Genomic DNA, 56336 nt, shown 5'->3' with positions numbered 1-56336 from the left:
TTCACTGTCGATGGATGCCCTCAACGATCGCATCGCGATCCTCGAGGATAACATCCGCCAGCTCATCGAGCAGGCCGCTGCCGCCTCGGGTGAGCAGAACGAGTCGCGGATCGCCGACCGCATCAATCAGCAGAACGACGAGCTCGACCGTCTCATCAAGATCCGCGAATCCCGCCAGAAGAAATAGCGGGCGATATCGCCGCGCGATGCATGCCGCCATACGCCGGTCGCCCTTGCGCGAGCGGCGACACTGCCGTTAGCTGGACCGAAATCGCTGGGCGCTTGAGCCCTGCGCAATCGGGAGCGAACGATGGGGCCGCTGAAGGGCATCAAGGTCATCGACATGACCACCGTGCTGATGGGGCCTTATGCGACCCAGATGCTCGGCGATTACGGCGCCGACGTCATCAAGGTGGAATCGCTCGACGGCGACGTCACCCGCCTGATCGGCCCGACGCGGCACGCCGGCATGGGCCCGGTATTCCTCAACACCAACCGCAGCAAGCGCTCGATCTGCCTCGACCTGAAGAAGCCTGCGGGGCGCGATGCCGTGCTACGGTTGCTGAGGGACGCAGACGTGCTCGTCTACAACGTCCGTCCGCAGGCGATGGCGCGGCTTCAGCTCGGCTACGACGTCGTTTCCGCGATCAATCCACGTCTCGTCTATGCCGGCGTGTTCGGCTTCGGGCAGGGCGGGCCCTATGCCGCAAAACCCGCTTATGACGATCTGATCCAAGGGGCGACCGCGCTGCCGGCGTTGATGGCGCAGACCGGCGACGGCGTGCCGCGCTATGTGCCGAACGCGCTGGTCGACCGCATCGTCGGCCTCACTGCGGTCGGTGCGATCTGCGCCAGCCTCGTGCATCGCGACCGCACGGGCCGCGGCCAGCGCGTCGACATCCCGATGTTCGAGACCATGGCCGGCTTCGTCATGGGTGACCACATGGGCGGGCTCACCTATGAGCCGCCGCTCGACAAGGGCGGCTACGCCCGCCACCTCTCGCGCGACCGCAGGCCCTACAAGACCTCGGACGGCCATCTCAGCGTCATCGTCTACAACGACAAGCAGTGGGAGAATTTCTTTGAGGCGACGGGACGCGACGATCTGCGCGCCGACCCCAAATTCGCAACCTTCGCCGGCCGCGCTGCCCATATCGACGTCGTCTATGCCGAGCTCGCGCGCATTTTTGAGACGCGCACCACCGCCGAGTGGATCGAGCTTTTGACCAAGGCCGACGTACCGGTCATGCCGATGCACGACCTCGCCTCGATCCTGCACGATCCGCATCTGGAGGCGACGAATTTCTTCCCGGTCGTGGAGCATCCGACGGAAGGCCCGATCCGCAGCATGAAGGTGACCGCGAGCTGGTCGGAGACGGACGCCGAGCCGGTGCGGCTCGCGCCGCGGCTCAACGAGCATGGCGCGGAGATCCTGCGCGAGATCGGCTATTCCGCCGACGAGATCGCAACCATGATCCGCGATGGCGTGACGCGACCAGCGCCGGAGTAGGGGGTGATGATGCCTCTCCAACCGTCATTCCGGGACGCGCTCCACTTGGAGCGCGAGCCCGGAATTCCATTTATCCTCGGAACATGTTGCACGATGGATTCCGGGCTCGCGCCTCAAGAAGGCGCGCCCCGGAATGACGACGGAGGGGTATGCTCATGAGCTTCATCACCGGCGTCGGCCTCACGCCTTACGGCAAGCACGAAGGCTCATCCTCGCTCGACCTGATGAGCAAGGCCGCGCAAGCCGCGCTCGACGATGCCGGGCTGAAACGCACTGAAATCGACGGCATCCTCTGCGGCTACTCCACGGTCTCGCCGCACATCATGCTGGCGACCGTCTTCGCCGAGCACTTTGGCATCCGCCCTGCTTACGCCCACGCCGTCCAGGTTGGCGGCGCCACGGGCCTCGCGATGACGATGCTCGCCCATCATCTCGTCGAGGCAGGCGTCGCGCGCCACGTCCTCGTCGTCGCCGGCGAGAACCGGCTGACGGGCCAGAGCCGCGACGCTTCGATCCAGGCGCTGGCGCAGGTCGGCCATCCCGATTACGAGGTGCCGCTCGGCCCGACCATTCCCGCCTATTACGGCCTTGTCGCCACCCGCTACATGCACGAATACGGCGTGACCGAAGAGGACCTCGCGGAGTTCGCAGTGCTGATGCGGGCACACGCCCGCACCCATCCCGGCGCGCAATTCCACGATCCCATCACGGTCGCCGACGTCATGGCCTCCAAGCCGGTGGCGATGCCGCTGAAGCTGCTGGATTGCTGCCCAGTATCCGACGGCGGAGCTGCGTTCATCGTCAGTCGCGAGCGGACCGGAGAGGCGGGCGTGCGCATTCGTGGCTGCGCGCAGGCCCATACCCATCAGCATGTTACGGCCGCACCCGGCCTCAGCGAACTCGGCGCCGAAATCTCGATCGCGCGCGCCAAGGAGGCCACGGGCCTTGCGATCTCCGACGTGCGCTACGCCGCCATCTACGACAGTTTCACGATCACGCTCGCGATGCTGCTGGAGGATCTCGGCCTCGCCGGCCGCGGCGAGGCTCCAGCCCGCGTACGATCAGGCCATTTCAGCCGTGACGGCGCGATGCCGCTGAACACCCATGGCGGCCTGCTCAGCTATGGCCATTGCGGCGTCGGCGGCGCCATGGCGCATCTGGTCGAGGCGCATTTGCAGATGACGGGACGGGCGGCGAATCGGCAGGTGCGCGATGCCTCTGTCGCGCTCCTGCACGGCGACGGCGGCGTGCTGTCGTCCCATGTCAGCATGTTCCTGGAGCAGGTGCGATGAGCGAGCGTCTGGCCGACTGGACCAAGGGCGAACAGGCCATCACCTACCAAACCTGCGCCGCATGCGGCCATGTGCAGTATTTCCACCGCGCCTTCTGCGCCGCCTGCGGCGTGTCCGATCCGCAGGAAGCGCGCGCCAGCGGCAAGGGCAGGGTGTATGCGACCTCGCTGGTCTGCCGCGCCGCGACGCCCGAGACGCGCGCCCACGTGCCCTACAACATCCTGCTGGTCGATTGCGCCGAGGGTTTTCGCATGATGGCGCATGGCGAGAACGGGCTTGCCATCGGCGATTCGGTCACCGCGAGCTTCAAACCCTTTGCCGGCAAGCTCGTGCCGTTCTTCACCAAAGAGAGATAGTGGGATTGGATGCTGTAGCCCGGATGGAGCGCAGCGAAATCCGGGGTTCTCACCTCGCGGGTGGATTTCCCGGATTGCGCTTCGCTTCATCCGGGCTACAGGGACGAGCAGTGGGATTCGTCATTCGGGGGCGGTCCAAAGGACCGAGCCTGGAACGGGATTCTGGGCCTGGCCTGTGCGAGGGCCACCCCGGAATGACGAAAACTCTGAAACGCTTAACTCAACGCCCGTAGAACAAGATGCTGGCGATGACGAGCATCGCCGTCACCGCCAGCATATGCGCGAGCGCTCCCGAGGCCGCCCCCTTGGTGGCTTCCTTCATGCCTTGTTCTCCCTAGACTTGGGCGTGACTCATCGTTGCGTCGTGAGCGCAAAGACGGCCAATTGTTTTACTCGAAACACCCCACTCACGAGTACCCACCGCAATTTGTCCCCACGCGGCGAATATCGACTGTGTCAGGGTCGATCAGCAATGCGGCGGCAATTTGACTCGATGATGTTGCTCCTGCGTCGGCGCAAGAATAGAGTTTCGGGGAACTCTCACCGGCAACGACAACAAGCATCAAAAGCCCAAGAAAACTTTAGAGACAAACTTCCGGGAAAACTTCAGGAAAATCATGGCCCGCATTCAGTACAGCGATCCGTCCAAGGCCTCCGACCGCACCCGCGAAATCCTCGACAAGAACCGCAATGCCAATATTTTCCGCATGATGGCGCACTCGCCGAGCTATTTCGAGCAGTACTGCCGCCTTGGCGGCGCCATCCGCCACAAGGGCGAGCTCGATCCGGTGGTACGCGAGCTTGCGATCACGCGTACCGGCATCCTGTGCGAGGCGCCCTACGAGATCGTCGCGCACAAGCGCATCGGCAAGAATGTCGGTGTCACCGACGAGCAGAACGAGGCACTCGCAAACTGGCAGGCGGCGAGCTGCTTCAACGAGGTGCAGCGCGCCGCGCTGGCCTTCACCGACGAGATCGTGAAACTGAACAAGCCGACGGATGCGACGTTCAAGGCGATCGCATCGAAGCTGACGCCGGCCGCGCTGATCGAGCTCCAGCTCTCGGTCGGCTTCTACATCATGACCTCGAAATTCTTGGAGACGTTCGAGATCGACCTGCAGCCGGTGACGGAAGTGGTGGGCTGATCAGATTAGAAGCGGCGAGGAATGCCGATGACGATCGATGAATATGCGGCCTGGGCCGCGAGCATTGCGAAAGTCGAAGAGCATCCGTCCAACGAGCGGCTGTCCTATCTCGGTCTCGGACTTGCCGGCGAAGCCGGCGAGGTCGCCGATCACATCAAGAAGCTGCTCCGCGACGGCTGGCTGGATCAGGCGGGTCTCGTCAATGAGCTCGGCGACGTCGTCTACTACTGGGCGTGCCTGTGCGCGGCCACCGGCCAGCAGCCGTCCGAAGTGCTCAAGACCAGCGCAGCCAGGATCAACCGGCGGCTGAGCGAGGCCGCGAGCCGCTGAGGCAAGTGTGAGCTGGACGCCCCGGTCACCTCTCCCCGTCGGGGAGAGGTGAAGAGCTCGGCCACCGCTCACGTCGACGTCAGAATATCCACCTTGGCGTTCGCTACGATCAGACGGTCGGCCAATAGCTGGGCCAGATTGCGCATGATGCGCTCGCTGGCGCGCGGGTGCTGCTCGCGGAAGCGCTCGAAATCCTTCAAAGGTACTTCGAAAACGGTCGCTGCCATGTCGGCGAATACGTCGGCAGAGCGCGTTGCCTCCAGCAGCGCCATCTCGCCAAAGGCCATGCCGGCAGTGAGTGTTGCCAGCCTGACGCCATCGGGCAGCGTGACGTGGACCGCGCCGCTGCGCAGGAAGAACACGGCATCGGCGAGGTCGCCGGTCGTGACGATCTTTGCGCCGGACGGATAGTTCCTGACGGTGCAGATTGCGGCGAGATTGGTCAGCTCGTCCTCGCTCAGTCCCGCGAGCAGCGGCTGCTCGGCAAGCTCGGTGGTCTCGTGGAAGTTGATCGAGCCGCCATAGCGGTAGACGATCTGGTCTTCGGCCCATTCGATCGCGGTGTCGAGCAGGTAGAAGTCGCGGACGTTCTTCAGCTCCGCCGTCCATTCCCGCAAGCTGTCCCATTCCTTGGAGGCGCGCCTGACTCCCGACAGCACCACCGTGACGTTGAGGGCGGCGAGCTCTTCGAAGGCTTCGGCGATCAGTCGCGCACCGGCACGCGTGGTGGAGGTGACGCGGTGCAGATCGAAGATCACGAATTGCGGCCGCGGCCGGCCTGCGAGCCGGCGCGAGATGTAGTCGACGGCCGACAGCGACAGCGTGCCGACCAGCTCGATGACCCGCACCTCCTGCTCGTGCGCCGCCAGAATCTCGCGCTCCTGCGGCCGGCGCACGCGCCGCGACGGGCTCTTGCCGATGTCGTAGTCGGCGATGACGGCGTTGCGCGCGTCGTCGCTGCGGTTGAGCATGTGCAGATCGTAGTGCGAGGACAGCGCCTCGCAGACTTTGATGCCGCGCACGCTGTTGCCGTGCTTGTCGAGCTTGGGCGAATAGCTGCCGAGCCCGAGCCGGGCAGGGAGTGCGGCGAGGATGCCGCCGCCGACGCCGCTCTTGGCGGGGATGCCGATCCGGTAGATCCATTCGCCGGCATAATCGTACATACCCGACGATGTCATCACCGAGAGCGTGCGCGAGATCGCGTAGGGCGTCAGCACCTGTTCGCCCGTCACCGGATTGATGCCGCGATTGGCGAGCGTCGCCGCCATCACAGCGATGTCGCGCGCCGTGACCAGCACGGCGCATTGGCGGAAATAGACGTCGAGCACGGCCGCGACGTTGTCCGAGATCACGGCGTTGGTCTTGAGGAGATAGCCGATGGCCCGGTTGCGGTCGCCGGTCTGGCTTTCCGAAGCATGGACCGCCTCATCGACGGCGAGATCGCGTCCGGCGAAACGGCTGAGCGCAAGACGGATCTGCTCGAAAGCGTCCGCGCCCTTGCTGTCGTAGATCAGCCCGGTGCAGGCGATCGCGCCGGCATTGACCATCGGGTTGAACGGATGGTTTTCGGCATTGAGCCGGATCGAGTTGAAGGGGTCGCCGGAAGGTTCGACGCCAATCGCGCTTTCGACTTTGCCGGCTCCCAAAAGGTCCAGCGCCAGCGCGAACACGAACGGCTTGGACATCGACTGGATGGTGAAGGGCACCCGGCTGTCGCCGACTTCGTAGACATGCCCGTCCAGCGTCGCGAGGCCGATGCCGAAATGGGCAGGATCGGCTTTGCTTAGCTCGGGGATGTAGTCGGCTACGCTGCCTGAGGTCTCGGCCGAGAATTCGTTGAGGCAATTGTCCAGAAACCGCAGCAAGGGCGGTTTCGAGCGGGTCCAGGCGGAGGCGGCGGGCGATAGCGGCTTCATCGCCTCACTTGTGCAACGCAATCAGGGCGCGCGCAACCCGTCCGGCACGATGGTCTGCCGGCGGACCAGGACAAGGGCGAGCAGAGCCGTGGGCGCGAGGATCGCAAGGCCAAGCAGCGTCACCTGCATCTGCGACAGCGGCATGATGCCGCCGCCGGGCGTCGCGACCACGAAGCCGCCGATCACCAGCAGCACACGGATCGGCCATTCCAGCGCGCCAGCGCCGCGCAAGTCGCCGACGAAGGGCTGGTAGCCCTGGATACCGCCGCAGATGAACAGCGTGCCGAACGCGGCAAGCCCCATCAGGCCGAGCCCGGCGAGGTATGGGCTCGGCCCCTGCAGCACCAGCGCCGGATTGAGCACGAAGAAGAATGGGATGAAATAGATGATGCTGCCGACCCACATCGATTCCCACCCGGTCTTCATCGCCGGCGAGCCGGCGATGCCGGCGGCCGCGAACGAGGCGATGGCGACCGGGGGGGTGATCGACGACAGCATGCCCCAGTAGAAGATGAACATGTGCACGGCCATGCGATTGAGCCCGAGCTTCTCCAGCGCGGGCGCGACCAGGATGGCGAGGAAGATGTAGCAGGCCGTCGTCGTCAGGCCGAGGCCGAGGATCAGGCTGGTGAGTGCGCACATGCCGAGCAGCAGGAAGGCGTTGTCGCCGGCAATGTGCAGGAGATCGTTGGCAAGGCTCGACACCACGCCGGTCATCGAGAATGCGCCGATCAGCAGGCCGCAGCCGGCGAGGATGCCGACCAGCTCGACGAAGGTGCGGCCGTTGACCTCCAGGAACTTGCCGATGGTCGCAAACGTCCAGCGCGTGTCCTTGGAGAAGAACTGGTTGAGGACCAGCAGCAGCGCGGTGGCGTAGAACGGCGCGTGGCTCTCGCGCTTGAAGTAGAGCAGCATCACGATCAGGAGCGCGATGACGAAGACGTAGTACCAGCCGTCCTTGATCGTATCCATGATGCGGGGCAGCTCGGCGCGCGGAATCCCCTTCAGCCCGTGGCGCGCGGCATAGGCATCGACCTGCATGAACAGGCCGACGTAATAGAGGGCCGCCGGAATGATCGCGGCGAGCGCGACATCGGCGTAACTGACATTGAGGAATTGCGCGATCACGAAAGCAGTCGCACCCATCACCGGCGGCGCCAACACCGCGCCGGTCGAGGCGCAGGCCTCGATCGCACCGGCATAGGATGCACGAAAGCCGCTCTTCTTCATGACGGGAATGGTCATGGTACCGGCGGTGAGCACGTTGGAGATGATCGAGCCCGACATCATGCCGAGCAGGCCGCTGGCAAAGATGCAGACCTTCGCCGCGCCGCCGCGGAAGGTGCCGCACAGCGCGAAGGCGAGGTTGATGAAGAATTTTCCGGCCCCGGTCATCATCAGCGCGGTGCCGAACACCAGGAAGCCGATCACGGTGTCGGCAAAAGCCTGGATCGGAATGCCGAGCAGGCTCTCGCCTGAGAGCACGTGGTAGGCGGTTGCTTGCTCGAGCGTCGATTGGGTGCCGCGGAACGGTCCGAGCCAGCTGGATTCGGCGAACAGCGGATAGACGGTGAAGGGCAAGACGCTCAGCAGCAGGCTCCAGCCGCCGGTGCGGCGCAGCGCTTCCATCAGCATCACCCACATCACGAGGCCCGCCGCGATCACGCTGTTGGGCGCGCCGCCGAACTCCCAGCCGGCCTCAGCCGCCTTGCGCACGTTGGACATCAGCATCAGCGCCGCCGCGAAGGTCGCGACGAACAAGACGAGGTCGTACCAGGGAATGCGGTCGAGCGGGGCACGTTCAGTCCCTGGGAAGATCAGGAAGGTGAACGGCAGCATCAACGCGATCAGGAGATAGAAATATTCCGTGTTGAGCTGGGTGTAGCCGACGAAGAAGCGGAGTGAGAATTGCTGGTTGATGCAGAGCAGGATGGTTGCCGCCGTCGCAACCACCAGCGTCCAGCGCCAGGCGCCGCGCAGCGTGCGCACGCGCGTGACCTCGGCCTCCTGCATGTTGGCGGCGGCGCCGTGCGGATCGTCGAACACGATCCGCTTGGCCTCGTCCTGCGGGCCGGTGGAGGTGGAAGAAGGCATCATCGATCCCGCGCGTGGGCTATTGAACGCTGGCTAATGCGAATGGGTGTTGTTTTGCATCGATCGCGTCGCGGGCTCGCTCAACCTCTCCCGCTTGCGGGAGAGGTCGGCGCGCCAGCGCCGGGTGAGGGTTTTCTCCTCTGGGGGAATCCCGCCGTGGAGACACCCTCTCCCCAACCCTCTCCCGCAAGCGGGAGAGGGAGCGCACTTCCCGCGCGGCAACGATCAAGCCCAACAGCATCGCGTTCTATTCCTCAAATCCATTCGGCATGTCGGCCTTGGCGAGCGCTGCCGCGCGGGCCTTCATCCAGCCGTCGAGGAATCCCTTGTCATCCGATGGCGGATTGGACTTGCCGTACGCCGCCCACGCCGCGCCAAGCACCTCTTGCCGCTTGATCAGCTTGTTGTTGTGCGCCTCCTGCGCATCGCTCCATTGTCCGGCCTCTTTCAGCGCCTTCACCGCACCGGGATGCACCGGCACTACCCAGTTCTTGGTCTGCCGGTCGGCGGCAAGACCACCGGCGCCGGGCGCGGAATCCTTGTAGGCGTCGTAGTTGACGATCATCGCTTTGGTGATCGCATAGACCTGGTCGGCCGGCTGCGAGGCGTAGGCGACAAAGATCGGGTAGGGGTAGTTACCGAGCTCAACCGGCTTCTCCGGCGAGATGCCGGCGCCGCAGGTCGCAAGCTGCGGGAAGAAGAACGAGCCGACCTTCTGCATCCGTGCCCAGCCTTCCTTGTCCTTGGCGGGGAGCGGCGGCCAGATCAGGCCGCGCGGCGAGGTCTCGGCCTCCTTGGCGGGGCCAGTGATGGTGGTGCCGAATGCGGCATCGACATCGTTGTTGATCAGGCCCTTCCACATCGCGCCGTAGCTTGCGAACTCGACGGCCTTGACGTCCTTCTGCGTCAGCCCTGCGAAGGCGAGCACCGCGAGCGAATTCTGGTTCAGCGCGGGCGAGCCGACGACGAAGCCGACGCGCTTGCCTCTGAGGTCCTTCAGCTCCTTCACACCGGTGTCGGCGGCGACGCCGAGCGAGCCGCAATTGCAGTCGACCGTCGAGAGCAGGATCTGGAGCGGCTGCGGCCCCCATTCCTTCGATCCGAACTCGAACACGCCTTCCTGCGCGAAGTAAGTGCCCGATCCCATCGCCGCGGAAGCCGCGCGCTTGGCGCGCAGCGGCGCGAGGCGGGCGACATCGTTGCCTGCGGGAAGGACGCGCACGTCGGTGCCATATTTGTCCTTCATCATCTTGCCGACGCCGACCGCGATGTTGAAGCCGGCGGTGCCGGTGTCATAGGCGGTGAACGTCAATGTCGCCGGCAGCTTGATATCCTCGGCGAACGCATAGCGTGTAGACGCAAAAGAAATGCCTGCCACCAAGGCAGGCGCGAGCATGAGCAGCCCACGAAGCATGTTTTCCCTCCATCATCTTCGCTTAAGCGCGAAGACCTTCTTGCTTGAATCGGATCATGTCACCGGGCATCCGCGATGGCAACGCCGGAGCGCGAATGCAGAAACCAGGCTGACAGAATGTCGCGGAGTCCAGGGATTATGCAGTCAGTTTGCGACGATCGCGATCGCTTGTCCCTCGGCAACGACGTCGTCGAGTTTCACCAGAAGCGACGTGATCGTGCCGCTCGCGGGCGACTGCACGGGTATCTCCATCTTCATGGCTTCGACGACCACAACGTCATCGCCATCTGCGACGGTTCCTCCAACCTGCACGGGAGTTGCGCAGATGCGCCCCGCGACCTCCGTGACGATCTTAATTTCTGGCATGCCATCGCCTTTTTGTTGTCGTCGCAAAATGCCTGAGGTAGCGTCGTCTGCAAGTGGAATTTAATTCCGCAGAGCGAAACAAGCTGGTAGGGAACATGGGACGACGATCGGAGCGGTTAAGTAGGCAAGGTGTCCTCGCTGGCGATGCCGGTGAGGGTGATGTCATCCAGGTGGTGTCGCGCGCGTTCGACGTATTGCGATGCTTCGAGGGCCACGAGGCGCGGCTCGGCAATCTCGAGATTTCAAATCGCTGCGGCCTGCCGCGCTCGACGGTGTCGCGGCTCACGCACACGCTGACGCGGATGGGCCAGCTCGTCTACCTGCCGCGCGATCAAAAATATCGCATCGGCCCGAGCGCGGTGGCGATGAGCGCCTCGATGATGAAGGGCGCTCAGCTGCGCAGCATGATCCGCCAGCGGCTTCAGGAAGTCGCCGAGCAGCTTCCGGGCACGGTCGGCTTCGTCGTTCCCGATCGCTTCCATCTCGTCTATCTCCAGTTCGCACGCTCGGCGAGCGCGCTCGGCCTACACGAGGGCACCGGCAGCCGCATCTCGATGGCTTCGACCGCGGCAGGCGCAGCCTACACCGCGGCACTGGCGCCCGAGGTCGGCGATGCCTTCATTGCGGACATGGAGCGGGAGGCCCCCGAGGCTGCGAAGATCCTGAGGCCCCGCATCGAGGCCAACCGGCAGTCGCTGCGCGAGCGCGGTTATGTCGTGGCCTGCGGCCTGTGGAGTCCGCACATCAACGGGCTCGCGGTGCCGATCTGGTCGCCGCAGTACCAGACCTTCGTCGTCATCACGATCGGCCTGCTGGCTGCAATGTATGACGAGCAGCGGCTGCATGACGAAGTCGCCCCGTTGATGCTCACGCTCGGCCGCTCGCTCGGCAGCCTGATGGAAGGCGCCGAGGGCGATGCCTTCAACAACCGTCTCTCGCGTAAGCCGGTCGCAATGGCCGTGCGCAACAATAACAAGCCGATCAACTCGGAGGGAGTGAATGAACTGGAAGCCGGAACTCGACGAGCTCACCCGGCGCGAAGCCTTCGCGCGGGAGATGGGCGGCGTTGACAAGGTCAAGCGACAGCATGACCAGGGCCGGCTGACTGTTCGGGAGCGCATCGACGGACTGATCGACAAGGGCAGCTTTCACGAGATCGGTGCCGTCTCCGGCATCGGTGAGTACGATTCCAGCGGCGAGCTGCAGAAAGTGACGCCGGCGAACTGCGTGTTCGGTCGTGCGCGCATCGACGGCCGTACCGTGGTCGTGGTCGGCGACGATTTCACGGTGCGCGGCGGCTCGGCGGACGCGTCGATCTCGGCCAAGCCGCTGATGGCGGAGGAGATGGCGCACGACTTCCGCCTGCCCATCGTCCGCATCGTCGAGGGCTCCGGCGGCGGCGGCTCGGTCAAGACCATCGAGACCAAGGGCGCGGCCAATCTGCCGGGCGGCATCGGCGGCACGCGCTGGTATCGCTACACGACGGAGAATCTGTCGCGCGTGCCGGTGGTCGCACTCGGCCTCGGTTCGGTCGCGGGCTTAGGTGCCGCGCGTCTTGCCGCCAGCCACTATTCCATCATGACCCGGAAGTCCGCGATGTTCGTGGCGGGCCCGCCGGTGGTGAAGGCGCTGGGGCAGGACCTCTCGAAGGAGGAACTCGGCGGCGCCGACATCCAGACCCGCGCCGGGGCAATCGATCACGCGGTCGAGACCGAGGAGGAGGCCTTTGCCTGCGCGCGGCGCTTCCTGTCTTATCTGCCGTCCTCGGTGTACGAGCTGCCGCCGACCTTGCCCTGCACCGACAATCCGGAGCGCACCGAGGAAGCGCTGCTGAGCGCGGTGCCGCGCAACCGCAAGCAGGTCTATAAGGTGCGCCCGATCATCGACGCCGTCGTCGACAAGGGCTCGTTCTTCGAGGTCGCCAAGAATTTCGGGAAGCCTGTTATCGTCGGTCTCGCGCGGCTCGAGGGCAGGGCGGTGCTGCTGCTCGCCAGCGACAGTTTTCATTATGGCGGCTCCTGGACCGCAGATGCCTGCCAGAAGGTGGTGCGCTGGGTCGACTTCGCCGAGACCTTCCACCTGCCGATCGTCTATCTCATGGACTGCCCCGGCTTCATGATCGGCCTCGATGCCGAGAAGGCCGCCACCATCCGCCACGGCGTCCGCGCCATGGCCGCGGTGAACCAGACCACCGTGCCCTGGTGCACGGTGATTCTGCGCAACGCCTTCGGCGTCGCCGGCGTCGTGCATCAGCCCGCCGATCGCTTCTCGATCCGCTACGCCTGGCCGTCCGCCTATTGGGGTTCGCTGCCACTCGAAGGCGGCATCGAAGCCGCCTACCGCGCCGATATCGACGCGGCCGAGGACAAGGTCGCGAAGCTGAAGGAGATCGAAGCGCGCCTCAACAAGCTGCGCTCGCCGTTCCGCTCGGCCGAAAAGTTCTGGGTCGAGGAGATCATCGATCCCAGGAAGACGCGATCATTGCTGTGCGAGTTCGCGCGCCTCGCCGAGCCGCTGCGTAAGCCCGGGCCGCCGGAGAATTTTTCGATCAGGCCGTAGCGCTCAAGCCGTGATTGCAGCGGTCGGGCGAGGAACCTTTCCAGGCGTGCCGCATTCGTCGCGCATGAGGAGCTTGTATTTCGGCATCGGCGCTCTCGCCGGCGCGCTGGTCCTCCTCATGATTTGGCTGGGCCAGCACGAACGGCAAGCGTCAATCGATCGTCTCGAGCGATGGGAAATTCCCCACGCGCCTGCGCGCTAGCTGGGGACACTTGACCGCGGTTTGCAGCGACATAGCCGTCGCTGATGCACAATTGGTCAAGTCTCAGTTTCGACGATACGCCATTCGTTCTCTGCGAGTTAATCGTTCCGGCCGCTACGTCTGGTTTACAACGGTTGCGGAGGCCAGCCCGCAAATGCAACCACTTTCAGCCGCTCTTTAGGCCGATTTCAGCCAAACTGTTATTGGTTGCTCGCTGCGGGGCGGGGATTTCACAATTTGGAGCCCTGCAATGTTCAAGTCAGTTCTTTCTGCGTGCCTTTTCGTTGCCCTTAGCTCCGTTGCCTCCGAAGCCCGGCCCTATCGCATTCATCAAGCACCTGAATGCAACGTCACGATGCCCTGCGACTTCTCGTATTCCCAAACCCGCCGTGAGCGGACGCCCAGATCCTCACTACAAGCCTATCGCTCGACGCAACTGACAGTGACCGACGCAGGCGGCGCCGCGGCGACGAGTGTCTCCGGCACGCGCATCATTGGAGGGCGGCCGGCCGGTTGCCCCTCATCCTTCTGCGGCTGCGGCGCGGCTCTGCGCGTGTTCGGGCGTGTGGTGCCGGAATTGAATCTCGCTGCGAACTGGCTGCGCTTTCCGCGTACGTCACCGGCACCGGGAATGGTCGCGGCCCGGCGCGGGCATGTCTTCGTCCTGGAGCAGCACCTCGGGGGCGACATGTGGATGGCCTACGACGCCAATTCGGGCGGTCACACAACGCGAATGCATGCGCGCTCGCTGCGGGGCTACACGGTCGTCAACCCGCGCGGCTGAGAAGATGGCGGGATTGCCCGGCTTCAACTAGAGCCGTCACACTTTGCCGAAATTCGTGGTGGTCGACAACCAGGGCCGCGTCAAGGGCGTGCAGGGCCTGCGGGTCGTCGACGCCTCGATCTTCCCGGTGGTGCCCTGCGCCAACACCAACTTCCCGGTGCTGATGTCGGCGGAAAAGATCGCTGCTGCGATCCAGTGAGCTGCAAGCGTTCTTCCGGGATTAACAGCGGCTTGCCGGAGCAGCCGCGGGCCCTCCGCGTCTCAGGCCAGATGCGCCCAGCTAAGGCCAGGATGCCGCCATCCGACCGTCCGGATGCTCCTGCCCGCAATCTCCATGATCGCGTTTATGCGGCGTTAATGATGCTTTCTCAATATGAGACATCTCAATTTGTCGCAGTCCATGTTTGTGGATTGCACGTAAGTGTTGATTAAGAAGGCCAAATCCATATTCCGGCCTGCGATGCGCGGGGGTCGGCGTGAGGAATGCTGCGCCTCGTCCATCACGGGATTTCAGGAAGTATTTTTGCCGCTACGCGGCAATCAGGATGAAGGTCATGCTCCGCCGGGTAGTGCTCCGTTTCGCCAGAGATCGGAAGGCCAACGTCGCCATTATCTTCGCGCTCATGATGGTCCCGACCATCTTTCTCCTGGGCATGACGCTGGATTACACGCTGGCCTTGCGCAAGCGCGAGCAATTGAACGCAGCCGCCGACGCCGCCGCGATCGCAGCCGTGCGGCCGGCGATGCTGACGCAGACCGACACGTCCGTGGTCAGGGCGACCGCGGAAGCCGTCTTCGCAGCGAAGGCGAATCTTCCCGGCCTGTCGGCGGTCCCGACGCCAACGGTCACTGTCACCGATTCCGGTCTCGCGCGGACCATCACGGTGTCCTACACCGCGGAGTCCATCAATAATTTCCCCGGCGTCCTCGGCAAGCAGACCTGGCAGGTGGCCGGTTCGGCGACGGCGAAGGCGTCGAGCGCGCCCAATATGAATTTCTACCTGCTGCTGGACGACTCGCCGTCGATGGCGATCGCAGCGACGCAGACCGACATCAACAACATGATCGCTGCTACGAGCAGTCAGCCTTCATACGCGAGAAACTGCGCGTTCGCCTGTCACGAAGTCCATCCCAATAACCAAAACCCGAGTTCAACCAACAAGGATAATCTCACCGTCGCACGCAATAAGAACATCACATTGCGAATCGATCTCGTGACCAATGCCGTCAAGCAATTGCTCGTGGGGCCCTGGTCGTGCCCGCAATCGGGTGTTTCGGGCGGCGTCATGCAGTGCATGGCGGCGCTCAACAACACCACCTACAAGGCCGCCATCTACACCTTCGACTACAATTTCAACACGATCCAGACGCTGACGACCCCCACGACCGCGGGCACGATGATCGGCAACATTCAGCTCATGACGGTGGATCACCAGAACTGCGTCATTTACGGCAATTGCTCCACCGACTACGGCTCGGACATCTCAGGTGGGCTGACAGGCGTCAACGGCGTCATGCCCGCCCCTGGCAGCGGCACCAACCAAGCCGGCGATACGCCGCAGGAGGTGGTGTTCCTCGTGACCGACGGGGTTGAAGACAAGCTGATCCCGAAGACTGCAAGCTGCGATCCGAATGCCACCTATCCGCTTCCAACCGTCGGCACCACGCAAGTGCGCTGCCAGCAGCCGCTCAATACCGCGGCATGCACGACGATCAAGAACCGCGGCATTCGCATCGCGGTTCTCTACACCGAGTATCTGCAGCTGCCGACCGACAACTGGTACAACACGCGCATCGCGCAATTCAATAATCCGTCCTCGTCCACGGGTACGATCGCGCAACGGCTGGAATCATGCGCCTCGCCCGGTCTGTACGCGAGCGTTCAGACCGGCGGCGACATTTCCGCGGCGCTGACCAACCTTTTCCTCAAAGTCGCGTCCAGCACAGCCAGCCTCGTGCAGTAGAGAAGAAGCGCCATGATTGGCCCCGCCGCAACAACCAAGAGCCGCCGCAATCGCTGCGCCGCGTTCGCGCGGGATAGGAGGGGCGCCACGGCCGTCGAATTCGCGCTGGTCGCTGCGCCGTTCCTCGCGCTCATCATCGCGCTCCTCCAGACGTTTCTGGTCTTCTTCGCCCAGCAGATGCTCGAATCCGTCGTGCGCCAGTCGGCGCGCCTCGTCATGACCGGGCAGGTTCAGTCCGCGAAGATGACGCAGGCGGTTTTCAAGCAAAAGGTCTGCGATCAGATCGTTATCCTGTTCAATTGCAGCGGCCTGATGGTCGACATGCAGGTGGCGACTTCATGGACGTCCGCGAACACGGCGATGCCGACCCTGACCTTCGACGGCTCGGGCAACGTCACCAATACCTGGCAGTACGATCCGGGCGACGCCGGCGACATCGTCGTTCTCCGCGTCATGTATGTGTGGCCGGTCGTGCTCGGGCCGCTCGGTTTCAATCTCTCGAACCTCAGCAACGGCAACCGGCTGATCATGTCGTCCGCCGCGTTCCAGAACGAGCCAGGAGCTTCCTGATGATCGCCGCCCTGTCGTATCGCGCCCGGCACCTGTTGACCGATGTCCGCGCCGTTGCAGCGACGGAGTTCGCCATGGTGGCGCCGTTCATGCTGGTGCTCTATGTCGGCGGTGTCGAGCTCGGCAACGGCCTCGCCATGAACGTCAAGGTCAGCGCGACCGCGCACAGTGTCGCCGACATGATCACGCAGAACACGGCGGTGACGTCGTCTCAGATGGACGGTATTCTCGCGGCGGCGACCGCCATCATGGCCCCATATCCTACCAAGAACGGCTCGACCTCCTTGATGACGATCACGGTCTCGGAAGTGTCGACCGACAGCACGGGGAAGGCGACGGTGCAGTGGAGCAAGTCGACGAGTTCCTCGGGAGCGCGAACCGTCGGTCAGCAGATGACCTTGTCATCGTTTACCGCGCCGAGCGGTACCAGCAACGCCAACATCTCGCTCATTCTGAGTGAGGTGTCCTACGACTATGCGCCCAACCTCGGCTTCACCATCGCCGGCACCGTGAAGCTGTCCGACAGCTACTATCTGTTCCCGCGTTGTTCGACCAACAGCCCGGCCACCTCGAGCTTTCCCTATTACGACGTGAAATATCCGGCGACGTCGACCTGCACCTGCGTCCAGCATTTGCAGCAGAAGACCTGTTGATCACCGGTCACAGCCGCAGCACCTTGCCGGGATTCATGATGTTTTGCGGATCGAGCGCGCGCTTGATCGTGCGCATGATGTCGAGCTCGGTCTTCGAGCGGTAGTGACTGAGCTCGTCGAGCTTGTCGATGCCGATGCCGTGTTCCGCCGAGATCGAGCCGCCCATGGAGGTGATGAGATCGTTCACGGCCCGCGTGATGGCGCCCTTGTATTGGATCAGCGTCTGCTGATCCATGCCCTTGGGCCCCATGAACGAAAAATGCAGATTGCCGTCGCCGATGTGCCCCAGCGGATAGGGGCGAATGGTCGGGAGAATGCCGAGCACGGCCTTGAGCCCCTTGTCGATGAACTCCGGAATCCTGGAGATCGCCACTGAGACATCGTAGCTGAGCCCCGGTCCCTCGGCCCTGGAGGCCTCGGCGACGCCCTCTCGGATGCGCCACATGTTGCGCGATTGACTGATCGTGTGCGCGATCGTCGCATCGAGCACGCGGCCGGCTTCGAGCTGATCGGCCAGAAACTGCTGCATCTTCTCGGACATGCCCTCAGTCCCGTCCCGGCGTGGGCGCGCGGACGACCATTCGAGCAGGAGGTACCATGGCGTATCCGCCTTGAGCGGATCCTGTGTGCCGGGAATGTGACGCAGCACCATGTCGATGGCGCTGCGGCTCATCAGCTCGCAAGAGCCGACATTATCCTCGGACGCTGCGTGCGCTTCGGATAGGATCTCCAGGGCTGCGCGCGGATCGCGGATCGCCAGCCACGCGGTGCAGACGTCCTTCGGCGCTGGCCATAGCTTGAGCACGGCCTTGGTGATGATGCCGAGCGTGCCTTCGGCGCCCATGAACAGATGCTTGAGGTCGTAGCCCGTGTTGTCCTTCTTGAGCGCACGCAGTCCGTCCCAGACATCGCCATTGGCCAACACGACTTCGAGCCCCAGAACGAGATTGCGGGCATTGCCATAGCGCAGCACCTGCACGCCGCCGGCGTTCGTCGACAGATTGCCGCCGATCATGCACGAGCCCTGCGCGCCAAGACTGAGGGGCAGGAACCTGTCGTGACTGGCCGCGGTCTCCTGCAGCGTCTGCAGCACGCAGCCGGCCTCGACCGTCATCGAATAGCCGACGGGATCGACCTCCAGAATGCGGTTCATGCGGCCGAGCGACAACACGATGCCGTTGTGCGCAGGCCAGGGCGTTGCCCCACCCATCAGGCCGGTGTTGCCGCCCTGCGGCACGATCGCGACGCCTTGCTCATGGCAAAGCCGGACCACTTTGGACACTTCCTCGGTGCTACCGGGACGAACGACCGCGCCAGCGCCGCCGACCAGCAATCCGCGCCAGTCCGTCACGAACGGCTGCTTGCCGTGCTCGTCCTCGATAAATCCCTTCTCGCCCACGATCGCGCGCAACGCATCGCGCATCTCGGCGGTCAAGGGAGCGGTCGGGATAGTGGGTGGGGACGACGGGAAGGCAGCCGGCATTTCTTTCCTCTGGCGCATCTTGGTGTGCACTGCGCACGTGACGTGCTGAGGGGTATTGTCCACGTTTGTGCCGGGGAGTCTAGCGACGTACCTTCATGTCAGCCGGGCAGGGCCCTAGTAGATGATCTGGTTCAGGAAGCCCTTCGCCCGGTCCGTGCGCGGAGCCCGAAAGAACGTTTCCGGATTTGCCTCCTCAACGATCCTTCCACGATCCATGAAGACCACCCGGTCGGCGACTTCGCGGGCGAATCCCATCTCGTGCGTCACGCAGACCATCGTCATGCCATCTCGCGCCAGCTCCACCATGGTGTCCAGCACTTCCTTGACCATCTCAGGGTCGAGAGCGGATGTCGGTTCGTCGAACAGCATGATCTTGGGCTGCATACACAGCGCCCGCGCGATCGCGACGCGTTGCTGCTGACCACCCGACAATTGTGCGGGATACTTGTCCGCCTGATCCTGAATACGGACTTTCCGCAGCAAGCCGAGTGCGCGATCGCGCGCTTCTGCTTGCGACAGGCCGCGAACCTTCATCGGAGCCAGCATGCAGTTCTCGGCCACCGTGAGATGCGGGAAGAGGTTGAAGCTCTGAAACACCATGCCGACTTCACAGCGCACACTGTTGATGTCGGCGATGCGGTTGCTCAACTCGACGCCGTCGACGATGATCCGGCCTTCGTCGTGCTTCTCGATATGGTTGATGCACCGGATCAGCGTCGACTTGCCGGAGCCGGAAGGGCCGCACAGAACGATTTTCTCGCCCTTGCCGACCTCGAGATTGACGTCGTTCAGCGCAGTGAACGCGCCGAACCGCTTCACGACATTCTCGACGACGACAATTGCGCCGGGCTGCGTGGCATCGCTCAAATTCTCTCGAGGCATGTTGTCTCCCAAATTCGAGGCGTTATCGCGATGTGGCGAGAGCGTATCGTTTGCGAAGGGCAGCGACACACTGGGAAGCTGCAGAACTTATGGCGAGGTAGGCCACTGCCACGACCAAGTACATTTCGACGAGGCGGCCATTGAGCTGCGCAAGCTTGGAAGCTGCGCCCAGAAGATCCGTCAGCGAAAGCACGTAAACCAGAGAAGTGTCCTGAAACAGGATGATGGTCTGGCTCAGGATGATCGGACTGGCCACGCGCAGGACCTGCGGGAGGACGACATGGCGGTAGGTATCATAAGTGGACAACGCGAGTGCCTGGCAGGCCTCGAACTGGCCCTTGTTCACTGCCCGCAGCCCGACACGGATGATCTCGGAGTAGTAGGCCGCCTCAAACAAGCCGAAGGTGATAAAGGCCGTATAGGTGGCGCCGATCGGGATCGGGCGGCCGTTGCCGCTGAGATGCCCAAGCACGATTGGCACCAGGAAGAAAAACCAAAACAGAACGAGGATCAGCGGGATCGACCGGATGACCGCAACGTAGCCGCGGATGATCTGGGCGAACAGCGGAATCTCGAAATGCTGTACGAGCGCAAGGCAGGTCCCGAGAACCATGCCGATGGCGAATGCGGCGGCCGTGAGCGCAAGTGAGAAGAGCAGGCCGGACCAGAGATAGGGCCAGGATTGCGCTAGAATCGAGAAATCGAGGGTGTTCATTTCACGACCTCCATGGCGCCGGGCAGAGCGCCGCTTTGCTGCATATCGGCGGCCAGATCCTGGCCAGCAGTGAGCTTGACGGGAGCGCTCCCCGGAATGCGGACTGCTTTGTCGATGAACGTCATGGCCTGATACGCAACGAGCGCCAGACAGAGGTAGATGATCGTCGCCGCGCCAAATGCCGAGAACGTCTGGAACGTGGCCTCGCTGATCTGGCGCGCCTGGGCGGTGAGCTCCATCAAGCCGATCGTGAGTGCGACCGAGGTGTTCTTGTATATGCCCATCACCTCGCTGGTGAGGCTCGGCACGATGAGGCGCAAGGCCTGCGGCACGACGACATATCGATAGGTGAGGTAACCACTGAGGCCGAGAGCATTGGCCGCCTCGATCTGTCCCTTTGGGAGTGCTTCGATACCCGCCCGGACCTGCTCGGCTATTCGGGAAGCCGTGTAGAGCCCAAGGCAAAGGAGTGCCGGGAAGAACGACGCCCAGGGCGGCGGAATCTGCTTGATGGCATCGCCCAGCGCGGTGGGCACGACCTCCGGGAAGACGAAGTACCAGAGGAACATCTGCACCAGGACGGGGATGTTTCTGAATATCTCGACATAGAGACGGGCCAGGATCGAAAAGAAGCGATTCTGGACTGTACGGCCAACGCCGACGACCACACCGATGCCGAAGGCGATCCACCAGCCGAAGAAAGCCAGAGCCAGCGTCCAACCGAGACCCGACACAAGCCAGTCGATATAGCGCTGGCCGTCCGCCGTCTGTTCAAAAAGCACTCCGAACATCGCGAGCCCTCAGGTTGCAGGTGCGAACGAGGAATTCCTTGCGAGACGGTCAGCTCCGTCAATCAGTCAACGGCATCGCTGGGATGCGCGATCCGCGCCATCAATTCGTCCGTGAGCGGGAATGCGAGGTTCTCACCCTTGGGCGGGATCGGCTTGGTGAACCATTTCGCGTAGGTCTTGTCGAATTGGCCGGACGCCATTTGTTTAGAAAGAACGTCGTCGACGAGGCGCTTGAAGCCGGCATCACCCTTCGCGAACATCAGTCCATAATAGATCTTTGCGTAACCCTCGGGGAGGAACAAGAGCGCATCCGGATTCGGCGCCGCAGCCTTGAGCCCGGCGAGAAGGATATCGTCTTCCATGAAAGCGGCCGCACGGCCGGTGTTCAGCATCAGGAAGGATTCCGCGTGGTCCTTGGCCTGGACGATGTTGAGGCCGAGTTGCTCCTTGGCGTTGACGCTCTGCGCGAAACCTACCGCGTTGGAGCCTTGCGTGACGACAATCGTCTTGCCTTTCAGGTCGCCGGCGGTCTTCACGCCACTGGCGGCCTTGACGAGCCATCGCGGCTGGCTGACGAACGTCGCGACGGAAAACGAGACCTGTTCCTGCCGCTTCTTGTCGTTCGCAGTGCCGCCGCATTCGATGTCGACCGTCCCGCTCTGGATCAGCGGAATCCGGTTCGAGGAGTTCACCGGCGTGTAGTTGACCTTGAGGTTGGGCAACTTCAGCTCCTCCTTGATGCGATCGACGATCGCCGCGCAGAGATCGAGCGAGAAGCCGACGGGCTTCTGATCGGGCCCGAGGTACGAGAACGGTATCGAAGCCTCACGGTAGCCGATCGTGATTGCGCCGCTGGATTTGATCTTATCAAGCGTCGGACTGTCGGCTGCTGCGGAGGGGCTTGGGCTGACGGCCAGGAGTCCTGAAACCAGGAGTCCTGAAACCAGGAGTCCTGGGAGAAGTCCGAGCACCTGAACAAGCTTCTTCATGGTCTTTGCCTTTCCCTCGTTTGTCGAATTCAAGCTGCGGCGGAAGGGCGTCCGAGCCCTCGCCGACGGATGACATCGATCAGGCGATCGATGTCGTTGGCGGTGTTGAACATGCCGAGCGAGACGCGAATGCCATCTCGTTCGGGCGATACGCGCACATCGTTCTTCTCGAAATGGCCGAGCCAGTCCGATGGGGGCAGGGCGATGACGTAGATGTGCGGAGCGCGATGCTTTCGCTCGCGCGGGCCAACGAGGCGGATGTCCAGCTCGTCCAGGCGCGCGATGAGGTGATCGCCGAGATCAAAACAGTGGTTCTGGATGTTCTGCCCCCCGATCTGCTCGATCATGTCGAGGGAAGCACCCAGTGCATGGACCGCGGGCAGATTGAAGTTGCCCAGCTCGAATCGCCTAGCGGTGGGCGAGGGCGCCATCTTGTCCGGGCGCGCGATGAGATCATCAGGGATCTCGGCGAGGCTCGCGGCAGCCAGATAGGCCGGCTCCAGCTCTTTGAGCGCCTTGTCCCAATAAAGAAGCCCGAGCCCTTGCGGAACCAGCAATCCCTTGTGGCTTCCGGAGCCGACGAAGCTCGCGCCAATCGCCTTCGCGTTGACAGGCACGACGCCGATCGACTGCATCACGTCCACGACGAAGTAGAGTTTCTTCCTGGCGCACATCGCGCCGACGCTCTCGATGTCAAAGCGGTGACCAGCGTGGAACGTGACATGTGACATCGAAATCGCGCGCGTGTTTTCGTCGATGAAAGGAGCAAAGCTGTCGGCATCGACGATATCGGTCATTGGGATGAATCGGACCTCGACGCCCTTCCGTTGCAGATGGAGGAACGCGTAGGCGTTGTTTGGATGATCGCCGTGGATCATCAGGACATTGTCGCCGGCCCGGAGAGGCAGTGCGTTTGCCGCGATGTTCATGCTTTCCGACGTATTTTTCGTGAAGGCGATTTCATCCGCGGCCACGCCGAGAAAGCGAGCGACCTTGGCGCGGGTCTGCTCCACCCGGTCGAGCCAGACGCTTTTCGGGCCGGCCGTCTCGAAGCCCTCGCGAAGGAAGAGCTCGATCGCGGCCTTTACCGGGCGCGCAAGCGGCGTTTGAAACCCGGAGTCCAGATAGACCATCCGTTCGACAGCGGGGAATTCCTTCCTCACGGCGTCCACGTCGTAGTGACGAGACATACGCATCTCCTGTTGGGCGCGCCGTCGGGACTTGGCCCTCGGCCAAGCGGCGGAGCGAGATTTTCGGAACGGTGAGACTGCGTTGCACAATTTCTGGTCAATCACCGGCAACGCCAAGAATATGAGCTTTCAGGATCTCGAGAAAGGAATTTGTCGATTTTCAATATATTTTATTCCGAAAAGTGATAATAAGTGGCGTAGACCTTGATTTTGCTGCCGATTTGGCCGGAGGGAAAATGACGACGCGCATTGAGAAGGACGGGCCATTGGATCGTGCCTTCGCGATCGTTCGGCACGTTGCCGACCAACGCAAAGCCGTCTCAGCGGCAGAGATCGCAAAGGCTCTCTCGCTGCCCCTTCCAACGGCACACAGGTTGATCGGAAATCTCGAGGACCGCGGACTGCTACAGAAGGCGTTGGGGACCAAGCGTTACGTTGTGGGAAACCACCTCGTCACACTGTCCGCCACTGTCATCGGAGCGGCCTTCCGCACTGCGCGGCGGCATGCGGTGCTTCGGGCGGTTGCGGGAGAAATCGGCGAACAGTGCGAGATCGGCGTCGTACGCGACAATGTCGTTGCCTATGTCGACAGCGTTCGCGTTTCGGAGCCGCAAGGCCTTCAGTTCAATCCGGGAGAGGCGGCGCCGTTACACTGCACGTCGACCGGAAAAATCTACATGAGCAGACTGCCCGAGCGGACCCGGGCGAAGTTGTGCCGCGCACTACCTCTGACCAAATTCACGGAAACGACGATCGTCGACGTCCACGGGCTGATGAAGGTCCTGGAGGACACGCGGCAACGGGGCTGGGCCAAAACCAATGAAGAGTATGTGAAGGGAGTTGTGGGGTGTGCCGTCCCCATTCTGTCACCGGATCGAGAATTGATAGCTTGCTTGGGTGTCTCTGTGCCGGTGGCGCGCGTGAGCTTCGTCGAACTGGACCGGTTCATACCGCCGCTTCAAAAGGCTGCCGCTCTATTGTCGGAGACCATTCTGCAGGTTGATTGATGCGCCGACAACTGGTTCGAGAGCGAATACCGACAGGGCGGCAAGGTCTATGGCACGAACAAGGACGGCCTGATCGAGGCGCGAATTGAGGGAAACACGGTGGCTGCGCTGGTGACGATCCAGACCAGGAGCAATCATCAATCCTTTCTGATGGAAGCACCGGGCTCCTGGATGTCGGAGGTCGCGATCGAATTGAACAAGGAAGCGAAGTGACTTTAATTCGGAATAATCGCATAATAGCCTTGTTTTGCCCGACGTGTCAAACGGCGTTACAGGCGCACTGGGCTAAGTCATTGATCCGGCTGCCGTGGGCTACTGTGCATGGGGTTGTTTTCGCACTTTTTGTTTGAGCGCTCCGGAAGGTGCCTCACGCGCTCTCCGTCTCCCGGTGCACGTCGTGCACCACGAGACCCATGCCTTCGTCCGGCATCCTGATCCAGTCGCGGCGCTTCGGCGTGCGCTTGGTGTCCTCGTAGTCGCATGTCCAGTGTTCGCGCATCGAGGTGCCCGAGAACTCGTGGTCCTTGGCGTCGCCGTCGCGGCTGGCGGCGGAGTAGGGCGGCCATCGCTCTGCATCATCAAACTGTAACAAAGCCGTAATTGAGTAGCTGTGGGGTCCGGAAGATGCCGTCAGCCATCTTCCGGATACGGGGCATTGTTGACGGTTGAGATTGGCCATGGCTGAGCCGGCAAAGCTAGTCAGCGCGATAACGAATGCCGAACCCGCCATTGCCGGCTTGGTGTGGGCCTTCCGTCTGCACAGCGACGGCAGCACTGAGGCGCTGCCGATCGACCAGCCGATCGAGTTCAGCCATGACGGCCGGCTCTGGCTGCATTTCAACCTGACGGATGCGCGCGTGAGGCCCTGGATTGCGGTCTCGCAATTGCCGCCGCTCGCGCGCGAGCTGCTGCTGTCGAACGACACGTTCCAGCAGCTTCACGTCATCGATCACTGCGTCTACGGCGTGTTCTCCGACCTCGTGCGCGAGATCGACAGCGCGACGGAAGAGAACGCGTTCCTGCGCTTCGCCATGACCGAGCATCTCCTGGTCAGCGGACGCCATCAGGCGCTGTGCTCGGCGGACGCGACGCGCCGCGTGCTCGAAGGCGGCTACCGGGTCGACAACGTCGCCCATCTCCTCGAAAAGATCGTCGATGAGGTCGCCGACACGCTTGACAGGATGGCCGACAAGCTCGGGCAGGAGATCGACGACATCGAGGAGCGGATCCTCGCCGACGATAGCAAGCCGGAGATGCGCCGCAATCTCGGCCGGCTGCGCCGGACCTGCGTGCGGCTGCATCGTCAGCTCACGGGCCTTCGCGTGCTGTTCCACCGCCTCGACCAGAAGAACACCGACCACCTCTCGCCAGCCTTGCGCATCCACGCCGGCAAGCTGGCGCAGCGGCTGGACGGGCTCGATCACGACATCGTCGAGCTGCGCGAGCGCAGCCGCCTGTTCGAAGAGGAGCTGCGCTTCAAGAACGAGGAGGAGAGCAACTGCCACCTCCACACGCTCTCCATCGTGACCTCGCTGCTGCTGCCGCCGACGCTGATCACCGGCATCTTCGGCATGAACACCAAGGGCCTGCCGCTCACCGAGGTCGAGACCGGATTCCTCTGGGCGGCCGTTTTGATGGCTTCTTCAGTTGGTGCGGCCTATCTCTTCATGCGGCGGACGGGCATATTCAAGTAACTCCGCCAGCCGGAATCAGCCGTGATCGTGACTGCCCATAGCTCTGTGTTGCGAGGCGCGGCCGCCATTATGCTGGCCTGCACGGCGATAAGCACAAATGCGCTCGCCGGCGCCAAGGACGAGAGCGCGGCCGAGTGGCTGTTTCCAAAATGGTTCAACGAATGGCATGACGGCCTCGCCAACAAGGGCCTGAATTTCGGCGCCACCTATATCGCCGACAATATCGCCAACGTCTCCGGCGGCGTGAAGCGCGGCGCCATCCATTTCGGCCGCCTCGATCTGTCGGTCGATGCCGATCTCGACAAGCTGGTCGGCTGGACTGGCGGCCGCTTCTACGCCAATGCCTTGGTGATCTACGGCCGCGGGCTGTCGCGCAACTACGTAATGAACCTCGCCACCATCAGCGAGATCGAGGCGCTGCCAGACCAGCGGCTCTACAATGCGTATTTCGAGCAAAGCTTCTTCAATGATCGCCTGAACATCAGGGCCGGCCAGCAGGCCGCGGACGTCGAGTTCTTCGACAGCCAGACCGACGACCTCTTCATCAACGGCACCTTCGGCTGGCCGGCGATCAAGGCATCCAACCTTCCGGCCGGCGGCCCGGCGCCACCGATCGCGGTGCCCGGCATTCGTATCAAGGCGGCGCTGACGGACAAGATCACGGCCTACGCCGCGGTGTTCAACGGCGATCCCTCGGGGCCGGGCGATGCCGATCCGCAATTGCGCGACAACCATGGCCTCGCGTTTCGTGTCAACGATCCGCCCTGGGTGATCGGGCAGGTCCGCTTCACCTACGACATCGATGTCGGCGGCCGACCGCTCGCCGGCAATTTCACGCCAGGCGCGTGGAAGCACTATGGCCCGTTCGACAGCCAGCGCTTCACGGCGGAGGGCCTGTCGATCGCCGATCCCGGCGGCAGCGGCATTGCTGCAAAACTTCGCGGCAACTACGGAATCTTCGCGGTGATCGAGCAGGTGCTTTATCGTCCGCCCGAGGTGACGGACAACAGCACCTCAGCCTCGCTCCCTGGCGTCACGGCGTTCGGCCGTATCGCCTACAGCCCGCCGGACCGCAATCTGATCGACCTGTATATGGACGGCGGCATCGGCTTCGTCGGCTTCACGCCTGACCGTCCCCTCGACCGATTCGGCGTGGCGATGGCCTACATGCGGATTTCGAACACCGCCCGCAATCTCGATCTCGACACGCAGGCCTTCACGGGCATCCAGAGTCCGGTGCGCAGCAACGAGATCCTGATCGAGATGATCTACGAGGCGCACGTCAAGCCGGGCTGGCTGATCGCGCCTTACTTTCAGTACGTGTTCCGCCCCTCTGGCGGCGTCCCGAACCCGAACGATCCGACCGGCATCTCCCGGATCGGTGACGCCGCGGTGTTCGGCGTCACCACCACGATCAGGTACTAGGCCATCGCCGCTTGCGGCTTCGGCTTGGGTTGCCGCGACAGCGCCAGCACGATCAGCGAAGCGAACACGCACAGCGCGCCGGCGATGAAGAAGGCGGGCAAATAGCTCTGATAGACCGTCGCGAAAAACCGGCACCGAAGGCGGCAGTACCGGCACCGAGCTGATGGCCGGCAAAGATCCAGCCGAACACCAGATTGGCGCGCTCGGGTCCGAATTTTTGAGCTGTGAGGCGCACGGTCGGCGGCACCGTGGCGATCCAGTCGAGTCCGTAAAACATCGCGAACACCGACAGGCCGTAGAACGAGAAATCGCTGAAGGGCAGGAAGATCAGCGAGAGCCCGCGCAGGCCGTAGTACCAGAACAAGAGCCAGCGGTTGTCGTAGCGGTCCGACAGCCAGCCCGACATGATCGTGCCGAAGAAATCGAAGATGCCCATCGCAGCTAACAGGCTCGCCGCCTGCACTTGTGGGATGCCGAAATCGAGGCACATCGGGATCAGGTGCACCTGGACGAGACCATTGGTCGAGGCACCGCAGACGAAGAAGGTCGCAAACAGGATCCAGAACGCAGTCGACTTCGAGGCGTCGCGCAGCGTGCCGAGCGCAACGCCTGTAATCGAGCCCTGACTCACGGGCGGAGCGGGCAGGGGCGCGGTGCCTTCATCGCCGAACGGGCGCAGGCCGACATCGCCCGGCCGGTCGCGCATCGCGAGCAGGACTGCCAGGGCCGAGACGCCGAGCATGATGCAGACGAAGCCGAGCGCGAGACGCCAGCCGAAGCGCTCGGTGAGGCTTGCGAGCAGCGGCAGGAACACGAGCTGGCCGGTGGCGACGCTCGCCGTCATGATGCCGACGACGAGGCCGCGTCTTGCGGCGAACCAGCGCGTGGCAATGGTTGCGCCCAGCACCAAGGCAGTCATGCCCGTGCCGATCCCGATCACCACGCCCCACAAGGCGACGAGCTGCCAGACCTCGGTCATGCCGAGCGAGAGCACGAGCGCCGACACGACGATCAGCTGTGCGGCGAGCGTGACGTTGCGCAGGCCGTAGCGGTTGAGCAGAGCGGCCGCGAACGGGGCCATCAGCCCGAACAGGATGAAGCGGATCGATAGCGCGGAGGAAATCTCCGCCGTGCTCCAGCCGAACTCCTGTTGCAAGGGAACGATGAACACGCCGGGCGCACCGACCGTGCCGGCGCTGATCAGCGCGGCGAGGAAGGTCACGCCGACCATCACCCAGCCGTAGTGGATGTTGCGGCGGGAAAGTGCTGCCGCGAGCCAGTTCGAGATCATTGGGCCTCAACGTTGATGGGCAGGTCGCAAGAGACCTGCGTCAGCTTGCAGGATGGCACGGGACGCGTCTGTCGCAAATGACGGAGTTCCCTCGTTTTCGGACTTTCTCGCGTCAATGCGCCAGCCGCTCCACGGCAATCGCCGTGGCTTCGCCGCCGCCGATGCAGAGCGCCGCGACGCCGCGCTTGAGGTTCTGCGCCTCCAGCGCATGCAGCAACGTCACGATCAGCCGCGCGCCGGTCGCGCCGATGGGATGGCCGAGCGCGCAAGCGCCGCCGTTGATGTTGAGCTTGTCGCGGGGAATGCCGAGATCGCGCTGCGCCGCCATCGCCACCACGGCGAAAGCCTCATTGATCTCGAACAGATCGACATCGCTGGCGCTCCAGCCGACCTTGTCGAGCAGCTTGCGGATCGCCGGGATCGGCGCCGTGGTGAACCATTGCGGCTCCTGGCTGTGGGTGGCGTGGCCCTTGATCTCGGCCAGAACCGGCAGGCCGCTCCGATCGGCGAGCGAGCGCTTGGTCAGCACCAGCGCGGCAGCGCCGTCGGCATTGGCGGAGGAGGCGGCCGGCGTTATCGTGCCGTTGGCGCGGAATGCCGGCTTCAAGCCGGGGATTTTTGCGGGATCGACCTTCAGCGGATGCTCGTCATTGGCGATGATGCGGGGACCCGCTTTCTCGGTGAGCGTGATCGGCGCGATCTCGGCTTTGAACGCGCCACCCTCGACGGCCTTGCGCGCGCGGCTGAGTGTCTCCATCGCGTAGGCGTCCTGGTCCTTGCGGGTGAACTGGTAGGCTTCCGCGGTGGCCTCGCCGAAATCACCCATGGAGCGGCCGGTCTCGTAAGCGTCCTCCAGCCCGTCCATCATCATATGGTCGATGATGCGGTCATGGCCGGCGCGGTAGCCGCCGCGCGCCTTGGCCAAAAGATACGGCGCGTTGCTCATGCTCTCCATGCCGCCGGAAACGACGATGTCGGCCGACCCGGCGCGGATGATGTCTTGCGCCAGCATGGTCGCTTTCATGCCGGAGCCGCAGACCTTGTTCACGGTGGTGGCGCCAGTGGCATCGGGCAGTCCGGCCGCGCGTGCGGCCTGGCGTGCCGGTGCCTGGCCCTGACCGGCCGGCAGCACGCAGCCCATGAAGACCTCGTCGACCTTCTCGGGCGCAAGTTTTGCGCGCTCCAGCGCCGCGCCGATCACGTGCGATCCGAGCTTATGGGCGGGGAGCGGCGACAGTTCGCCCATGAAGCGGCCGAGCGGGGTGCGAACGGCGGAGACGATGACGACGGGATCGGCGGCTTCGGCCATGATAAACTCCCTGCGCTGAAAGTAAGATTATGATCATCATATGATGCGGCGCAAAAAATGCAACCCGCGCCAGGGATGAGAAAATGTCGTGGTTCGGATGAGATTTGGTCGTTCGATTGTGAGGCAGGATGTGGTTGTGACGGAGTTGCGGTTCTAGGCGGTGACCGCCCCGCACTCCGCTGTCATTACCCGCGAAAGCGACCAATCCAGTATTCCAGAGGCCCGTGTTGGCGAACTCGCTCTTGCAACTGGCGCCGCGGCGTACTGGATGCCCCGGTCAAGCCGGGGCATGACACCTTTGGCTTGGAGGGAGCCTCTTCACTACAGAACCACGCCTCACCGCTTCCTGTTCACGAACGCCTGCATGAGCCGCGTCGGCTCGTCCGTCAGGAACGACTCGCCGAACACCTTCACGCTCAAATTCACCGACTCCGTCAGTGGCAACTCCTCCCATTGCCGCAGCAGCGCCTTCTGCGACCTCAGCGCCTCGGGGCCGCATTCGAGCAACGCCTTCACGACGTGCTCGATCTCGGCATCCAGCCCGCCTTCCGGCGCGACTTTATCGACCAGGCCCCAGGCCAGCGCGGTGGCTGCGTCGATGTTCTCCGCCGTCATCACCAGCCAGCGCGCGCGGGCCCAGCCAATCAGGCGCGGCAGCAGCGCGGCATGGATCACCGAGGGGATGCCGACGCGCACCTCCGGCATGCCGAAATGCGCATCATGCGCGGCGATGCGGAAGTCGCAGGCGGCGGCGACCTCGAGCCCGCCGCCGAGGCACCAGCCGGGCATGCGCGCGATCACCGGAGCCGGGAAGGCGCGCACGGCCTCACAGAGATCGCGCAGGCGGCTGATGAAGGCTTCGGCCGACTTCTGGTCGAGCTTGGCCATCTCCTTGATGTCGGCGCCGCCGATCATGCTCTTCTCGCTCTGGCCGCGCAGCACTACGACGCGGATGTTGCGGTCGGTGGCAAGCCGCTGCAAGCCTTCGCGCACGGCATCGGTCACGGGCGAGCCGAGAATGTTGAGTGGGCCGGCGTTGCAGATCGCGACGTGAACGACGCCGCGCGCGTCACGCGTCACGCCGCAGTGGTGATTGAGCATTTCCATCATGCATCCCGAACGGTTCGTGGCAGGCGCAAGGCGCCGGGTCGAAGCCACTTCCGGGCCGAAACGCCCGGCTTGTCAAGCGGGCGGGGAACGGAGTTGCCAGCGGGAAGTCCGTAGCATAGCATGATATATGTCATATAACGAGGCCGTCATGACCCAAGCCGATCAACTTGACCTTTTTTCGCCCGACCAGCGGCGCGAGCGCGTGGTGGATTGGCAGGCGCCTGCACCGGTTGCGAAAGTGGTGATGGGCCTGTCGGGCATGGACGCCATGCTGGGCATTCGCGACGGCCGCCTGCCGCCGCCGCCCTTCGCAAAACTGATCGGCTTCACGATGGCCGTGGTCGAGCCGGGCCGGATCGTCATGGAACTAGAGCCGCGTGAAGACCTCGAAAATACCATCGGCCTCCTGCACGGCGCGACCGCCGCGGGGTTGTTGGATACGGCCATGGGGTGCGCGATCTCGACCCGGTTGGAGGCCGGGCAGGGCTCCGTGACCCTCGATTTGAAGCTGACCTTCCTGCGTCCGCTCTCGGTCCGTTCGGGGCTGATCTCGGCCGAAGGCAAGGTGATCAAGCTGGGGCGCCAGACCAGCTATACCGAAGGCTTCGTTCGCGACGGGAAGGGCGCGCTGGCGGTGCATGCAACTGCAACCTTTTCTATGATCGGCAACAATCTAACTGCGAATTAATGCGCCGTTCGCGGCATTTGCGTGTTATGAGATGATCTCCGACATTCAATGAGATGCGCATGCGCTATTCCCGGGAACACAAGCAGGAAACCCACGACCGCATCGTGAAGAAGGCCTCCGTGCGGCTGCGCGAAAAGGGCGCCCACGGCATCGGCGTCGCCGACCTCATGAAGGAGGCGGGCCTGACCCATGGCGGCTTCTACGCGCATTTCGATTCCCGCGAGGCGCTGGTGATCGAGGCCTTTGCCTACGCCATGGATCGCTCGATGGAGCATTGGCGCAAGCTCACCGGCGAGGCAGCTCCTGAAAAGCGGTTGGCGCTGATTGCGGAGAGCTATCTCTCCGCGCTGCATCGCGACAATCCCGGTCATGGCTGCTCGATCCCCTCGCTCGGCGCCGAGATCGCCCGCGAGAGCGCGAAGACGCGCAAGGCCTTCGCCGGCAAGCTCGACGAGATGATCGAGATGATGACCAACTATATCCCGAACATGCCACGCAAGGCCGCACGAAAACAGGCGATCGCGACGCTCGCCACGATGGCCGGCACCATGCTGCTGGCGCGCATCGCGGGGTCAAGCGAGCTGTCGGACGAGGTGCTGAAGGCGGGTCGAGACAGCGCGCTCGACGGCGCGAAGCGCAAGCCGAAGGTTGCGGTCAAGAAGGTGAAGCAGAACTAGGCGAGGTGCCGTAGGGTGGGCAAAGGCGCATTTGCGCCGTGCCCACCATCTCTCCACGATTGCAGCTGAAGTGGTGGGCACGCCACGAGCCGCGCATTCGCGCGTCTCGTCGCTTTGCCCACCGTACGAAATCATCAACTCACCGTCCCGCAAACAACGCCCGCTCGCGCTCCACGATCTCGCTGATGTAATCCGCCACGGCCCTGATCCGCGCGAGGTCTTTGCTGTCGGCGTGCATCAGCATCCAGAACGTGCGCGTGATCGAGATCTCCTCCGGCAGCACCGGAACGAGCTGCGGATAGTCGGTCGCCATGAAGTGCGGCAGCACCGCGATGCCGAACCCCGAGAGCGTGGCATTGAGCTGCGCGATCAGATTGGCACTGCGGAAACGTGCAGAAATCTTCGGCGACACCTGAGGCAGATAGTCGAGCTCCGGCGTGAACAGCAATTCCTCGATGTAACCGACGAAGCGGTGCTGCGGCAGGTCCTGCCGAGAGGCGATCTCTGGGAATCGGTCGAGATAGCCGGGCGCAGCATAGAGCCCGAGGCGGTAGTCGAGCAGCTTGCGGCCGACGATGCGGCCTTCCTTGGGCATGGTCAGGCTGATGGCGATGTCGGCCTCGCGCTTGGAGAGGCTGAACAGCCGCGCGGTGGCCACAAGTTGCAGGTCGAGATCGGGGTAGCGGTCGGCAAACGGGGCGAGGCGCGGTGCCAGGAAGGCGGTGCCGAAACCGTCGGGTGCGCCGATCCGCACCGTGCCGGTCAGCCGTGCCACCGAGCCCCCGACTTGCTCCTGGTTGGCGACGATGGTCGATTCCATGGCTTCCGCGCTGTCGGCGACGCGCTGGCCGGCTTCGGTGAGGAGATAGCCGGTCTTGCGCCGGTCAAACAGCTTGGCCGAGAGGTGCTTCTCCAGCCGGTCGACGCGGCGAATCACCGTAGCATGGTCGACCCCGAGCTGTTTTGCCGCAGCCGAGACCGAGCCGCCCCGCACGATGGCCAGCACGAAGCGAAAGTCGTCCCAGTCGATAGCGCCTTGATCCAGCATTTCCGCACATCTATGGTGCATTATCTCAGACTTGAATCCTATAAAATGCAGGTCAATAGGATTTGTCAAAGCGATCAGCTGAGCCTGAAGGAGATCATTCCATGCGTTCAATCGGACATTTCATCGGTGGCAAGGAGGTCAAGGGCACCTCGGGCCGCACCGCCGACGTCTTCGAGCCGATGACCGGTGACGTCCAGGCCAAGGTGGCGCTGGCGTCAAAAGCGGAAGTCCGCGCGGCTGTCGAGAACGCCCGCGCCGCGCAGCCGGAGTGGGCTGCGACCAATCCGCAGCGCCGCGCCCGCGTCATGATGAAGTTTCTGGAGCTGGTGCAACGCGACTACGACAAGCTCGCCGAGCTGCTGGCGCGCGAGCATGGCAAGACCGTTCCTGACGCCAAGGGCGACATCCAGCGCGGCCTCGAAGTTGCCGAGTTCGCTTGCGGTATTCCGCACCTGATGAAGGGCGAATACACCGAGGGCGCCGGCCCCGGCATCGACATCTATTCCATGCGCCAGCCGCTCGGTGTCGTCGCCGGCATCACGCCGTTCAATTTCCCGGCGATGATTCCGATGTGGAAGTTTGCACCTGCGATCGCCTGCGGCAATGCCTTCATCCTCAAGCCGTCGGAGCGCGATCCCGGCGTGCCGATGAAGCTCGCCGAGCTGATGATGGAGGCGGGCCTGCCGGCCGGCATCCTCAACGTCGTCAACGGCGACAAGGAAGCGGTCGACGCGATCCTCGACGATCCCGATATCAAGGCGATCGGCTTCGTCGGCTCGACGCCGATCGCGCAGTACATCTACGAGCGCGCTGCGCAAACCGGCAAGCGCTGCCAGTGCTTCGGCGGCGCCAAGAACCACGCGATCGTGATGCCCGACGCCGACATGGATCAGACGGTCGATGCGCTGATCGGCGCCGGCTACGGCTCCGCCGGCGAGCGCTGCATGGCTATTTCCGTCGCCGTTCCCGTCGGCAAGACCGCCGCCGACCGTCTGATGGAAAAGCTGATCCCGCGTGTCGAGTCGCTCAAGATCGGCACCTCGATCGATCCTTCCGCGGATTACGGCCCGCTGGTGACGCGCGAAGCAGTCGAGAAGGTCAAGAGCTACATCGACATCGGCATCAAGGAAGGCGCCACGCTCGCCGTCGACGGCCGCGGCTTCAAGATGCAGGGCTACGAGAACGGCTTCTATCTCGGCGGTTCGCTATTCGACAATGTCACCAAGGACATGCGGATCTACAAGGAAGAGATCTTTGGCCCGGTGCTATCGGTCGTGCGTGCGCACGACTACAAGGAAGCGCTGGCGCTGCCGTCGGATCATGATTACGGCAACGGCGTCGCGATCTTCACCCGCGATGGCGACGCCGCACGCGACTTCGCGGCCAAGGTGAACGTCGGCATGGTCGGCATCAACGTGCCGATCCCGGTGCCGATCGCCTATTACACCTTCGGCGGCTGGAAGAAGTCGGGCTTCGGCGATCTCAATCAGCACGGTCCGGATTCGGTTCGCTTCTACACCAAGACCAAGACGGTGACCTCGCGCTGGCCGTCCGGCGTCAAGGAAGGTGCGGAGTTCTCGATCCCGCTGATGAAGTAGGGCTGTAGCCCAGTCGTCATTGCGAGGAGCCCGCGACAAAATTGCGAAGCAATTTTGCGCTGGTGCGACGAAGCAATCCAGACTGTCTCTGCCGAGGGATGCTGGATTGCTCCGCTGCGCTCGCAATGACGATGGAGTGAAAGGTTAGGCGGCAGCATGCAGTTCGCTCTGAACGAGGATCAGGTCGCAATTCGCGACATGGCTTTGGCGTTTGCAGCGGAAAAGATCGCGCCGCACGCGTTACGCTGGGACGAGGAGAAGCATTTCCCGGTCGACGTGATGCGCGAGGCCGCCATGCTCGGCATGGGCGGCATCTACATCCGCGACGACGTCGGCGGCTCCGCCATGACGCGGTTTGATGCGGCGCTGATCTTCGAGGCACTGGCGACCGGCTGCCCGACCACTTCGGCCTTCATCTCCATCCACAACATGGCGTCCTGGATGATCGATGCTTTCGGCAGCGATACCCAGCGCCACACATGGCTGCCAAAGCTCTGCACCATGGAGCTAATCGCGAGCTACTGCCTGACGGAGCCGGGCGCCGGCTCCGATGCAGCAGCGCTGCGCACCCGCGCGGTGCGCGATGGCGATCATTACGTTCTCAACGGCCAGAAGCAGTTCATCTCGGGCGCCGGCGGCACCGACATCCTGGTCGCGATGGTCCGGACCGGTGGCGATGGTCCCGGCGGCATCTCGACCCTCGTCATCGACGGCAAGACGCCGGGCGTCTCGTTCGGTGCCAATGAGCGCAAGATGGGCTGGAACGCGCAGCCGACCCGGGCCGTGATGTTCGAGAACGCCCGCGTGCCGGTTGCCAACCGCCTCAGCGAAGAGGGCGCCGGCTTCAAGATCGCGATGGCCGGCCTCGATGGCGGCCGCCTCAACATCACCGCGTGCTCGCTCGGTGGCGCGCAAATAGCGCTCGACAAGGCGTGCGCCTACATGAAGGAGCGCAAGGCGTTTGGAAAGCGCCTCGACGAATTCCAGGCGCTGCAATTCCGTCTCGCCGACATGGCGATCGAGCTCGAGGCCGCACGCACGTTTTTGTGGCGCGCTGCGGCAGCGCTCGACCGCAAGGACCCTGATGCCACCACGCTGTGTGCCATGGCCAAGCGGTTCGGCACCGATGTCGGCTTCGAGGTCGCCAACCATGCGCTGCAGCTTCACGGCGGCTACGGCTATCTCAGCGAATACGGCATCGAGAAGATCGTGCGCGATTTGCGCGTGCACCAGATCCTCGAAGGCACCAACGAAATCATGCGGCTCATCGTGGCGCGCAAATTGATCGAGGGCGCGAGATGAGCGTGGTGGAAGAGGGCGACCTGATCGCCCGCGTCGAGGGCGCAGCCGGCGTGATCCGCCTCAACCGTCCGAAGGCGCTCAACGCCGTGACGCTGGAGATGTTTCGCGACATCGACAAGGCGCTCGACCGCTTCGAGGCCGATCCGGGCATCACCGTGATCCTGCTGGAAGGTGCCGGCGAGCGTGGCCTGTGCGCCGGCGGCGACATTCGCACGCTCTGGGAAAGCTCCAAAGTCAATGGCGACCTCGGCAAGATCCTGTGGCGCGAGGAATACATCCTCAACGCCCGGATCAAGACGTTTCCGAAGCCGTATGTGGCGTTCATGGACGGCATCGTGATGGGTGGCGGCGTCGGTTTGTCAGCCCATGCCAGCCACCGTGTCGTCACCGATCGCACCAAGCTGGCGATGCCCGAGGTTGGGCTCGGCTTCTTCCCGGATGTTGGCGGCACCTTTTTGTTGTCGCATTCGCCGGGCGAGATCGGCACCTATTTCGGGCTGACCGGCCAGATCATGAACGGGCCGGATGCGATCCATGCGAAGTTCGCCGACTGGGTCGTGCCGGGCGGGAGGCTGCCGGAGCTGCGCGAAGCCCTGACGAAGCTGCACTCGGGCGCGACCGCCGCCGACGTCAGCAAGCTCATCAACGGTTTTTCGACCGGTGAAACCGCAGGCCCGGTCGCCGCAAAGGAGCCGACTATCGACGCATTGTTTGGCTTCGACCGCATGGAAGACATCTTCACAGCGCTCAAGCGCGACGGCTCCGAATTCGCTCTGACGACACTGAAGACGCTCAACGAGAAATCGCCGCGCGGCATGGTGGTGACGCTGAACCTGCTGCGGCTCGCGCGCAAATCATCGAGCCTTGAAGAGTGCCTGGTGCGCGAATATCGCGCCGCGCTGGAGGTCTTCCGCAGCGACGATTTCCGCGAGGGCGTGCGCGCGGCCGTGATCGACAAGGATCGCAATCCGTCGTGGTCGCCGCCACGGATCGAGGATGTGACGCCGCAGATGCTGGCGCCATATTTCGCCGAAATCGGCGCCGACGAGCTGAAGTTCAATTAACAACGATTGAAGCGGAGGAAACGACAATGGCCACGATCGCATTCATCGGTCTCGGCAATATGGGCGGCCCGATGGCCGCCAATCTGGTCAAGGCTGGCCACAAGGTCGTCGCCTTCGACCTCGTCGAGGCTTCGCGCGCGCAAGCCAAGGCCGACGGCGCCAGCATCGCAGAGAGTGCGGCGGGCGCAGTGAAGGGCGCGGACGTCGTCGTCACCATGCTGCCGGCCGGCAAGCATGTGCTGTCCGTCTGGAACGAGGTCGTTCCTGCCATGGCCAAGGGGGCGCTGATCATCGACAGCTCCACCATCGACGTCGAGAGCGCGCGGCAGGCGCATGCGTTGGCCGCCAAGCACGGCGTGCTCTCGGTCGACGCGCCGGTCTCGGGCGGCACGGGTGGCGCCAAGGGCGCGACGCTCACCTTCATGTGCGGCGGCGAGGAGAGCGCGTTCGCGGCGGCAAAGCCCGTGCTGGAGAAGATGGGCAAGAAGATCGTGCATTGCGGCGGCGCCGGCGCAGGGCAGGCCGCAAAGATCTGCAACAACATGATCCTCGGCATCTCCATGATCGCGGTGAGCGAGGCGTTTGCATTGGCGGAGAAGCTCGGGCTCTCGCATCAGGCGTTGTTCGACGTCGCCTCGACCTCGTCGGGCCAGTGCTGGTCGCTGACGACCTATTGCCCGGTGCCGGGCCCGGTGCCGACCTCGCCGGCCAACAACGATTACAAGCCGGGCTTTGCCTCGGCGCTGATGGTGAAGGACCTGACGCTGGCGCAGGACGCCGCGAAGGCTGCGGGCGCGGCGACGCCGCTCGGCAAGCATGCGCAGGAGATCTATCAGTCTTTCGACGCAGCCGGGCACGGCGGGGTGGATTTTTCCGGAATTATCAAGCACGTTCGCAGCCTCGCTGGAAAGTAGCGAAGCTTTGCTCGTAGCCCGGATGGAGCGAAGCGCAATCCGGGACAGCTCTTTCAATTGGCGCGACCGTCCCCGGATTGCGCTTCGCTCCATCCGGGCTACAGTCGAAGGTCAATTCGACGGGCCCGGATCATGACGACATTTCAGGAAGCGCGCGCGTTTCTGCTCAAGCACCGCACGGACTACGAGGCTGCGGTCAAGGGCTTCCGCTGGCCCGATCCGGTTCCCTTCAACTGGGCGCTCGACTGGTTCGACGCCGACCTCGCGACGAATGCGGAGAGCAGAGACAGGCCTGCGCTCTGGATCGTCGATGCCGCGCAGGACCGGCAGACCAAGCTCTCTTTCGCGACTCTCTCGAAGCGCTCGAACCAGGTCGCCAACTTCCTCCGCGCGCAGGGCTTGAAGCGCGGCGATCATCTCCTGCTGCTGCTCGGCAATGTGGTTCCGTTATGGGAGACGATGCTGGCGGCGATGAAGCTCGGCGTCGTCGTGATTCCCGCGACCACGCTGCTCACCGCAGAAGAACTGCGCGATCGGCTCGATCGCGGCAAGGCGAAGGCGGTGGTGGCTGCCGAGGACCAGGTCGCGAAATTCGCCAGCCTCGGTACCGAGAGTATCGTCCGCATCGTGGTCGGCACGACGTCCGATGGCTGGCTGGCCTATGACGAGGCGGCAACCGCTTCGGAGAGTTTTGCGCCCGATGGTCCGACCAAGGCCGACGACCCGATGCTGCTCTATTTCACCTCGGGCACGACCGCGAAACCAAAACTGGTGCGGCACAGCCAGCGCAGTTATCCGGTCGGCCATCTCTCGACCATGTACTGGATCGGGCTGAAGCCCGGCGACGTCCATCTCAACATCTCGTCGCCCGGTTGGGCCAAGCACGCCTGGAGCTGTTTTTTCGCGCCGTGGAATGCGGGCGCCACCGTGTTCGTGGTCAACCAGCCGCGCTTCGACGCAAAAGGCCTGCTCGCTACCATCGGCCGCTGTGGCGTCACCACGCTATGCGCGCCGCCGACGGTGTGGCGGCTGTTCATCCAGGAGAATCTCGCCTCGTTCAAGGTGTCGCTGCGCGAGGTCTGCGGCGCCGGCGAGCCGCTCAATCCTGAGGTGATCGACCAGGTGCGGGCGGCCTGGGGCCTGACCATCCGCGACGGCTACGGCCAGACCGAGACGACTGCACTCGCCGGCAATTCGCCGGGCCAGCCAATCAAGATCGGCTCGATGGGGCGGCCGTTGCCGGGCTATCGCGTGCAGATCAGCGATGCCGACGGCAATCCGGCGAAGGAAGGCGAGGTGACCCTGGTGCTCGGCGTGAACCGTCCCGCCGGACTGATGCAGGGTTATCAGAGTGACGACGGCAAGCTCTCCGGTACGGAAGGCGAGCTCTACCGCAGCGGCGACGTCGTGTTCGCGGACGAGGATGGCTATCTCACCTTCGTCGGCCGCTCCGACGACGTGTTCAAATCCTCCGATTACCGCATCAGCCCGTTCGAGCTGGAGAGCGTGCTGCTGGAGCACGAGCTCGTCGCCGAGGCGGCCGTGGTGCCGAGCCCGGATCCGATCCGGCTCGCGATCCCCAAGGCTTTCGTGCTGCTGACGTCGGGCGCGGAGCGCTCGCCCGTGACCGCGCTGTCGATCTTCAGGCACCTGCATACGCGCCTTGCCCCGTTCAAGCGCATCCGCCGCCTCGAAGTCGTCACCGAGCTGCCGAAGACGATCTCTGGAAAAATCCGCCGCGTGCAGCTACGCAGGCTGGAGCGCGACGACGATCGCACCGATCCGCTGCGCGGCCGGGAATTCCGCGAGGAGGATTTTCCGGAGCTGGCGAAAACACGGAGTGAGACCTAAGTGAACGAAGTCTGGAAGAAGCCGCCGATTACGCTCGACGCCTATCAGTCCATGGTCGGCAAGGAGATCGGCGTGTCGTCGTGGCACCTGATCGATCAGCCCCGCATCGACACCTATGCCGACGTGATCGAGGATCACCAGTTCATCCATGTCGACCCTGAAAGGGCGAGGAAGGAAACCGCGTTCGGCACCACCATCGCGCACGGTTTTCTCACGATGTCGCTGATGTCGATCATGTCTTATGAGGTGATGCCGGTGATCGCGGGCACCACGATGGGCGTCAACTACGGCTTCGACAAGCTGCGCTTCATCTCGCCGGTGCGCTCCGGCAAGCGCGTCCGCGGCCGCTTCGTGCTGGCGGAAGCCAAGCTGCGCAAGCCGAACGAATTGCAGTCCCGCACCAACGTCACGGTGGAGATCGAGGGTGAGGATAAGCCCGCGCTGGTCGCGGAATGGCTCGGGTTGATCTATTTCGAGTAAGCCCGGGCGATCCCGGCCGGGCTTGACCCGGCAACTCATCGCTGCTCAAAAAGGAAACCCAGAGCGGGGTTTCACCCTCTCCCCTTGTGGGAGAGGGTGCCTCGCGGAACGCGAGGCGGGTGAGGGGTCTCTCTCCGCGAGCGCATCTGTAGAGAGAGACCCTCATCCGGCGCTTCGCGCCACCTTCTCCCACAAGGGGAGAAGGGAAGAAGAATAGAGACCCTTACTCATGGCAATCAGGTTCGACGGACGCGTCGCCATCGTCACCGGCGCGGGCAATGGTCTGGGTCGCGCGCATGCGTTAGGATTGGCCAGCCGCGGCGCCAAGGTCGTGGTCAACGATTTCGGGGGCGCGCGTGACGGCACCGGCGGCTCGCTGTCGCCGGCCGAAGCCGTGGTCGAGGAGATCCGCAAAGCCGGCGGCACCGCGATGGCCGGCGGCGCCGACGTCTCGAATTTCGAGCAGGTCACCGCCATGGTCGAGCGCGCCACCAAGGAGTGGGGCAGCGTCGATCTCTTGTGCGCCAATGCCGGCATCTTGCGCGACAAATCGTTTGGCAAGATGGAAGCGGCCGATTTCCAGAAGGTGCTCGACGTGCATCTCGTCGGCACCTTCTATTGCTGCAAGGCGGCCTGGGCCGGCATGCGCGACCGCAATTACGGCCGCATCGTGCTGACGACGTCGTCCTCCGGCCTCTACGGCAATTTCGGCCAGGCCAATTACGGCGCGGCGAAATCAGGCATGGTCGGCCTGATGAACGTGCTGGCCGAGGAAGGCCGCAAGAACGACATTCGCGTCAACATCATCTCGCCGACGGCGGCGACCCGCATGACCGAAGAGCTGCTGCCGCCGCAGGCGCTGCAACTGATGAAGCCCAACGCGATCACGCCCGCGGTCGAGTACATGCTCAGCGAGGACGCGCCCACCCGCACCATCATGGGCGCCGGCGCCGGCTCCTTCGCCGTGATCAAGATCCTGGAGAGCGAGGGCATCAACCTGCCGGAGTCCGAATGGACGCCGGACGCGGTCGCCGCCCATTTTGCCGAGATCAGCGACATGTCGAAGGCCAAGGCGCTGACGGGGGCGTTCGAGCAGACGCAGAAATATGTGGCGCAGGCCGCGGCGCGGGCGGGTATCAAGCTTTAGCCCGACTGTCATTCCGGGGCGCCCGTAGGGCGAGCCCGGAATCCATCGCGCCACTGGCTCTGCCGCCCAATGGATTCCGGGCTCGCGCTACGCGCGCCCGGGAATGACGAGCCTGACGCGAGAATCTGGCCTAAACTCCAGTCATGACTGCAACCCAATCCCACATCGCCGTCATCGGCGCCGGCCCCGCCGGGCTGATGGCGGCGGAGGTGCTGGCGCAGGGCGGTGCCCGCGTCACCGTGTATGACGCGATGCCGTCCGCGGGCCGCAAGTTTCTGATGGCAGGTCGCGGTGGACTCAATCTCACGCACAGCGAGCCGCTGCCGCAGTTCATGGCGCGCTACCGAGCGGCGGCGCAGAAGTTGAAGGCTGCCATCGACGCGTTTCCGCCCGGCGCGCTGCGCGCCTGGAGTGAGGCGCTGGGCGAGCCGACTTTCGTCGGCAGCAGCGGCCGAGTGTTTCCGAAGGCGTTCAAGGCCTCGCCCTTGCTGCGCGCCTGGTTGCGACGGCTCGATGCTGCCGGGGTGCGGTTCGCCTTTCGTCATCGCTGGACCGGTTGGGATGACGAGGGGCGGCTCCGGTTTCAAACGCGCCATGGAACGGCTGTCATCGCTGCCAAAGCGACAGTGCTGGCGCTCGGCGGCGCAAGCTGGCCGCGGCTTGGCTCCGATGGCGGCTGGACGACAATTCTGGCGGACAAAGGCATCGCGATATCGCCGCTACAGCCCGCAAATTGCGGTTTTACCGTCGCCTGGTCCGACGTCTTTCGGTCCCGCTTCGAAGGGCAGCCGCTCAAGGGGATTGCGCTAAGCTTCGGCCCGCATGGCCTGCGTGGCGAGGCGATCATCACGCGAGCCGGCATCGAAGGCGGGGCGATCTATGCGCTGTCGGCCGAATTGCGCGAGGCGATCGCGGCGAACGGCGAGGTGGTGCTCAACGTCGCTTTGCGCCCGGATGTCGATGAGGCCGAACTCGTCAAGCGCCTGTCTGCCGCGCGCGGCAAGCAGTCGTTCTCTAACTTCCTGCGCAAGGCTGCGCAGCTCTCGCCCGTCGCCGTTGGCTTGTTGCAGGAGGCCGCTATTGGCGCCGGCCAATCGCTGTCGGCGATGCCGCCCCAACAATTGGCGGAGCTCATCAACGCCGTGCCGATCAGGCTCACCGGCGTGGCGCCAATCGCGCGTGCGATCTCCAGTGCTGGCGGCATCTCTTTCGACGAACTCGAAGCGGATTACATGATCCGCAAGCTGCCCGGCGTGTTTGCCGCCGGCGAGATGCTGGACTGGGAAGCACCGACCGGCGGCTATCTGCTGCAGGCGTCGTTTGCGACCGGCGCTGCCGTGGGCAGGGGCGTGCTGAAATGGCTCGCTAGCTCACCACCGTCATTGCGAGCGTAGCGAAGCAATCCAGACTGTCGCCGCGGAAAGATTCTGGATTGCTTCGTCGCAAGAGCTCCTCGCAATGACGGCTGTGGGAGCAGCGCCCCTACCGCAGCTTCCCCCGGGCCGCGACCGGCAGCGTGCCGATGATCTCCTCGCCGCGCACCATCACCACCTCGTCCATCATGTTGACGACGACGCAGACATGGTTCGGCACGATGCGGACGACGTCGCCGACGTTGGGGCGCGTGTTGCTGCGGGAGAGGTCGAGGAAGCCGTGCTCCTCGGCAAAGCGCGCGATCTTCGCCTCTGGATGCTCCAGGATCAGGCCGTGGCCGTCGAGCCCGCCGGTGTCCGTCGTCAGCGTCTTCGAGCCGGCATCGAGGATACCGCGTTCGGGCGCGGCACGGCTCACCACGGTCGAATAGATGTGCAGCGCGCAATCGTCCCAGCTGGCGACGCCGGCAGCGACCTGCATGCGGTCGTTGTAGATATAGGTGCCGAAGCGGTGTTCGGTGCCACCCTTGAGCTTGCCGAGGTTCTTCAGGTTCGGCGTGCCGCCGGTCGAGACGATTTTTGCTTCCAGCCCATGCGCGCGCACGCCGGCCAGCGCCTCGTCGTAAAACTTCTGTGCGTCAGCCCAGCCCGTTTCGGTCGGGTAGAGCATGAAGCCTGCGAATTGCAGCCCCTTGGATGCCGCGATCTCGCGGGCGAGGGCGATCGCTTCGGCCGGCGTCTCGACACCGGCGCGCTTGCGGCCGGTGTCGCATTCGACCACGACCGAGAGCGGACGGCCTGATGCGGCGGCGGCCTTGGGCAGACCGGCGACGACGGTCGAATTGTCGGCAGCGACCGTCATATTCGCCTTCGCCTGCAGCGCGCCGAGCCGCGCCATCTTCTCTTCGCCCAGCAGATTGTAGCTGATCAGGATGTCGTCGATGCCGGCATTGGCCATGATCTCGGCTTCGCCGAGCTTCTGGCAGGTGATCCCCTTGGCTCCGGCCGCGACCTGCATCTTGGCAATCGTCGGATTCTTGTGCGTCTTGATGTGGGGACGGTTGGCGACGCCGGCCTCATCGCAGGCCTTCTGGATGCGCGCGATGTTGCGCTCGACCCTGTCCATGTCGATGACGGCGCAGGGGGTGCCGTATTCACGGGCGATTTTTGCGGCGAGGGGAGTGGTCATGGGTCAAGCCTGCTCTATTTCTTCACGCAGCATTTCAAGTTCAAGCCAGCGCTCTTCGGCGACGGACAATTCGTCATGCGCCTTGGCTATGGCGGCGGAGGTGTCGTCGAATTTTTTGCGATCTTTCGCATAGAGATTGGGATCGTCGAGGACGCGTTGCAGCCTTGCGATATCGGCCTGCAACGTCTCCATCTTCTTCGGCAGCGTCTCCAGGGCGTGCTTCTCGTTGAAGCTCAGGCGCCGCTTTGGTGCAGGAGCGGGAGCAGCTGCGCGCTCCTCCTTCTTCTCTGCCGGTGCTTGCGCCTTCGCCGTGTCGCGCTTCAGGTCCGCGCGGCGTTGCGCCAGCATGTCGCTGTAACCGCCGGCATATTCGATCCATTTGCCGTTGCCCTCAGGCGCGATCACGGAGGTGACGACGCGGTCGAGGAAGTCGCGGTCATGGCTGATCAGGATCACCGTGCCCTCGTAATCGCCGAGCATCTCCTCGAGCACGTCGAGCGTATCGAGGTCGAGATCGTTGGTCGGTTCGTCCAGCACCAGGAGGTTCGAGGGCTTTGCCAGCGCGCGGGCCAGCATCAGCCGGCCGCGCTCACCGCCGGAGAGCACCTCCAGCGGCGTGCCGCGCTGCTCCTGCGCGAACAGAAAGTCCTTCATGTAACCGACGACATGCTTCGGCTTGCCGCCGACCATGATTTGGTCGCCGCGACCGCCGGTGAGCGCTTCGGCCAGCGTCGATTTGGGATCGAGGCTCTCGCGGTGCTGGTCGAGCGTGGCCATTTCCAGATTGGCCCCGAGCCGCACGGTGCCGGTGTCGGGCAGCGTGCCGCCGGTGAGCAGATTGACCAGCGTGGTCTTGCCGGCGCCGTTCGGCCCGATGACGCCGAGCCGGTCGCCACGCTGGATGCGGGTCGAAAAATTCTCGACGATCTTGCGCTCGCCATAGGCCTTGGTGATGCCCTTGGCCTCGATCACTAGCTTGCCGGATTGCTCGGCTTCCGCAGCCGCGAGATTGGCGCTGCCGGCCGTGCCGCGATAATTACGGCGTTGGTCGCGCAGCGCATGCAGATTGGCGAGGCGCTTGACGTTGCGCTTGCGCCGGCCGGAGACGCCGTGGCGCAGCCAGTGCTCCTCGTCGACGATCTTGCGGTCGAGCTTGTGCTGGTCGCGCTCTTCTTCGGCCAGCACCTCGTCGCGCCAGCTCTCGAACGAGGCAAAGCCGCGGTCGATCTGCTTGATCTTGCCGCGGTCGAGCCAGGCGGTGGAGCGCGACAGATTGGTGAGGAAGCGGCGGTCGTGACTGATCAGCACCAGCGCGCTGCGCCGGCTGTCGAGCTCCTGTTCCAGCCACTCGATGGTGGAGAGATCGAGATGGTTAGTCGGCTCGTCCAGCAGCAGGATGTCGGGCGAGGGCGCCAGCACGCGGGCGAGCGCGGCGCGGCGGGCCTCGCCGCCGGAGAGATTATGCGGATTCTCCTCGCCGGTGAGGCCAAGCTGCTCCAAGAGATAACGCGCCTGGTGCTGGTCGTCGCCGGGCGCAAGCCCCGCCTCGACATAGGCGAGCGTGGTCTTGAGTTCGCCGAAATCCGGCTCCTGCGGCAGATAACGGACTGTGGCGCCAGGCTGCACGAAGCGCGTGCCGCCATCGGGCTCGATGAGGCCCGCTGCGATCTTCAGCAGCGTCGATTTGCCCGAGCCGTTGCGGCCGATCAGACAGACGCGCTCGCTCGGCGCGACATTGAGTTCGACGCCGCTGAGCAGCGGCGTACCGCCAAAAGTCAGCCTGATGTCTTTCAGTTGGATCAGCGGCGGCGCCATGGTCAGCTCTGGCTCGTTGCGGCCGCGTCAGTGCGGCGGCGCTGGATCCGGCGCAGCGTCTGGTCGAGGGCCGAGAGGAATGCGGAACGGTCGCGCGGCGCGAACGAGCGCGGGCCGCCGGTGACTTCGCCGGCCGAACGCAGATCCGTCATCAGGTTGCGCACAGCCAGCGTCATGCCGATCGATTCCTCGGTGAACGGCTTACCGTTCGGCGCGATCACGTCGGCGCCCGCCTTGACGCAGCGGCTGGCCAGCGGAATGTCTGATGTCACCACGACGTCGCCAGGCCTGGCTCGCTCCGCGATCCAGTCATCGGCCGCGTCCATGCCGGCGCCGGCAGCAATGCGCTCGATCAGGGGATCGTGGGGCACTCGAATAAAGTTGCCGGCGACGACGCTCACGGGCACGCCGTGGCGGAACGCGATGCGGTAGATTTCGTCCTTCACCGGACAGGCGTCGGCGTCGACATAGATGCGGGTGGGGGTGTCAGTCATTGGCCGCGTGGTACCCCATTCGGGCCGCAAAGGCGAGGGGATTGACCGGTGTTCCCTGGGGTCTACGATCGCTCTGAAACAATGAGAACACAGGGAAGGCGACCCATGCCGAACCGGCTCGAAACCTATCGCGTCGAGGCCTACAACACCGCAAAACAGTCCGAGAACAAGATGCATGACGACACGGTGGCGCGCCGTTTCGGCTTCGAGGGCGGGCTGGTGCCGGGCGTCGACGTGTTCGCCTACATGATGCACGTGCCGCTGGCGCGCTGGGGTCGCGATTTCTTGTCGCGCGGGCTGATCGAGGCGCGCTTCATCAAGCCGGTCTATGACGGCGAGAGCGCCGATGTTGACGCGACCGAGCACAACGGCTTGCTCACGATCGAGGTGTTCAGCCGCACCGAGCTGTGCGCGACGGGGACGGCCTCGCTGCCGGCGGCCGCGCCTGTAGTTTCATTGAGCGATTACATCGAGGTCCCCGCGGTGACCGAGCGCAAGCCGGTCAGCCCGGCGACGTTCGAGATCGGCAAGTGGTTCGGCACGACGCCGCGCCGCTGGGCGGGACAGGATGCGGCCGATTATCTCGCCGACATCAGGGAGACCGATCCGATCTTTGCGCGCGAGGGCCTCGGCCATCCCGGCCTGATCCAGCGGGTGATGAACCGTGTGCTGGTCGACAACACCATCCTCGGCCCGTGGATCCACGTCGGCAGCCGCATGCAGCTCGTGTCAGCCGCGCGCATCGGTGACGAGATCACTGCGCGGGCAAAAGTCACCGCGAACTACGAGAAGAAGGGCCACCGCTTCGTCGAGCTCGACGCGCTCGTCGTTGCCAACGACATGACACCGCTGGCGCATTGCCAGCACACCGCGATCTACCAGCCGCGTGAGCAGGCGGCGGCGTAGGGAAGAGGCAGGAAAAGCCAGGCCCGGCACTTCAAAGACGGTGTCATGCCACGGCTTGACCGGGGCATCCAGTACGCCGCGGCCCTTCCGTGAAGCACCGCCGCCTCGGAGTACTGGATCGCCCGGTCAAGTGTTCAGCCCGGGGACATGACCGACGGGTGTTCGGGGACATAGCCGACACTTTCTCCGCTCGCCAAGTCGATGATAGCGATTTGGTGGGCGGCAAAGAAGATCCCGTATTGCGCATCGTTTGCCGAGGGGCGGATGGCGAGGCGCTCGCCACGGAAGGCCTGTGGCACTTTCCACAGACGTCCCTTGAAGCTGACATAGGCCTTGGTCGTGGAGACGCGGCGCACGATCTCATGGCTGTCGTATTCGACCTGTGGCAATCGATCGGGCATTGGTCGCTGGCTGGGCCGATATCGACTGGCCGGGACCTGTTGTCCGAGCGCCTCGTGTGGCCGTTCGAAGTTGTAGACTTCCCGCCAGGCGTCGAAGGCACGCTGCGTCTCTGCGAGATCGCGGAACTGTCGCAGTGCGAACACCTCAGCCGCGAGGGTGCGGTGGAATCGTTCATTCTTGCCGCGGCTTTGCGGGTGATATGGGCGGCTGCGGATGACGGCGACGCCAAGCTTGAGCAGCCACACCGAGAACCGTGTCCATCGCTCGCCGGAAGGATCACCCCAGGGCGAACCATTGTCGACGAAGAAGGCCTCCGGGAGCCCGTAGTGGCGAAAGGTCTTCTCCAGGCGGCTGCGCACGGTATCTGTGCGTTGATCGGCACAGGCCTGCAGACACAGATCATAGCGGGAGTGGTCATCCACCACCGTCAGAGGATGGCACTGGGTATCATTGCCGAGCCGAACCCAGCCTTTGAAGTCCATCTGCCACAACAGATTGGGGGCCGGCATCTCGAAACGCTGGCTTGCCATCGGGCCGCCGATCGGAGGCTTGATGCGGCCAGACCGACGCAAGATCTGATGAACTGTTGAGACTGCTGGCGAACGCAAACCATTGCGCTCCAGGCAGTGAGCTATCTTGCGAGCTCCCCATGCCGGATGGGCATCGCGCACCGCGAGAATACGTGCCTCGAGCTCGCAATCGGTCTGTCCCGGGCTCGCATGCGGTCGGCGCGAGCGGTCGTTGACATTCTGATCCGCTTGCCATCGTGCAAGCCACTTGTAGCCCGTGTCGGGATGGATATTGAACCGCCGGCAGAGCTCCCGCCGGTTCGCTCCCTCCTGCATCGCAAGCCGCACGAACTCCCGCCGCTGATCCATCACCGACACCTCTCGCCAGGGCATGGACTTGGCCTCCTTTACCGCCAAATCCCTGCACTATGATGTGTCGGCTATGTCCCCGAACACCCGTCGGTCATGTCCCCGGGCTGAACATCAAGCCGGGCGATGACAGTGTGCGTGCGGAGACGGCGGCTGGACCGTCTACGAAGAGAAAGCAGCCCTTACGCCGCCTTGGCCTTCGCCTCCTGGATCGCGCGCCATACCCGCTCCGGGGTCAGCGGCATGTCGATGTGCTTGATGCCGTAGTCTGACAGCGCGTCCAGCACCGCATTCACCACCGTCGACAGGCTGCCGGCGCAGCCGGCTTCGCCGCAGCCCTTGCTGCCGAGCGGATTGGTCGTCGCGGGTACTGGGTGATCGCCGACCGTCATGTTCGGCACGTCCTCGGCGCGCGGCAGGGCGTAGTCCATCAGCGAGCCCGTGATCGGCTGGCCGCTGTCGTCGTAGCGGATGTGCTCCATCAGCGCCTGGCCGATGCCCTGGACGACGCCGCCATGGAGCTGGCCCGCGACCAGCATCGGATTGATCACGGTGCCGAAATCGTTGACCGCGCTGTAGCGCACGATCTGCACCACGCCGGTCTCCGGATCGATCTCGACCTCGGCGACATGGCAGCCGTTCGGGAACGCCGAGGGCACCGGCTCGCTGGTGTGGTCGACGTCGAGGCTGTCGGGCACGCCCTCCGGCACCTTGCCGTCATGCAGCTTCCTGGCGAGCTCCATGATGTCGATGCTGCGGTCGGTGCCGGCAATGGTGAAGCTGCCGTCGGCGAACTCGATGTCGGCTTCGGATGCTTCCAGCATGTGTGCGGCCGCGCGCTTGCCCTTTTCGATCACGAGCTTGGCGGCGCCCACGATCGCCATGCCGCTCGCGGTGATCGAACGCGAACCGCCGGTGCCGCTGCCGGTGTGGACGATGTCGCTGTCGCCCTGGATGAGCTTGACGCGCTCGAAGGGAACGCCGAGCTGATCGCACAGCACCTGCGCGAACGGGGTGGCATGGCCCTGGCCGTAATCGAGCGTGCCGGTGATCAGCTGCACGCTGCCGTCAGCATCGAACACGATCTTGCCGAGCTCCGGGCTCGGCGGCGCGGTGACCTCGAGATAGGAGCCGACCGCGATGCCGCGCAGCTTGCCGGCCTTCCGGCTTTCCTTCTTGCGCTTGGCGAAATTCTCGTGGTCGGAGATCTCGAGCGCCTTGTTGAACACGGCCTGGAAGTCGCCGCTGTCATAGGTCACGCCGGAGGAGGCCGGGAACGGCATCTGGTTCGGCTTGATGAAGTTGCGCTTGCGCAAGGTCAGCCGGTTGATGCCCATCTCGTCGGCGGCGCGGTCGATCAGCCGCTCCATGTAGTAGTTCGCCTCGGGGCGGCCGGCGCCGCGATAGGCCCCCATCAGCGTGGTGTTGGTCAGCACCGTCTTGATGTCGACCGCCATCAGCGGCGTGCGATAGACGCTGGAAAAGTTCTTGCCGGTGTTGAGCGAGAGCGGCCCCGGCGCAACGCCGGTGATGTAAGCGCCGAGATTGCCGTAGCCGGACAGCTTCGCCGCGAGGAAATGCCCCTCGGCGTCGAGCGCGAGCTCGGCGTGGATCTTTTGTGCACGGCCGTGGCTGTCGGAGAGGAAGCTGGTGGAGCGCTCGTCCAGCCATTTCACCGGCCGCCCCAGCGCCTTCGCCCCGTACAGGATGCACATGTATTCGGGATAGTTGATGTTCTTCATGCCGAAGGAGCCGCCGACATTGGCGGTGAGGATGCGCACCTTCTCGTTCGGCACTTTGAGGTTCTTGGCGAGGTTGGCGCGGTTGCCGGCGACGCCCTGCGTCGGCACCTGAAGCGTGTACCGCTCGGTCTTCTTGTCGTAGGAGGCAAGGCCCACGCGCGGCTCCATCGAGACCACGGCGACGCGGGTGTTCTCGATGTCGATCTTGGTGACATGGGCGGCGCTGGCAAATGCCGCGTTCACTTTCTCCATGTCGCCATAGTGATAGTCGAGCGCGACGTTATCAGGGATATGGTCATAGAGCTGCGGCGCGCCGGGCTTGGCCGCTTCCTCAGGGTCGGTCACTGCCGGCAACGGCTCGACGTCGACCTCGACGGCTTCGGCCGCATCGCGCGCCTGCGCCAGCGTCTCTGCCACCACGAAGGCGACGGGATCGCCGACGAAGCGGACCTTGTCGGTCGCCAGCGGCTGGCGGTTGGTCTGGAGCAGGGGCGAGCCGTCGCGGCTCTTCAGCGGCAGGCCGCAGGTGAAAGGGCCGTAGCCGGCGGCATCGAGATCCCTACCGGTCCACACCCCCAGTACGCCTGGCATCGCCTTGGCGGCGTCAATGCCCATGCCGCGGATGATGCCGTGGGCATGAGTGGAACGGACGATCACGGCATAGGCCTGGCCGGGCAGGTTGAAATCGTCGGTGTAGCGGCCCTTGCCGCGCACCAGCGTGTCGTCCTCCTTGCGGCGGACGGGCTGCCCGACGCCATATTTTTGCAGTGCAATAGCGTTTTCGAGCGTGGACGATTTGGTGTGTTCTTGCATGGGAATGACCTGAAAAGCCGGCATTTGCGCATTTTCGCGGCAGCGGGGCACCGGACCCCCTCAGATAACCCACGACCCCGTTCACGACAACGCACGAATGGACATGGTCCCATGTGATGCGATGTTGCGCAGACCTGCCGCGCTGCTAATGTTTCAGGCGAAAAAGCAATTCCAGATCGGCCTATCGGGCCGCGGAAAGACAGTTTGTATGAATGACCACACGCGGCTCCGCGATGGCCACGGGCTGCACGGTGAGCTGGAGGGGGCGATGGCGGCGGTGGCGTTGGCCACTGGACCGGTCGTCCCCGTGCAGGCGCCGGGAACCGGCGTCTACGCGGCGCTGGACCTCGGCACCAACAATTGCCGGCTCCTGATCGCCTGTCCGACCCACGACGGCTTTCGCGTGGTCGATTCCTTCTCGCGTATCATCCGGCTCGGCGAGGGCGTCTCGGCGACGGGCTGCATCAGCGATGCCGCGATCGAGCGCGCCATCGCGGCGCTCAGCATTTGCCGAGACAAGATCAATCTGCGCAAGGCGCGGCGGCTGCGGCTGATCGCGACAGAAGCCTGCCGCGCGGCCTCGAATGCGGAAGGGTTCCGCAGCCGCGTCGCGGCCGAGACCGGCATCGAGCTCGAGGTGATCGACCGCGAGACCGAGGCGGCGCTCGCCGTGCTCGGCTGTTCGCCGCTGGTCGATCCCAGGGGGCGCGGCGCGATCCTGTTCGACATCGGCGGCGGCTCGACCGAGCTGGTGCGGATCGAGCGCGATCCCACAAATCCGGAGCCGCGGATCCGGGCCTGGATGTCGATCCCGTTCGGCGTGGTCACGCTTGCCGAGCAGTTCGGCGGCCGCGACGTCACGCCGGAAATCTATGCCGCGATGGAGCGCGAGGTCGCCAATCACGTCGCGCCGTTCGCGGCAGAGCACGGCCGCGATCTCAGCGACATGCATCTGCTCGGCACCTCCGGCACGGTGACGACGCTTGCCGGCATCCATCTCAACCTCGCGCGCTATGATCGCCGCCGCATCGACAGCATCTGGATGAACGATGCCGACATTACAGCGACCGTCAACAAGCTGCTCGGCATGAGCTACGAGGAGCGTGCCGGCAATAATTGCATCAGCGTCGAGCGCGCCGACCTCGTGCTGGCCGGCTGCGCCATCCTCGATGCGATCAGGCACGCTTTCCCGATGCCGCGCCTGCGCGTCGCCGATCGCGGCCTGCGCGAGGGCATGCTGGTCGAGATGATGCGCGAGGACGGCGCGCTCAGGAGCTGGTGAGATGGCGAAAGACACCACCGGCCGCTTGCACGTCCAGGTCAAGACCGGCGGCAAGCGCAAGCTCTCGTCCAAGCTGTGGCTGGAGCGGCAGCTCAACGATCCCTATGTTGCCAAGGCCAAGGCGGCGGGCTATCGCTCGCGCGCGGCGTTCAAGCTCCTGGAGATGGACGACAAGTTTCGTCTTCTGAAGCCCGGCATGGCCGTTGTCGATCTTGGCGCGGCGCCCGGCGGCTGGAGCCAGATCGCGGCCAAGCGCGTCGGCTCTACCGAAGGCAAGGGCAAGGTCGTCGCGATCGACCTGCTGGAGATGCCCGAAATTCCCGGCGTCGATTTCGCGCAGCTCGATTTCATGGACAATGACGCCCCCGAGAAGCTTACCGCGATGCTGGGCGGCGGCGCCGACGTCGTAATGTCCGACATGGCCGCCAACACCACCGGCCACCGCAAGACCGACCAGCTCCGCATCGTCGGCCTGGTCGAGACCGCGGCCGCCTTTGCCTGCGACGTGCTCAAGCCCGGCGGCACGTTTCTCGCCAAGACGTTCCAGAGCGGCGCCGACGCCGAGCTGCTCGCCCAGCTCAAGCGCGATTTTGCCACCGTGCGCCACGTCAAGCCCGCCGCGAGCCGCCAGGATTCCTCGGAGCGTTACGTGCTCGCGACGGGATTTCGGGGCGAGGCGAAGGCATAACCACAAGCTCTGTCATTCCGAGGTGCCTCGAAGAGGCGAGCCCGGAATCCATTTCTCTGCGTATTCCTGCGGCAAAGTGGATTCCGGCTTCGATGCTCCGCATCGCCCCAGGGCGCCGTGCAGGCCGTAAAAAAGAGCCCCGCCGGAGGCGGGGCTTTGGGGGCATCTTACCGGTTGGGTTGATTCTGAGCCGGCTGACCCGACGTCGAAGGCGGCGGGGCATTATTTTGGTTGGTTTGCCCAGACGGCGTGTTGCTGGGCTGGGTGGTGGACTGACTGTTGCTTTGGGCCGGCGCCTGTCCAGTGGTCTGACCGGCAGGCGGTTGTGTGCCTGCCTGGCCCGACGTCGCCGGTTGGTTCTGCTGAGCCTGGCCGGTCGTGGATGGCTGGTTCTGCCCAGCCTGGCCGGTGGTCTGGTTCTGCTGTGCCGGCGCATTGGTCTGGTTCTGCTGCGCCGGCGCGTTGGTCTGACCGGTGCTTTGCCCGGTCGTGTTCTGCTGCGTCGACTGGCCAGTCGCCCCCTGACCAGTGGTCGTCGATTGGCCCTGCGTGGCGCGGATCTGGTTGGAGACGCCTAGTGCAGCGACCGTCCGGGTATCGATCGAGCCGGTGGTCTGGAAACCTTCCCGTCTCTGGAAGGTGATCAGCGCTTCGCGCGTAGCGGGCCCGAGGATGCCGTCTGCTTGGCCAGACATCAGGCCGCGTTCAATCAGCACCCGTTGAACAATGCGGATCTCGTCGGGGCTGAGATCCAGCGCGGCGATGTTGCCGCCGCCACCGCTCACGCTGCCGCGCCGGGCGAAGTGCGTCCTTGGGCCGGCGGGAATGGAGTCGACAATCCTGCGGCTTCGGTCGACGACGATGATCTCGTCATCCACGACGAAGAAGCTGTCGTCCCGATAGGCCGGATAGATGTCGATCAGTACCGGGAATGTCGAGATAGCGACCACGGAGATGTTCCGCGGCACCACCACGCCGGTATTGATCCGGAAGTTGATGGAATTGAAGTTGACCCGCACGCGATCCACATTGCGTGAGCTCAACACCGACTGCTGCAGCGTTGTCTGTTGCTGCGCGCTCACTTGCACGCGGCCGGACAAGCTCTGGGTAGTCCCACCCTGGGCTTGCGCCTGGGTGTTGACCTGTCCTTGAGTGTTGGCGCCAGTCGTCGTGCCCTGCTGGGCACTTGGGGCTTGCGCGTTGGTGTTCGCGCCAGTCGTTGGCGCGCTCTGACCCTGCGCGTTCTGGCCTTGGGCGTTGCCCTTGGCGCCAGTCGTCGTGCTCTGACCCTGCACGTTCTTGCCCTGGGCATTGTCCTTGGTGTTCGCGCCGGTCGTCGTCGTGCTCTGACCCTGCGCCTTCTTGCCTTGGACATTGTCCTTGGTGTTAGCACCTGTGGTCGCGCTCTTACCCTGTTCTGCGCCTTGCGACTGACGCGTAGCGTCGCGGTCGCTGCGGCTCTGACCGGTGGTTTGGTCTTTCATTCCGCTCTTGTCGCGCTCGGACCTGGACTGACGCGCTTGGTCGGGGCCGCCTCGGCTCTGACCAACGGTTTGGTCCTTGCCACGCTTCTCGCCTTCAGATTGGGACTGACGCGCGTTGTCGCGGGCGCCGCGGCCCTGATCGATGGCCTGACGTTCGCCCCTATCGGCCTTGCCACTAGCACGCATCCCCTCGCTACGCTCAGAACGCGACGGCGCCGCAGCGGGGCCCTCGGCCCGACCACCTGCGCGGCCCTGGGTCATTCCTTCGCCGTGAGAGGCACCACCTGCACCTTGCGACATTCCGCCGCCCGATCGGCCGGATTCCGCGCCAGCGGCCGCGCCTCCGCTCATCCCGCCGCCGGCGCCTTCACGCATGCCTTGAGCCGATGCCAGGCTGACGCCGGCGAGCAGCACAGCTGTGGTCAATAGGAACCTGTTCTTTCTCGTGTTCACCTGAACCTCCTCCATTTGCTTTGCAGCATCCGTTGATGGGGAACCTTCGAAGCTCGGGGGCTCGAGACAAAACGAGCCCTCATTCGAGTTTTCCGATGCCTGTGAACGATGCGCCGATGCCATCGTTCCTATCAGGCGGGAGAGTCGCGCAGTTCCGTCTCGGTGCTACTGCGCGCGGGGACTCTCTCGATCGAAGCGATAAAGACATCGACCAAAAATCCACTTTGCAGGCTCAGCGCCTCGCGCCGGCCTTTCTCTTGCCGCGTCGCTTCACCAGTAAGGGTGCCAGCGATGGTGATAGAAGTGCCGCCGCGGGAACGGTCCGCCGTAATAGGCGAAGGCCGGCCGCACGACAGGGTGATAGCGGTAGCCGTAGTAGGCCGGGGCGTAACTGGTGCTGTAGTAGGTCCTGGTGTAGCCGCCCCACGGATAGTAACCGCCGTAGTATGCCGGTGCGTAGTAGTCGTCATAATAGCCCGGATACCCGTAGTAGCCGTAGCCCGGTCCGTAGGCGTACGCGGACGAGGCGAGGCCGCCGATCAGGGCACCTGCGAGCAATCCGCCTGCCAGCGCCGGCCCAAAACCACCGCGCCAGTGGGCCTCCGCCGGCGTCGGTGCCGCCACCGCGCTCACGCCGAGCGCGCCGACGGTTGCCAGGACAAGTGCGGTCTTTTTCATGCACGTCCTCCTTCGTTGGTGTTTCGACATCGTGCCAACATTGCCGAAGGGCAAAAGTTGCAAGCGCGCGCTGGCGAGGAACAGGAGTCACGAACATAAACGAGCGTTCATCTCGGTGAACGCGCGCCCGCTGATGGGGCGCCACGTGGTCCACGAGAGTAAGGTCAAAGCTAATTTCGGAAAGATGTAAATGATCGGCTGCTGCGCATGGGGCTGTTTTGGACTCTTGTCCGGGGGAGAGCCGGCATCCTGCTTTCCGCTACCCTAGCCGCTGATCCCGCACGTCCTGCGTATCCTCCGTCGCCACCTTGACCGCCGCCTTGGCTGCG

The 56336-nt window shown here is 64.0% G+C and carries 50 protein-coding genes and 2 pseudogenes (2 of these 52 only partly in view); 29 read left to right on the top strand and 23 right to left on the bottom strand.

Going from position 1 to position 56336, the window contains the following annotated elements:
• The 6 genes from ACNJX8_RS24775 to ACNJX8_RS24750 form a co-directional block, all read left to right on the top strand.
• A protein-coding gene (locus tag ACNJX8_RS24775) for a hypothetical protein (RefSeq protein WP_091888505.1) crosses the window boundary here: on the top strand, window positions 1-187 show its 3' portion. 20 nt of this gene lie to the left of the window's left edge; the window shows 187 of its 207 coding nt (coding positions 21-207); its start codon lies beyond the left edge, outside the window; its stop codon occupies window positions 185-187.
• A gap of 123 nt (window positions 188-310) precedes the next feature.
• Complete coding sequence (locus tag ACNJX8_RS24770) at window positions 311-1510, top strand: CaiB/BaiF CoA transferase family protein (protein ID WP_439357095.1); 1200 nt, start codon at window positions 311-313, stop codon at window positions 1508-1510.
• A 155-nt stretch (window positions 1511-1665) separates the two neighbouring features.
• Window positions 1666-2802, top strand: coding sequence for a thiolase family protein (locus ACNJX8_RS24765; protein ID WP_439357094.1), 1137 nt, complete (start codon window positions 1666-1668; stop codon window positions 2800-2802).
• Window positions 2799-3158, top strand: coding sequence for a Zn-ribbon domain-containing OB-fold protein (locus ACNJX8_RS24760; RefSeq protein WP_128938615.1), 360 nt, complete (start codon window positions 2799-2801; stop codon window positions 3156-3158). The genes ACNJX8_RS24765 and ACNJX8_RS24760 overlap by 4 nt, the downstream gene beginning before the upstream one ends.
• A 617-nt stretch (window positions 3159-3775) precedes the next feature.
• Window positions 3776-4303: a carboxymuconolactone decarboxylase family protein gene (locus ACNJX8_RS24755; RefSeq protein ID WP_128946440.1), complete on the top strand. Its 528-nt coding sequence runs from the start codon at window positions 3776-3778 to the stop codon at window positions 4301-4303.
• A 27-nt stretch (window positions 4304-4330) separates the two neighbouring features.
• A complete protein-coding gene (locus tag ACNJX8_RS24750; RefSeq protein ID WP_164934466.1) occupies window positions 4331-4633 on the top strand; it encodes a nucleoside triphosphate pyrophosphohydrolase family protein in 303 nt (100 codons plus the stop codon).
• A gap of 68 nt (window positions 4634-4701) precedes the next feature.
• On the opposite strand, the gene glsA is transcribed toward ACNJX8_RS24750, so the two are convergent.
• From glsA to ACNJX8_RS24730, 4 genes are all read right to left on the bottom strand, one after another.
• On the bottom strand, window positions 4702-6549 hold the full coding sequence (glsA, locus tag ACNJX8_RS24745) for a glutaminase A (protein ID WP_439357093.1): 1848 nt from the start codon (window positions 6547-6549) through the stop codon (window positions 4702-4704).
• 21 nt (window positions 6550-6570) lie between these two features.
• Window positions 6571-8646: a TRAP transporter permease gene (locus ACNJX8_RS24740; protein ID WP_439357092.1), complete on the bottom strand. Its 2076-nt coding sequence runs from the start codon at window positions 8644-8646 to the stop codon at window positions 6571-6573.
• Window positions 8647-8890: 244 nt separating this feature from the next.
• Complete coding sequence (locus ACNJX8_RS24735) at window positions 8891-10057, bottom strand: TAXI family TRAP transporter solute-binding subunit (RefSeq protein WP_439357091.1); 1167 nt, start codon at window positions 10055-10057, stop codon at window positions 8891-8893.
• A 144-nt stretch (window positions 10058-10201) separates the two neighbouring features.
• A complete protein-coding gene (locus tag ACNJX8_RS24730) occupies window positions 10202-10423 on the bottom strand; it encodes a biotin/lipoyl-containing protein (protein ID WP_128934384.1) in 222 nt (73 codons plus the stop codon).
• Window positions 10424-10518: 95 nt separating this feature from the next.
• Between ACNJX8_RS24730 and ACNJX8_RS24725 the strand changes: the two genes are divergently transcribed.
• From ACNJX8_RS24725 to ACNJX8_RS24695, 7 genes and pseudogenes are all read left to right on the top strand, one after another.
• Window positions 10519-11493 (top strand): IclR family transcriptional regulator, encoded by a 975-nt coding sequence (locus ACNJX8_RS24725; protein WP_164934467.1) that lies wholly within the window; start codon window positions 10519-10521, stop codon window positions 11491-11493.
• Window positions 11423-12982 (top strand): acyl-CoA carboxylase subunit beta, encoded by a 1560-nt coding sequence (locus ACNJX8_RS24720; protein ID WP_439357090.1) that lies wholly within the window; start codon window positions 11423-11425, stop codon window positions 12980-12982. Before ACNJX8_RS24725 ends, ACNJX8_RS24720 begins: the two co-directional genes overlap by 71 nt.
• A 452-nt stretch (window positions 12983-13434) precedes the next feature.
• Window positions 13435-13968 carry a hypothetical protein gene (locus tag ACNJX8_RS24715; RefSeq protein ID WP_439357089.1) on the top strand — a complete coding sequence of 178 codons (534 nt, stop codon included), beginning with the start codon at window positions 13435-13437 and terminating at the stop codon, window positions 13966-13968.
• A gap of 58 nt (window positions 13969-14026) precedes the next feature.
• Window positions 14027-14167, top strand: a pseudogene (locus ACNJX8_RS24710) (GMC oxidoreductase); the annotation flags it as partial.
• Between the two features lie 355 nt (window positions 14168-14522).
• A complete protein-coding gene (locus tag ACNJX8_RS24705; protein ID WP_164934469.1) occupies window positions 14523-15932 on the top strand; it encodes a TadE/TadG family type IV pilus assembly protein in 1410 nt (469 codons plus the stop codon).
• A gap of 12 nt (window positions 15933-15944) precedes the next feature.
• Window positions 15945-16502, top strand: coding sequence for a TadE/TadG family type IV pilus assembly protein (locus ACNJX8_RS24700; protein WP_128934381.1), 558 nt, complete (start codon window positions 15945-15947; stop codon window positions 16500-16502).
• On the top strand, window positions 16502-17155 hold the full coding sequence (locus ACNJX8_RS24695) for a TadE/TadG family type IV pilus assembly protein (protein WP_439357088.1): 654 nt from the start codon (window positions 16502-16504) through the stop codon (window positions 17153-17155). The genes ACNJX8_RS24700 and ACNJX8_RS24695 overlap by 1 nt, the downstream gene beginning before the upstream one ends.
• A gap of 7 nt (window positions 17156-17162) precedes the next feature.
• On the opposite strand, the gene ACNJX8_RS24690 is transcribed toward ACNJX8_RS24695, so the two are convergent.
• The 6 genes from ACNJX8_RS24690 to ACNJX8_RS24665 form a co-directional block, all read right to left on the bottom strand.
• Window positions 17163-18638, bottom strand: coding sequence for an FAD-binding oxidoreductase (locus ACNJX8_RS24690; protein ID WP_439357087.1), 1476 nt, complete (start codon window positions 18636-18638; stop codon window positions 17163-17165).
• Between the two features lie 114 nt (window positions 18639-18752).
• A complete protein-coding gene (locus ACNJX8_RS24685) occupies window positions 18753-19520 on the bottom strand; it encodes an amino acid ABC transporter ATP-binding protein (RefSeq protein WP_439357086.1) in 768 nt (255 codons plus the stop codon).
• A 22-nt stretch (window positions 19521-19542) separates the two neighbouring features.
• Window positions 19543-20235: an amino acid ABC transporter permease gene (locus ACNJX8_RS24680; RefSeq protein ID WP_128934377.1), complete on the bottom strand. Its 693-nt coding sequence runs from the start codon at window positions 20233-20235 to the stop codon at window positions 19543-19545.
• Window positions 20232-21026, bottom strand: a complete 795-nt coding sequence (locus tag ACNJX8_RS24675) for an amino acid ABC transporter permease (protein ID WP_128946447.1) — start codon at window positions 21024-21026, stop codon at window positions 20232-20234. Before ACNJX8_RS24675 ends, ACNJX8_RS24680 begins: the two co-directional genes overlap by 4 nt.
• 62 nt (window positions 21027-21088) lie before the next feature.
• Window positions 21089-22015: an amino acid ABC transporter substrate-binding protein gene (locus ACNJX8_RS24670; RefSeq protein WP_439357085.1), complete on the bottom strand. Its 927-nt coding sequence runs from the start codon at window positions 22013-22015 to the stop codon at window positions 21089-21091.
• A gap of 29 nt (window positions 22016-22044) precedes the next feature.
• Window positions 22045-23205, bottom strand: a complete 1161-nt coding sequence (locus ACNJX8_RS24665) for an aminotransferase class V-fold PLP-dependent enzyme (RefSeq protein WP_439361971.1) — start codon at window positions 23203-23205, stop codon at window positions 22045-22047.
• A gap of 236 nt (window positions 23206-23441) precedes the next feature.
• Between ACNJX8_RS24665 and ACNJX8_RS24660 the strand changes: the two genes are divergently transcribed.
• On the top strand, window positions 23442-24212 hold the full coding sequence (locus ACNJX8_RS24660) for an IclR family transcriptional regulator (protein ID WP_439357084.1): 771 nt from the start codon (window positions 23442-23444) through the stop codon (window positions 24210-24212).
• 367 nt (window positions 24213-24579) lie between these two features.
• Here ACNJX8_RS24660 and ACNJX8_RS24655 read toward each other — a convergent pair whose 3' ends face one another.
• Window positions 24580-24804, bottom strand: coding sequence for a DUF3734 domain-containing protein (locus ACNJX8_RS24655; RefSeq protein WP_439357083.1), 225 nt, complete (start codon window positions 24802-24804; stop codon window positions 24580-24582).
• Between the two features lie 85 nt (window positions 24805-24889).
• Between ACNJX8_RS24655 and ACNJX8_RS24650 the strand changes: the two genes are divergently transcribed.
• Together ACNJX8_RS24650 and ACNJX8_RS24645 are read left to right on the top strand one after the other, a co-directional pair.
• On the top strand, window positions 24890-25906 hold the full coding sequence (locus ACNJX8_RS24650) for a transporter (protein ID WP_439357082.1): 1017 nt from the start codon (window positions 24890-24892) through the stop codon (window positions 25904-25906).
• Window positions 25907-25975: 69 nt separating this feature from the next.
• Entirely contained in the window at window positions 25976-27331 is a 1356-nt protein-coding gene (locus ACNJX8_RS24645) for a carbohydrate porin (RefSeq protein ID WP_439361970.1), read from the top strand.
• Here the strand turns inward: ACNJX8_RS24645 and ACNJX8_RS24640 are convergent.
• The 3 genes and pseudogenes from ACNJX8_RS24640 to ACNJX8_RS24630 form a co-directional block, all read right to left on the bottom strand.
• Window positions 27328-28622, bottom strand: a pseudogene (locus ACNJX8_RS24640) (MFS transporter). The gene ACNJX8_RS24645 and the pseudogene ACNJX8_RS24640 sit on opposite strands and share 4 nt — an antisense overlap.
• A gap of 112 nt (window positions 28623-28734) precedes the next feature.
• On the bottom strand, window positions 28735-29931 hold the full coding sequence (locus ACNJX8_RS24635) for an acetyl-CoA C-acyltransferase (RefSeq protein WP_439357080.1): 1197 nt from the start codon (window positions 29929-29931) through the stop codon (window positions 28735-28737).
• A 336-nt stretch (window positions 29932-30267) separates the two neighbouring features.
• Entirely contained in the window at window positions 30268-31038 is a 771-nt protein-coding gene (locus tag ACNJX8_RS24630) for an enoyl-CoA hydratase (RefSeq protein ID WP_439357079.1), read from the bottom strand.
• A gap of 151 nt (window positions 31039-31189) precedes the next feature.
• Here ACNJX8_RS24630 and ACNJX8_RS24625 point away from each other — a divergent pair, with 151 nt between their 5' ends.
• Together ACNJX8_RS24625 and ACNJX8_RS24620 are read left to right on the top strand one after the other, a co-directional pair.
• Entirely contained in the window at window positions 31190-31729 is a 540-nt protein-coding gene (locus tag ACNJX8_RS24625) for a PaaI family thioesterase (RefSeq protein ID WP_164939962.1), read from the top strand.
• A 59-nt stretch (window positions 31730-31788) separates the two neighbouring features.
• A complete protein-coding gene (locus tag ACNJX8_RS24620; protein WP_439357078.1) occupies window positions 31789-32406 on the top strand; it encodes a TetR/AcrR family transcriptional regulator in 618 nt (205 codons plus the stop codon).
• A gap of 139 nt (window positions 32407-32545) precedes the next feature.
• Here the strand turns inward: ACNJX8_RS24620 and ACNJX8_RS24615 are convergent, their stop codons facing one another.
• On the bottom strand, window positions 32546-33454 hold the full coding sequence (locus ACNJX8_RS24615; RefSeq protein ID WP_128938634.1) for a LysR family transcriptional regulator: 909 nt from the start codon (window positions 33452-33454) through the stop codon (window positions 32546-32548).
• A 101-nt stretch (window positions 33455-33555) separates the two neighbouring features.
• On the opposite strand from ACNJX8_RS24615, the gene ACNJX8_RS24610 reads away from it, so the two are divergent.
• From ACNJX8_RS24610 to ACNJX8_RS24575, 8 genes are all read left to right on the top strand, one after another.
• Window positions 33556-35052 carry a CoA-acylating methylmalonate-semialdehyde dehydrogenase gene (locus ACNJX8_RS24610; protein WP_128934365.1) on the top strand — a complete coding sequence of 499 codons (1497 nt, stop codon included), beginning with the start codon at window positions 33556-33558 and terminating at the stop codon, window positions 35050-35052.
• A gap of 156 nt (window positions 35053-35208) precedes the next feature.
• The gene (locus ACNJX8_RS24605; protein ID WP_439357077.1) at window positions 35209-36354 is read left to right on the top strand and encodes an isobutyryl-CoA dehydrogenase; all 1146 of its coding nucleotides are present in this window, start codon (window positions 35209-35211) and stop codon (window positions 36352-36354) included.
• The gene (locus ACNJX8_RS24600; RefSeq protein ID WP_439357076.1) at window positions 36351-37418 is read left to right on the top strand and encodes an enoyl-CoA hydratase/isomerase family protein; all 1068 of its coding nucleotides are present in this window, start codon (window positions 36351-36353) and stop codon (window positions 37416-37418) included. Before ACNJX8_RS24605 ends, ACNJX8_RS24600 begins: the two co-directional genes overlap by 4 nt.
• A 26-nt stretch (window positions 37419-37444) precedes the next feature.
• Window positions 37445-38332, top strand: coding sequence for a 3-hydroxyisobutyrate dehydrogenase (mmsB, locus tag ACNJX8_RS24595; protein ID WP_128934362.1), 888 nt, complete (start codon window positions 37445-37447; stop codon window positions 38330-38332).
• Window positions 38333-38464: 132 nt separating this feature from the next.
• On the top strand, window positions 38465-40183 hold the full coding sequence (locus tag ACNJX8_RS24590; RefSeq protein ID WP_439357075.1) for an AMP-binding protein: 1719 nt from the start codon (window positions 38465-38467) through the stop codon (window positions 40181-40183).
• Entirely contained in the window at window positions 40184-40663 is a 480-nt protein-coding gene (locus ACNJX8_RS24585; RefSeq protein WP_128934360.1) for a MaoC family dehydratase, read from the top strand.
• Window positions 40664-40892: 229 nt separating this feature from the next.
• Window positions 40893-41810 carry an SDR family NAD(P)-dependent oxidoreductase gene (locus ACNJX8_RS24580; protein ID WP_439357074.1) on the top strand — a complete coding sequence of 306 codons (918 nt, stop codon included), beginning with the start codon at window positions 40893-40895 and terminating at the stop codon, window positions 41808-41810.
• Between the two features lie 143 nt (window positions 41811-41953).
• Window positions 41954-43204 carry an NAD(P)/FAD-dependent oxidoreductase gene (locus tag ACNJX8_RS24575; protein WP_439357073.1) on the top strand — a complete coding sequence of 417 codons (1251 nt, stop codon included), beginning with the start codon at window positions 41954-41956 and terminating at the stop codon, window positions 43202-43204.
• A gap of 88 nt (window positions 43205-43292) precedes the next feature.
• Here ACNJX8_RS24575 and ACNJX8_RS24570 read toward each other — a convergent pair whose 3' ends face one another.
• From ACNJX8_RS24570 to ACNJX8_RS24560, 3 genes are read right to left on the bottom strand one after another with little or no spacing between them, the layout of a single operon-like run.
• A complete protein-coding gene (locus ACNJX8_RS24570; RefSeq protein ID WP_439357072.1) occupies window positions 43293-44372 on the bottom strand; it encodes a D-TA family PLP-dependent enzyme in 1080 nt (359 codons plus the stop codon).
• Between the two features lie 3 nt (window positions 44373-44375).
• Complete coding sequence (locus ACNJX8_RS24565; protein ID WP_439357071.1) at window positions 44376-46187, bottom strand: ABC-F family ATP-binding cassette domain-containing protein; 1812 nt, start codon at window positions 46185-46187, stop codon at window positions 44376-44378.
• Between the two features lie 2 nt (window positions 46188-46189).
• A complete protein-coding gene (locus tag ACNJX8_RS24560) occupies window positions 46190-46681 on the bottom strand; it encodes a YaiI/YqxD family protein (RefSeq protein WP_249761121.1) in 492 nt (163 codons plus the stop codon).
• A 105-nt stretch (window positions 46682-46786) separates the two neighbouring features.
• Between ACNJX8_RS24560 and ACNJX8_RS24555 the strand changes: the two genes are divergently transcribed.
• On the top strand, window positions 46787-47587 hold the full coding sequence (locus ACNJX8_RS24555; RefSeq protein WP_439357070.1) for a hypothetical protein: 801 nt from the start codon (window positions 46787-46789) through the stop codon (window positions 47585-47587).
• Between the two features lie 134 nt (window positions 47588-47721).
• Here the strand turns inward: ACNJX8_RS24555 and ACNJX8_RS24550 are convergent, their stop codons facing one another.
• Complete coding sequence (locus tag ACNJX8_RS24550; protein ID WP_128936665.1) at window positions 47722-48891, bottom strand: IS481 family transposase; 1170 nt, start codon at window positions 48889-48891, stop codon at window positions 47722-47724.
• Window positions 48892-49049: 158 nt separating this feature from the next.
• Window positions 49050-51422, bottom strand: coding sequence for a xanthine dehydrogenase family protein molybdopterin-binding subunit (locus ACNJX8_RS24545; protein WP_439357069.1), 2373 nt, complete (start codon window positions 51420-51422; stop codon window positions 49050-49052).
• A 208-nt stretch (window positions 51423-51630) separates the two neighbouring features.
• Between ACNJX8_RS24545 and ACNJX8_RS24540 the strand changes: the two genes are divergently transcribed.
• Both ACNJX8_RS24540 and ACNJX8_RS24535 read left to right on the top strand, forming a co-directional pair.
• A complete protein-coding gene (locus tag ACNJX8_RS24540; RefSeq protein ID WP_439357068.1) occupies window positions 51631-52704 on the top strand; it encodes a Ppx/GppA phosphatase family protein in 1074 nt (357 codons plus the stop codon).
• Window position 52705: 1 nt separating this feature from the next.
• Window positions 52706-53392 carry an RlmE family RNA methyltransferase gene (locus tag ACNJX8_RS24535; protein WP_091895795.1) on the top strand — a complete coding sequence of 229 codons (687 nt, stop codon included), beginning with the start codon at window positions 52706-52708 and terminating at the stop codon, window positions 53390-53392.
• A gap of 167 nt (window positions 53393-53559) precedes the next feature.
• Here the strand turns inward: ACNJX8_RS24535 and ACNJX8_RS24530 are convergent, their stop codons facing one another.
• The 3 genes from ACNJX8_RS24530 to ACNJX8_RS24520 all read right to left on the bottom strand — a co-directional run.
• A complete protein-coding gene (locus tag ACNJX8_RS24530; protein ID WP_439357067.1) occupies window positions 53560-55329 on the bottom strand; it encodes a peptidoglycan-binding protein in 1770 nt (589 codons plus the stop codon).
• Window positions 55330-55599: 270 nt separating this feature from the next.
• Window positions 55600-56007, bottom strand: coding sequence for a hypothetical protein (locus ACNJX8_RS24525; RefSeq protein WP_439357066.1), 408 nt, complete (start codon window positions 56005-56007; stop codon window positions 55600-55602).
• Window positions 56008-56266: 259 nt separating this feature from the next.
• On the bottom strand, window positions 56267-56336 hold the 3' end of the coding sequence (locus ACNJX8_RS24520; RefSeq protein WP_439357065.1) for an MFS transporter. It continues 1421 nt past the right edge of the window; 70 of the gene's 1491 nt are visible here — the last part of the coding sequence; its start codon lies off the right edge, out of view; its stop codon occupies window positions 56267-56269.

The organism is Bradyrhizobium sp. SPXBL-04 (assembly GCF_051853035.1).
Lineage (GTDB): Bacteria > Pseudomonadota > Alphaproteobacteria > Rhizobiales > Xanthobacteraceae > Bradyrhizobium > Bradyrhizobium zhanjiangense.
Note: the sequence above shows the minus strand (reverse complement) of the source record. Positions and strands in the feature narration are given on the sequence as shown.

Bases quoted from the DNA above. Each gene is read 5' to 3' on its own strand.
- ACNJX8_RS24770 (WP_439357095.1), top strand. From the start codon at position 311: ATGGGGCCGCTGAAGGGCATCAAGGTCATCGACATGACCACCGTGCTG.
- ACNJX8_RS24765 (WP_439357094.1), top strand. From the start codon at position 1,666: ATGAGCTTCATCACCGGCGTCGGCCTCACGCCTTACGGCAAGCACGAA.
- ACNJX8_RS24760 (WP_128938615.1), top strand. From the start codon at position 2,799: ATGAGCGAGCGTCTGGCCGACTGGACCAAGGGCGAACAGGCCATCACC.
- ACNJX8_RS24755 (WP_128946440.1), top strand. From the start codon at position 3,776: ATGGCCCGCATTCAGTACAGCGATCCGTCCAAGGCCTCCGACCGCACC.
- ACNJX8_RS24750 (WP_164934466.1), top strand. From the start codon at position 4,331: ATGACGATCGATGAATATGCGGCCTGGGCCGCGAGCATTGCGAAAGTC.
- glsA (WP_439357093.1), bottom strand. From the start codon at position 6,549: ATGAAGCCGCTATCGCCCGCCGCCTCCGCCTGGACCCGCTCGAAACCG.
- ACNJX8_RS24740 (WP_439357092.1), bottom strand. From the start codon at position 8,646: ATGATGCCTTCTTCCACCTCCACCGGCCCGCAGGACGAGGCCAAGCGG.
- ACNJX8_RS24735 (WP_439357091.1), bottom strand. From the start codon at position 10,057: ATGCTTCGTGGGCTGCTCATGCTCGCGCCTGCCTTGGTGGCAGGCATT.
- ACNJX8_RS24730 (WP_128934384.1), bottom strand. From the start codon at position 10,423: ATGCCAGAAATTAAGATCGTCACGGAGGTCGCGGGGCGCATCTGCGCA.
- ACNJX8_RS24725 (WP_164934467.1), top strand. From the start codon at position 10,519: ATGGGACGACGATCGGAGCGGTTAAGTAGGCAAGGTGTCCTCGCTGGC.
- ACNJX8_RS24720 (WP_439357090.1), top strand. From the start codon at position 11,423: ATGAACTGGAAGCCGGAACTCGACGAGCTCACCCGGCGCGAAGCCTTC.
- ACNJX8_RS24715 (WP_439357089.1), top strand. From the start codon at position 13,435: ATGTTCAAGTCAGTTCTTTCTGCGTGCCTTTTCGTTGCCCTTAGCTCC.
- ACNJX8_RS24705 (WP_164934469.1), top strand. From the start codon at position 14,523: ATGCTCCGCCGGGTAGTGCTCCGTTTCGCCAGAGATCGGAAGGCCAAC.
- ACNJX8_RS24700 (WP_128934381.1), top strand. From the start codon at position 15,945: ATGATTGGCCCCGCCGCAACAACCAAGAGCCGCCGCAATCGCTGCGCC.
- ACNJX8_RS24695 (WP_439357088.1), top strand. From the start codon at position 16,502: ATGATCGCCGCCCTGTCGTATCGCGCCCGGCACCTGTTGACCGATGTC.
- ACNJX8_RS24690 (WP_439357087.1), bottom strand. From the start codon at position 18,638: ATGCCGGCTGCCTTCCCGTCGTCCCCACCCACTATCCCGACCGCTCCC.
- ACNJX8_RS24685 (WP_439357086.1), bottom strand. From the start codon at position 19,520: ATGCCTCGAGAGAATTTGAGCGATGCCACGCAGCCCGGCGCAATTGTC.
- ACNJX8_RS24680 (WP_128934377.1), bottom strand. From the start codon at position 20,235: ATGAACACCCTCGATTTCTCGATTCTAGCGCAATCCTGGCCCTATCTC.
- ACNJX8_RS24675 (WP_128946447.1), bottom strand. From the start codon at position 21,026: ATGTTCGGAGTGCTTTTTGAACAGACGGCGGACGGCCAGCGCTATATC.
- ACNJX8_RS24670 (WP_439357085.1), bottom strand. From the start codon at position 22,015: ATGAAGAAGCTTGTTCAGGTGCTCGGACTTCTCCCAGGACTCCTGGTT.
- ACNJX8_RS24665 (WP_439361971.1), bottom strand. From the start codon at position 23,205: ATGTCTCGTCACTACGACGTGGACGCCGTGAGGAAGGAATTCCCCGCT.
- ACNJX8_RS24660 (WP_439357084.1), top strand. From the start codon at position 23,442: ATGACGACGCGCATTGAGAAGGACGGGCCATTGGATCGTGCCTTCGCG.
- ACNJX8_RS24650 (WP_439357082.1), top strand. From the start codon at position 24,890: ATGGCTGAGCCGGCAAAGCTAGTCAGCGCGATAACGAATGCCGAACCC.
- ACNJX8_RS24645 (WP_439361970.1), top strand. From the start codon at position 25,976: ATGCTGGCCTGCACGGCGATAAGCACAAATGCGCTCGCCGGCGCCAAG.
- ACNJX8_RS24635 (WP_439357080.1), bottom strand. From the start codon at position 29,931: ATGGCCGAAGCCGCCGATCCCGTCGTCATCGTCTCCGCCGTTCGCACC.
- ACNJX8_RS24630 (WP_439357079.1), bottom strand. From the start codon at position 31,038: ATGGAAATGCTCAATCACCACTGCGGCGTGACGCGTGACGCGCGCGGC.
- ACNJX8_RS24625 (WP_164939962.1), top strand. From the start codon at position 31,190: ATGACCCAAGCCGATCAACTTGACCTTTTTTCGCCCGACCAGCGGCGC.
- ACNJX8_RS24620 (WP_439357078.1), top strand. From the start codon at position 31,789: ATGCGCTATTCCCGGGAACACAAGCAGGAAACCCACGACCGCATCGTG.
- ACNJX8_RS24615 (WP_128938634.1), bottom strand. From the start codon at position 33,454: ATGCTGGATCAAGGCGCTATCGACTGGGACGACTTTCGCTTCGTGCTG.
- ACNJX8_RS24610 (WP_128934365.1), top strand. From the start codon at position 33,556: ATGCGTTCAATCGGACATTTCATCGGTGGCAAGGAGGTCAAGGGCACC.
- ACNJX8_RS24605 (WP_439357077.1), top strand. From the start codon at position 35,209: ATGCAGTTCGCTCTGAACGAGGATCAGGTCGCAATTCGCGACATGGCT.
- ACNJX8_RS24600 (WP_439357076.1), top strand. From the start codon at position 36,351: ATGAGCGTGGTGGAAGAGGGCGACCTGATCGCCCGCGTCGAGGGCGCA.
- mmsB (WP_128934362.1), top strand. From the start codon at position 37,445: ATGGCCACGATCGCATTCATCGGTCTCGGCAATATGGGCGGCCCGATG.
- ACNJX8_RS24590 (WP_439357075.1), top strand. From the start codon at position 38,465: ATGACGACATTTCAGGAAGCGCGCGCGTTTCTGCTCAAGCACCGCACG.
- ACNJX8_RS24580 (WP_439357074.1), top strand. From the start codon at position 40,893: ATGGCAATCAGGTTCGACGGACGCGTCGCCATCGTCACCGGCGCGGGC.
- ACNJX8_RS24575 (WP_439357073.1), top strand. From the start codon at position 41,954: ATGACTGCAACCCAATCCCACATCGCCGTCATCGGCGCCGGCCCCGCC.
- ACNJX8_RS24570 (WP_439357072.1), bottom strand. From the start codon at position 44,372: ATGACCACTCCCCTCGCCGCAAAAATCGCCCGTGAATACGGCACCCCC.
- ACNJX8_RS24565 (WP_439357071.1), bottom strand. From the start codon at position 46,187: ATGGCGCCGCCGCTGATCCAACTGAAAGACATCAGGCTGACTTTTGGC.
- ACNJX8_RS24560 (WP_249761121.1), bottom strand. From the start codon at position 46,681: ATGACTGACACCCCCACCCGCATCTATGTCGACGCCGACGCCTGTCCG.
- ACNJX8_RS24555 (WP_439357070.1), top strand. From the start codon at position 46,787: ATGCCGAACCGGCTCGAAACCTATCGCGTCGAGGCCTACAACACCGCA.
- ACNJX8_RS24550 (WP_128936665.1), bottom strand. From the start codon at position 48,891: ATGCCCTGGCGAGAGGTGTCGGTGATGGATCAGCGGCGGGAGTTCGTG.
- ACNJX8_RS24545 (WP_439357069.1), bottom strand. From the start codon at position 51,422: ATGCAAGAACACACCAAATCGTCCACGCTCGAAAACGCTATTGCACTG.
- ACNJX8_RS24540 (WP_439357068.1), top strand. From the start codon at position 51,631: ATGAATGACCACACGCGGCTCCGCGATGGCCACGGGCTGCACGGTGAG.
- ACNJX8_RS24535 (WP_091895795.1), top strand. From the start codon at position 52,706: ATGGCGAAAGACACCACCGGCCGCTTGCACGTCCAGGTCAAGACCGGC.
- ACNJX8_RS24525 (WP_439357066.1), bottom strand. From the start codon at position 56,007: ATGAAAAAGACCGCACTTGTCCTGGCAACCGTCGGCGCGCTCGGCGTG.